The 57,053-nt window shown below is 73.4% G+C and carries 46 protein-coding genes and 1 pseudogene (1 of these 47 running past the window's edge); 27 read left to right on the top strand and 20 right to left on the bottom strand.

Annotation, left to right across the window (positions count from 1 at the left end; genetic code table 11):
- Positions 1–656, top strand: the final stretch of a protein-coding gene (locus tag ACZ5GT_RS19555) for a thiamine pyrophosphate-binding protein (RefSeq protein ID WP_469025499.1). It extends 1,081 nt beyond the left edge of the window; only the last 656 of its 1,737 coding nucleotides appear in the window; its start codon lies off the left edge, out of view; its stop codon occupies positions 654–656.
- Here ACZ5GT_RS19555 and ACZ5GT_RS19550 read toward each other — a convergent pair.
- Entirely contained in the window at positions 619–1,023 is a 405-nt protein-coding gene (locus tag ACZ5GT_RS19550; RefSeq protein WP_469025493.1) for a hypothetical protein, read from the bottom strand. The two genes, ACZ5GT_RS19555 and ACZ5GT_RS19550, sit on opposite strands and share 38 nt — an antisense overlap.
- 263 nt (positions 1,024–1,286) lie before the next feature.
- Here ACZ5GT_RS19550 and ACZ5GT_RS19545 point away from each other — a divergent pair, with 263 nt between their 5' ends.
- Positions 1,287–2,321, top strand: coding sequence for an AraC-like ligand-binding domain-containing protein (locus ACZ5GT_RS19545; protein WP_469025486.1), 1,035 nt, complete (start codon positions 1,287–1,289; stop codon positions 2,319–2,321).
- 80 nt (positions 2,322–2,401) lie between these two features.
- Here ACZ5GT_RS19545 and ACZ5GT_RS19540 read toward each other — a convergent pair whose 3' ends face one another.
- The 5 genes from ACZ5GT_RS19540 to ACZ5GT_RS19520 form a co-directional block, all read right to left on the bottom strand.
- Positions 2,402–2,920, bottom strand: coding sequence for a TspO/MBR family protein (locus tag ACZ5GT_RS19540; RefSeq protein WP_469025481.1), 519 nt, complete (start codon positions 2,918–2,920; stop codon positions 2,402–2,404).
- 78 nt (positions 2,921–2,998) lie between these two features.
- Complete coding sequence (locus tag ACZ5GT_RS19535) at positions 2,999–3,580, bottom strand: TetR/AcrR family transcriptional regulator (protein ID WP_469025474.1); 582 nt, start codon at positions 3,578–3,580, stop codon at positions 2,999–3,001.
- A 27-nt stretch (positions 3,581–3,607) separates the two neighbouring features.
- The gene (locus ACZ5GT_RS19530) at positions 3,608–4,324 is read right to left on the bottom strand and encodes an ABC transporter ATP-binding protein (RefSeq protein ID WP_469025467.1); all 717 of its coding nucleotides are present in this window, start codon (positions 4,322–4,324) and stop codon (positions 3,608–3,610) included.
- The gene (locus tag ACZ5GT_RS19525) at positions 4,321–5,436 is read right to left on the bottom strand and encodes an ABC transporter permease (RefSeq protein WP_469025461.1); all 1,116 of its coding nucleotides are present in this window, start codon (positions 5,434–5,436) and stop codon (positions 4,321–4,323) included. The genes ACZ5GT_RS19530 and ACZ5GT_RS19525 overlap by 4 nt, the downstream gene beginning before the upstream one ends.
- An 18-nt stretch (positions 5,437–5,454) precedes the next feature.
- Positions 5,455–5,763, bottom strand: a complete 309-nt coding sequence (locus ACZ5GT_RS19520; RefSeq protein WP_469025457.1) for an antibiotic biosynthesis monooxygenase family protein — start codon at positions 5,761–5,763, stop codon at positions 5,455–5,457.
- A gap of 312 nt (positions 5,764–6,075) precedes the next feature.
- Between ACZ5GT_RS19520 and ACZ5GT_RS19515 the strand changes: the two genes are divergently transcribed.
- Positions 6,076–6,846, top strand: coding sequence for an SDR family NAD(P)-dependent oxidoreductase (locus ACZ5GT_RS19515; protein WP_469025452.1), 771 nt, complete (start codon positions 6,076–6,078; stop codon positions 6,844–6,846).
- Between the two features lie 73 nt (positions 6,847–6,919).
- Here the strand turns inward: ACZ5GT_RS19515 and ACZ5GT_RS19510 are convergent, their stop codons facing one another.
- The gene (locus ACZ5GT_RS19510; RefSeq protein ID WP_469025447.1) at positions 6,920–7,429 is read right to left on the bottom strand and encodes a hypothetical protein; all 510 of its coding nucleotides are present in this window, start codon (positions 7,427–7,429) and stop codon (positions 6,920–6,922) included.
- Between the two features lie 258 nt (positions 7,430–7,687).
- On the opposite strand from ACZ5GT_RS19510, the gene ACZ5GT_RS19505 reads away from it, so the two are divergent.
- The 4 genes from ACZ5GT_RS19505 to ACZ5GT_RS19490 all read left to right on the top strand — a co-directional run bounded on the left by ACZ5GT_RS19505 (position 7,688) and on the right by ACZ5GT_RS19490 (position 11,856).
- Positions 7,688–8,002 carry a hypothetical protein gene (locus tag ACZ5GT_RS19505; protein WP_469025440.1) on the top strand — a complete coding sequence of 105 codons (315 nt, stop codon included), beginning with the start codon at positions 7,688–7,690 and terminating at the stop codon, positions 8,000–8,002.
- A 205-nt stretch (positions 8,003–8,207) separates the two neighbouring features.
- Positions 8,208–9,908, top strand: coding sequence for a PHP domain-containing protein (locus ACZ5GT_RS19500; protein WP_469025435.1), 1,701 nt, complete (start codon positions 8,208–8,210; stop codon positions 9,906–9,908).
- Positions 9,905–10,525, top strand: coding sequence for a hypothetical protein (locus ACZ5GT_RS19495; RefSeq protein WP_469025428.1), 621 nt, complete (start codon positions 9,905–9,907; stop codon positions 10,523–10,525). The genes ACZ5GT_RS19500 and ACZ5GT_RS19495 overlap by 4 nt, the downstream gene beginning before the upstream one ends.
- Positions 10,526–11,109: 584 nt before the next feature.
- Positions 11,110–11,856: an SAM-dependent methyltransferase gene (locus ACZ5GT_RS19490; protein ID WP_469025421.1), complete on the top strand. Its 747-nt coding sequence runs from the start codon at positions 11,110–11,112 to the stop codon at positions 11,854–11,856.
- Between the two features lie 68 nt (positions 11,857–11,924).
- Here the strand turns inward: ACZ5GT_RS19490 and pstB are convergent, their stop codons facing one another.
- The 7 genes from pstB to pstC all read right to left on the bottom strand — a co-directional run bounded on the left by pstB (position 11,925) and on the right by pstC (position 22,847).
- Positions 11,925–12,818, bottom strand: coding sequence for a phosphate ABC transporter ATP-binding protein PstB (pstB, locus tag ACZ5GT_RS19485; protein ID WP_469025418.1), 894 nt, complete (start codon positions 12,816–12,818; stop codon positions 11,925–11,927).
- Between the two features lie 41 nt (positions 12,819–12,859).
- Positions 12,860–13,768 carry a sortase gene (locus ACZ5GT_RS19480; protein ID WP_469025411.1) on the bottom strand — a complete coding sequence of 303 codons (909 nt, stop codon included), beginning with the start codon at positions 13,766–13,768 and terminating at the stop codon, positions 12,860–12,862.
- A 134-nt stretch (positions 13,769–13,902) separates the two neighbouring features.
- Positions 13,903–15,897, bottom strand: a complete 1,995-nt coding sequence (locus tag ACZ5GT_RS19475; RefSeq protein ID WP_469025405.1) for an Ig-like domain repeat protein — start codon at positions 15,895–15,897, stop codon at positions 13,903–13,905.
- Positions 15,898–16,026: 129 nt separating this feature from the next.
- Positions 16,027–18,765, bottom strand: a complete 2,739-nt coding sequence (locus ACZ5GT_RS19470) for a hypothetical protein (protein WP_469025401.1) — start codon at positions 18,763–18,765, stop codon at positions 16,027–16,029.
- Positions 18,762–20,489: a phosphate ABC transporter substrate-binding protein PstS gene (locus ACZ5GT_RS19465; RefSeq protein ID WP_469025394.1), complete on the bottom strand. Its 1,728-nt coding sequence runs from the start codon at positions 20,487–20,489 to the stop codon at positions 18,762–18,764. The genes ACZ5GT_RS19470 and ACZ5GT_RS19465 overlap by 4 nt, the downstream gene beginning before the upstream one ends.
- Positions 20,489–21,829: a phosphate ABC transporter permease PstA gene (gene pstA, locus ACZ5GT_RS19460; RefSeq protein ID WP_469025388.1), complete on the bottom strand. Its 1,341-nt coding sequence runs from the start codon at positions 21,827–21,829 to the stop codon at positions 20,489–20,491. The genes ACZ5GT_RS19465 and pstA overlap by 1 nt, the downstream gene beginning before the upstream one ends.
- A 1-nt stretch (position 21,830) precedes the next feature.
- Positions 21,831–22,847 carry a phosphate ABC transporter permease subunit PstC gene (gene pstC / locus ACZ5GT_RS19455; protein ID WP_469025385.1) on the bottom strand — a complete coding sequence of 339 codons (1,017 nt, stop codon included), beginning with the start codon at positions 22,845–22,847 and terminating at the stop codon, positions 21,831–21,833.
- 307 nt (positions 22,848–23,154) lie between these two features.
- On the opposite strand from pstC, the gene ACZ5GT_RS19450 reads away from it, so the two are divergent.
- Positions 23,155–23,973, top strand: coding sequence for an SAM-dependent methyltransferase (locus ACZ5GT_RS19450; protein ID WP_469025378.1), 819 nt, complete (start codon positions 23,155–23,157; stop codon positions 23,971–23,973).
- A gap of 167 nt (positions 23,974–24,140) precedes the next feature.
- On the opposite strand, the gene ACZ5GT_RS19445 is transcribed toward ACZ5GT_RS19450, so the two are convergent.
- Positions 24,141–25,751 (bottom strand): CocE/NonD family hydrolase, encoded by a 1,611-nt coding sequence (locus ACZ5GT_RS19445; protein ID WP_469025757.1) that lies wholly within the window; start codon positions 25,749–25,751, stop codon positions 24,141–24,143.
- 176 nt (positions 25,752–25,927) lie between these two features.
- On the opposite strand from ACZ5GT_RS19445, the gene ACZ5GT_RS19440 reads away from it, so the two are divergent.
- Positions 25,928–26,644 carry a TetR/AcrR family transcriptional regulator C-terminal domain-containing protein gene (locus ACZ5GT_RS19440; protein WP_469025371.1) on the top strand — a complete coding sequence of 239 codons (717 nt, stop codon included), beginning with the start codon at positions 25,928–25,930 and terminating at the stop codon, positions 26,642–26,644.
- 70 nt (positions 26,645–26,714) lie between these two features.
- Here ACZ5GT_RS19440 and ACZ5GT_RS19435 read toward each other — a convergent pair whose 3' ends face one another.
- Positions 26,715–27,104: an ArsR/SmtB family transcription factor gene (locus ACZ5GT_RS19435; RefSeq protein WP_469025366.1), complete on the bottom strand. Its 390-nt coding sequence runs from the start codon at positions 27,102–27,104 to the stop codon at positions 26,715–26,717.
- 133 nt (positions 27,105–27,237) lie between these two features.
- On the opposite strand from ACZ5GT_RS19435, the gene ACZ5GT_RS19430 reads away from it, so the two are divergent.
- The 3 genes from ACZ5GT_RS19430 (at position 27,238) to ACZ5GT_RS19420 (ending at position 31,154) form a co-directional block, all read left to right on the top strand.
- Positions 27,238–29,211, top strand: a complete 1,974-nt coding sequence (locus ACZ5GT_RS19430) for a heavy metal translocating P-type ATPase (RefSeq protein WP_469025363.1) — start codon at positions 27,238–27,240, stop codon at positions 29,209–29,211.
- Positions 29,208–29,606 (top strand): (2Fe-2S) ferredoxin domain-containing protein, encoded by a 399-nt coding sequence (locus ACZ5GT_RS19425; protein ID WP_469025360.1) that lies wholly within the window; start codon positions 29,208–29,210, stop codon positions 29,604–29,606. The genes ACZ5GT_RS19430 and ACZ5GT_RS19425 overlap by 4 nt, the downstream gene beginning before the upstream one ends.
- 273 nt (positions 29,607–29,879) lie before the next feature.
- Positions 29,880–31,154, top strand: coding sequence for an MFS transporter (locus ACZ5GT_RS19420; RefSeq protein ID WP_469025355.1), 1,275 nt, complete (start codon positions 29,880–29,882; stop codon positions 31,152–31,154).
- Between the two features lie 33 nt (positions 31,155–31,187).
- Here ACZ5GT_RS19420 and ACZ5GT_RS19415 read toward each other — a convergent pair whose 3' ends face one another.
- Positions 31,188–31,856: a hypothetical protein gene (locus tag ACZ5GT_RS19415; RefSeq protein WP_469025352.1), complete on the bottom strand. Its 669-nt coding sequence runs from the start codon at positions 31,854–31,856 to the stop codon at positions 31,188–31,190.
- 134 nt (positions 31,857–31,990) lie between these two features.
- On the opposite strand from ACZ5GT_RS19415, the gene ACZ5GT_RS19410 reads away from it, so the two are divergent.
- A complete protein-coding gene (locus ACZ5GT_RS19410) occupies positions 31,991–32,746 on the top strand; it encodes a hypothetical protein (protein WP_469025348.1) in 756 nt (251 codons plus the stop codon).
- A 38-nt stretch (positions 32,747–32,784) separates the two neighbouring features.
- Here ACZ5GT_RS19410 and ACZ5GT_RS19405 read toward each other — a convergent pair whose 3' ends face one another.
- A complete protein-coding gene (locus ACZ5GT_RS19405; protein WP_469025342.1) occupies positions 32,785–33,963 on the bottom strand; it encodes an acyl-CoA dehydrogenase family protein in 1,179 nt (392 codons plus the stop codon).
- A 139-nt stretch (positions 33,964–34,102) separates the two neighbouring features.
- Here ACZ5GT_RS19405 and ACZ5GT_RS19400 point away from each other — a divergent pair, with 139 nt between their 5' ends.
- The 13 genes and pseudogenes from ACZ5GT_RS19400 (at position 34,103) to ACZ5GT_RS19340 (ending at position 48,817) form a co-directional block, all read left to right on the top strand.
- Complete coding sequence (locus ACZ5GT_RS19400) at positions 34,103–35,293, top strand: CaiB/BaiF CoA transferase family protein (protein WP_469025334.1); 1,191 nt, start codon at positions 34,103–34,105, stop codon at positions 35,291–35,293.
- Positions 35,294–35,497: 204 nt separating this feature from the next.
- Positions 35,498–36,163 (top strand): GntR family transcriptional regulator, encoded by a 666-nt coding sequence (locus tag ACZ5GT_RS19395; RefSeq protein ID WP_469025331.1) that lies wholly within the window; start codon positions 35,498–35,500, stop codon positions 36,161–36,163.
- Positions 36,164–36,307: 144 nt separating this feature from the next.
- Complete coding sequence (gene pepN / locus ACZ5GT_RS19390) at positions 36,308–38,743, top strand: aminopeptidase N (protein WP_469025324.1); 2,436 nt, start codon at positions 36,308–36,310, stop codon at positions 38,741–38,743.
- Between the two features lie 170 nt (positions 38,744–38,913).
- Complete coding sequence (locus ACZ5GT_RS19385; RefSeq protein WP_469025318.1) at positions 38,914–39,717, top strand: calcium-binding protein; 804 nt, start codon at positions 38,914–38,916, stop codon at positions 39,715–39,717.
- 93 nt (positions 39,718–39,810) lie between these two features.
- Positions 39,811–40,032: pseudogene (locus ACZ5GT_RS19380) on the top strand (alpha-L-arabinofuranosidase); the annotation flags it as partial.
- Positions 40,033–40,702: 670 nt separating this feature from the next.
- Entirely contained in the window at positions 40,703–41,581 is an 879-nt protein-coding gene (locus ACZ5GT_RS19375) for an AfsR/SARP family transcriptional regulator (RefSeq protein ID WP_469025312.1), read from the top strand.
- Positions 41,582–42,316: 735 nt separating this feature from the next.
- Positions 42,317–44,488 (top strand): condensation domain-containing protein, encoded by a 2,172-nt coding sequence (locus ACZ5GT_RS19370; protein ID WP_469025306.1) that lies wholly within the window; start codon positions 42,317–42,319, stop codon positions 44,486–44,488.
- A 160-nt stretch (positions 44,489–44,648) separates the two neighbouring features.
- Entirely contained in the window at positions 44,649–45,533 is an 885-nt protein-coding gene (locus ACZ5GT_RS19365) for an AfsR/SARP family transcriptional regulator (protein ID WP_469025299.1), read from the top strand.
- Between the two features lie 167 nt (positions 45,534–45,700).
- Positions 45,701–46,591 carry a 4'-phosphopantetheinyl transferase family protein gene (locus ACZ5GT_RS19360; protein WP_469025295.1) on the top strand — a complete coding sequence of 297 codons (891 nt, stop codon included), beginning with the start codon at positions 45,701–45,703 and terminating at the stop codon, positions 46,589–46,591.
- Positions 46,592–46,796: 205 nt separating this feature from the next.
- Complete coding sequence (locus ACZ5GT_RS19355; RefSeq protein ID WP_469025752.1) at positions 46,797–47,618, top strand: AfsR/SARP family transcriptional regulator; 822 nt, start codon at positions 46,797–46,799, stop codon at positions 47,616–47,618.
- Positions 47,619–47,714: 96 nt separating this feature from the next.
- Positions 47,715–47,870 carry a hypothetical protein gene (locus ACZ5GT_RS19350; protein ID WP_469025288.1) on the top strand — a complete coding sequence of 52 codons (156 nt, stop codon included), beginning with the start codon at positions 47,715–47,717 and terminating at the stop codon, positions 47,868–47,870.
- 104 nt (positions 47,871–47,974) lie between these two features.
- Positions 47,975–48,196 (top strand): DUF5988 family protein, encoded by a 222-nt coding sequence (locus ACZ5GT_RS19345; protein ID WP_469025283.1) that lies wholly within the window; start codon positions 47,975–47,977, stop codon positions 48,194–48,196.
- A 120-nt stretch (positions 48,197–48,316) separates the two neighbouring features.
- Positions 48,317–48,817, top strand: a complete 501-nt coding sequence (locus tag ACZ5GT_RS19340) for a GbsR/MarR family transcriptional regulator (protein WP_469025277.1) — start codon at positions 48,317–48,319, stop codon at positions 48,815–48,817.
- Between the two features lie 158 nt (positions 48,818–48,975).
- Here the strand turns inward: ACZ5GT_RS19340 and ACZ5GT_RS19335 are convergent, their stop codons facing one another.
- Together ACZ5GT_RS19335 and ACZ5GT_RS19330 are read right to left on the bottom strand one after the other, a co-directional pair.
- The gene (locus tag ACZ5GT_RS19335) at positions 48,976–50,700 is read right to left on the bottom strand and encodes a 3-hydroxyacyl-CoA dehydrogenase family protein (protein ID WP_469025273.1); all 1,725 of its coding nucleotides are present in this window, start codon (positions 50,698–50,700) and stop codon (positions 48,976–48,978) included.
- A 54-nt stretch (positions 50,701–50,754) separates the two neighbouring features.
- Entirely contained in the window at positions 50,755–51,879 is a 1,125-nt protein-coding gene (locus tag ACZ5GT_RS19330) for a 3-oxoacyl-ACP synthase III family protein (protein WP_469025270.1), read from the bottom strand.
- A 471-nt stretch (positions 51,880–52,350) separates the two neighbouring features.
- Here ACZ5GT_RS19330 and ACZ5GT_RS19325 point away from each other — a divergent pair.
- Positions 52,351–57,053: beta-ketoacyl synthase N-terminal-like domain-containing protein (locus tag ACZ5GT_RS19325; protein WP_469025748.1), on the top strand; the 4,703-nt coding region annotated here is incomplete at its 3' end.

The raw sequence follows: 57,053 nt of genomic DNA, 5'->3' as shown, positions 1-57,053 counted from the left end.
CCGAACTGTCCGAGCGGCTGCCGGAACGCGCCGTCGTCGTCACCGATTCCGGATCCGCCGTGGACTGGTGGACCCGCCACCTGGAACTGCGAGGCGGAATGCGCGCCGCCCTGTCCGGGCACCTGGCCGTACCCGGAGCGGCCGTTCCCTACGCCGTCGCCGCCCGGCTCGCCCTCCCGGAACACCCGGTGATCGCCCTGATCGGGGACGGCGCCCTGCAGGCGGGCGGGATGAACGAACTCCTCACCGTGCGCAGGCATCTGGAGCGGCTCGCCGACCTGCCGCCCACCGTCTTCTGCGTCCTCAACAACGAGGATCTCAGCCGGCTGACCTGGGAACGCCGCAAGGACACCGGGGATCCGCGCATCCCGGCGACCGACGAGGTCCCCGCCGTCTCGTACGCGCGGTACGCCCGGCTGCTCGGCCTGCCGGGGATCCGCTGCGACCGGCAGGGCCAGGTGGGCCGGATCTGGGAGGACGCGCTCGCCGCCCGGGGACCGGTGCTGCTGGAGTTCATGGTGGACGGGGACACCGCGCCGGACTGGGCGGAGTTCCACAACGCGGACGCCCGGGCCCCCTCGCTCAGGCGTCTTGCCGCTGGCTCCGTCCGGCAGCGGATCACGGCGACGGTGGGCGCCCGGTTCGGTTCCGCCTGAGCCGCTCGTTGTGCCAGGCGACGGCACGCCGGATCTCCGGCTCGTGCAGCCCGGTCCGGCAGCCGAGCTGCTCGGTCGTCTGGACCGGCGGGCCGGACGTCAGGGCGCGGGTGATCTTCGCCGCCCAGAGTTCCTCCTGGACGAAGGGCCGGTCCCGGTACGCCCGGCTCAGGGCGGCGAAGTGCGCGTCGCTGCAGGCCGTCAGCCGGCGCAAGCCGTCGAACCAGTCGTCGGTCGGGTGTACGGAGGACGAGTCGGGGACGTACCCGGTCACCGCCTCGCTGCCGGGGAACGTGGCGGCGCACAGGTCGCACAGTTCCAGGCGGACCGGCCGAGCGGCCCGGGCGGCTTTCCTGCGCTTCCACATCGGTGCTCCCTCCGCTTACGCATTTCCCTGACGGGTACCCCCAGGAGCCGGCCGGGTCTCGGGAAGGGCACGTACGAGCAGCACCATGGCGGCACTGCCGCTGCGATCCGGTCACCCGCCTGCCTGCCCGGACAGCGGTGTCGCCGGGCGCCGCATGAGGTGTGAGACGTCCATGTTTGTCGTGAATCCTGCTGTTGCCGGGCTCCGGCTGCCGACAGACTCCATGGTCGAGGACTGCACGGAGGCGGACGGAGCTGCGCGGCGTGATCACGGTGTATGACAGCGACAAGGTTCCCCCGTCGCAGCGTGTCGAGGCGTGGGCGGCGGCCACGGCTCTGTCGCTGGTCCCGACGCGCATGGAGATCAGCGCACCGGCGGAGTTCGGCGCCCGGCTCGGCGTGCTGCGGCTCGGTGCCGTCCAGCTCTCCGAGATGTCCTACGCCCGGCTGGACTCCCGGCGCACTCCCCGGCTGATCCGGCAGTCGGACCCGGAGCTGTACCAGATCGCCGTGACGCTCTCCGGCGAGCAGGGCATCGAACAGGAACGGCGGCAGGCCGTGCTGCGCCCGGGCGATCTCGTCCTGTACGACAGCTCGCGGCCGTTCACCGCGACCGCCTCCACCGATGGCGGCCGCTCCGGGTCGCTGCTGCTCCAGTTCCCGAAGACGCTGCTGCCCTTTCCCGCGGAACGCCTGGCCGGGCTGCTCGCGGTGCCGTTGCCGGGGCGGCAGGGAGTGGGGCGGCTCCTCGCCACCATGCTCCGGGAACTCGCCGAGGAACACCGGCACCTGGGCCCGGTCGATCTGGCCCGGCTGGGAACCACGGCCGTCGACCTGACCGCGCACCTGGTCGGCCACCTCCTGGAGCGGGAGTCGGGGCTGCCTCCCGAGACCCGTTCCCGGGCACTGTTTCTGCAGCTCACCGCCTTCGTCCAGGCGCATCTCGGCGTGGACGGGCTGGGCCCCGAGATGATCGCGGCCGCCCATCACCTCTCGGCGCGCACCGTGCAGCGGCTCTTCCAGCAGCAGGGGACGACCGTCTCAGCCTTCGTCCGGGAGCAGCGGCTGAGCCGCTGCCGACGGGACCTCGCCGACCCCTCGCTGGCCCACCGCAGCATCCGCTCCGTGGCCGCGCGGTGGGGGTTTCCCCGCCCCGCGGAGTTCACCCGGGCCTTCCGGGCGGCCACCGGGCTGTCGCCCAGCGAATACCGGGAGGCAGCGCGGGCCGTCCGGGTCGCCACGGGCGGTGTCCCACCGGGGGCACGCGGCGATGCCGTGGCGGGGCAGAGAACCAGGTGACCGGCGGGGGCAGGGAGCCGGGTGACCGGCGGGGGCAGGGAGCCGGGTGACCGGCGGGGCAGAGCGCCGGGTGACCGTCCTCAGGCTTTGCCCCGGGCCCGGTTGCGGTAGGCGATGTCGGCATTCAGCGCCGTGGCGAAGACGCACCAGGCCGCGTAGGGGAGGAGCGCCCGTGCGGCCGGCCGGTCCACGGCGGCCGTACGTCGGATCAGATGAACGTTGGCGGCGTCCAGCAGGAGAGTTCCCGCCAGCCCGGCCCGGGTGCTGCGGCAGCCGAAGAACAGCCAGTTCCAGCCCGCGTTCAGCACCAGGTTGCCCGCCAGGCTGCCGACGAGAGGACGGCGCTGCTCCGGCCGCGCTCGCAGCAGGGCCCGGCCCGACGCGGCGGCGATCGAGGCGTAGAGGGGCGTCCAGACCAGGCCGAACGCCCGGCTCGGCGGCTGCCAGCGCGGTTTCTCCAGCCGGCGGTACCACGCGCTGTCGGCGTCCACCGCCAGCCCGCCCAGCACGGCGGTCGCGGCCACCGCGCCGGCCGTGGCCGCGTAGGTCTTCGCTCGGTTCTTCGGCGGGTGCGCCGTGAACGCTGCCGTCAGGTGCATGCGTACCTCCGTGGTCGGACGGGCGGCCCTGTACGGGTACCCGTTCCGCGGCGGGGAAGCAGGCGGCCGGTCGGGTGGTCAGCGCATGCCGGGCAGGCCGAGCCGGAGCAGGGTGAGGGTGTGCTCGCCGACGTCCTGCGGGTCGGCGCCGTTCTCGACGGCGGTCATGGCGGCCTGCAGGAGTCCGCCGACGAGCTGGGTGGTCAGCCGGGGGTTCGCGGGACCGATCTCGGCGATGGCGCTCATGAGGGGGGCGTAATGGACCTGGTGCAGTTCCTGGACGCGGTCGCGGCATTCGCGGGGGAGGTCGGCGCGCATGAGCGCGCCGGCGGGGCGGTGCATGCCCTGGGCGGCGAGGCGGAGCTCGGTGCGGATGAAGGCGTCGAGCCGGGCGGCGGGCTCGGCCTCGCCTTCCATCGACGCGGTGATGGTGGCGTTGGCGGCGGTGAAGGACTCCTCGACGAGGGCGGCCAGCAGGGCGGCGCTGGAGGGGAAGTACTGGTAGAAGCTGGAGCGTGCCAGCCCGGCGCGGGCGCCGACCGCGGCCGGGGTGACCGCGGCGGCGCCCTGTTCGACCAGGAGGTCGGTGGCGGCCCGGATCAGTGCGGCCCGTTGCTGGGCGCGGTGCTCGGCGACGGTTGCGGCACTGATCTTGGGCATGGTGCGGGTTGCCTTCCGGGGAGTGGGTCAGGTCAGCCGGCCGTCCCGGAGGGTCAGGACCTGGTCGGCGGTGTCCAGTATCTCGGTGTCGTGCGTGACCATGACCGTGGCGGTGTGGTGGATCCGGGTCTGTTCGGCGAGCAGGTCGACGACGTCGCGGGCGCGGGCGCGGTCCAGGGCGGAGGTGGGCTCGTCGACGAGCAGCACCTCGGGCGCCAGGACCAGGGCCCGGGCCAGGCCGACGCGCTGGCGTTCACCACCGGACAACTGGTGCGGACGCCGGTCCGCGCGCTGTGCCATGCCGACCGCTTCCAGCAGTTCGTCGGCGCGACGGCGGGCGGCGGCGTCCAGCCGCCCGGCGATGTGGGCGGGCAGCAGGAGCTGCTCACGCGCGGTGAGGGAGGCCATCAGGTTGGCGTGCTGGAAGACGTAGCCGATGTGGTGCCGCCGGTGGGCGGTGCGCTGGTGTTCCTTGAGCGTGGTCAGGTCGGTGCCGGCGACGTGGACGGTGCCCTCGGACGGTGTCTGCAGGCCGCCGGCCACCGCGAGCAGGCTGGACTTGCCCGATCCGGAGGGTCCGGTGACGGCGAGGAACTGGCCGGGGGAGACGGTCAGGCTGACCTGGTCGAGGGCGGTGACCTGCTGCTGGCCGCTGCCCAGGCGCAGGGTGACGTCGGTCAGGCGCAGGGATGCGGGGGCCGTGGGGGCGTCGGCGGCCGCGGAAGCGGGGGAGGCACTGGTCATCGGTCGGCTCCGAGGGCGGTGAGGGCCTGCACTTTGGTGATGCGGCGGACCGCGACCGCGGCCCCGGCCAGGCCGAGGACGATCAGCAGGATCGCCGCCACGGTGACCTGGTCCGGCTTGAGCGAGAAGGGCGCCGAGCCGTTCATGGCTCCCCCGAGGGCCAGTCCGACGGCGGTTCCGGCGGCGGTCGCGGCGGTGAGGACGGCGGCGGCCTGGACCAGGGCGTCGCGCAGGATGTAGCCGGTGCTCGCGCCGATCGCCTTGAGCAGGGCGATCTCCTGGCGGCGCTGGATGGTCCACACGGTGAAGAAGGAACCGACGACCAGCGCGGAGATCGCGTAGAGGAAGCCGCGGATCAGGGACATGGTGCTGGATTCGGCGGTGTAGCCGGGGGACGCGGCGTAGGCGCCGGTCTTGTCGGTGGTGTGGGTGCCCAGCTTCCGGTCGATCGCGGCGACGTCGGCGCCGGAGGACAGCTGGAGGGCCACGGCGGTCGCCTGGTCGGTGGCGGCGGCCGGCAGCGGGCCGGGGAGCCCGTAGTGGAGCTTCTGCCACAGCGGCAGCGGCGCGTAGACGACGCCGACGTGGCCGAAGGAGGCGTGACCGATCGTGCCGACGACCGTCAGCTCGGTGTCCGCGCCGCCGACGGTGAGCCGGTCGCCGATCCTGACGCCGTCCGCGGCGATCTCCTGGCTGATCAGGATGCCGTCCGGCCGGGAGGACAGGGGCGCGCCGGAGCTGGGCTTCGGGGCCAGGAAGCCGCTGGGCAGCACTCCGAAGACGGCCAGGTCGAGCTGCTTGTGCCCGCGGGCGAGCTGCGCGTGCGCGAGCTGCTGGCCGAGCGGCTCGGCCTTGCGCACCCCCGGCCGGCCGGCCCACGCCTGCCACGTCTCGCGGGTGACGGTGGAGCGGGAGAACAGCTCTCCGGAGGCCGACTTGGAGAAGGCGAGGTGCGTTGCCGGCAGGGCGCGCAGGGAGGAGATGCCGGCGTCGGCCAGGCCGCTGGCGAGTCCGGAGAGGATGACGCCGAGTACCGCGATCAGGGCGACGACGGCGCCGACGAGTGCGAAGCGACCGCGGGCGAACCGCAGGTCGCGCATGGCGAGGAACATGTGCGCGATCCGTCCCGCTCAGGCGCCGACGGCGGCGACGGTCTCGAACGTCTCCACCTCGCTGGACATCCCCTGCGTGGACGGCCCGTGCGCCGCGCGGAACGCCGCCGACCGGGTCCAGGCCGTGAACGCGTCCTCGGTGGTGAAGTCCATCACCGCGACGTAGGTCCCCCCGGCCTGCCCCGGACGCAGCAGGCGCGCGGAGAGCAGCCCGTCGACCCCGGACAGCGTCTCGCGCATGCTCGCGGCGAATCGCTCCTCGAACGCCGCCGCGGCCGGCGCGGGGACCGGGATGCGGTTCATCACCGTGTACATGTCCATCTCCATCTCTCACAAGGGAACAGGCGAGCCGGCAGACACTTTGCCGACACCTGTGTCAGCATCCTAACGCGTTTCCCGACGCGAGTGTCAGCAACCTTGGCGTGGGGTAGCCGGATGACGTATCCGGCATGAGCTGCCCGCTTCGGCAACGGAATCAGTGGCGAACGGGTCGCGGAAGTGCGCTTTCCCTCTGTCCGGCCTTGTGTGAACACCGAAGGCTCAGGCACAGTGACGTCGGCACGCTCCGACGAGGCTGCGGCGGTCGAGGCATGAGAAGCAGACCCGCACGCAGGAAAGACAGGGTGAACAGTGAGGGCCATGGCCCGCTTCCGAGATCGCGTGGCGATCGTCACGGGCGCCGGCGCCCCCGACGGCATCGGCATGGCCGTCGCCCGGGCGCTGGCGGCAGAAGGCTGCCGGGTGGTGCTGGGCGCGACGTCCGAGCGGATTCAGCAGCGTGCCGCGGAGATCGGTGAGGCAGCCGTCGGTGTCGTGGCCGACCTGACCGCGGAGGAGGGCGCGAACGCCCTGGTGCGGGCGGCGCTGAGCCGATGGGGCCGGCTGGACGTGCTGGTGAACAACGCCGGCATGACCTCGGTGACGTCCGGCTGGGACGCGGAGGAGGAGGTCGCCGCCCTGTCGCTGGCCGAATGGAACGCGGCGCTGGCCCGCAACCTCACGACGGCCTTCCTGATGTCCCGGGCCGTCGTCCCCACGATGCGAACGGCCGGCTACGGCCGCATCGTCTCCGTCGGCTCCACCACCGGCACGGTCAACGCCATGCCCGGGCAGGCCACGTACACCGCGGCGAAGGCGGGACTGGTGGGGCTCTCCCGGGCGCTCGCCCTGGAGGTCGTCGGGGACGGCGTCACCGTGAACGTGGTGGCGCCCGGCTATGTCGCGACCGGCTCGCAGCTGGCGTTCGAGGCGGAGGCCGCCGCGGCGGGCCCCATCGGGCGCAGCGGGACGCCCGAGGAGATCGCCGCCTGCGTGCTGTTCCTGGCGCACGAGTCGGCTTCGTTCGTCACCGGCTCGGTCCTCGTGGCCGACGGCGGCCACGGCCTCCCCGAGACCTGGCCCCGGTCCTGACCCGGGCGTCCGCGGCCCGGGGGACGCAGGGAGCGGATCCGGCTCGGGCGCACCGGATCCGCCTGACCGGGGATCAGCTCTGCTGCGCCGCCGCGACCGCCTCGCGCAGCCCTTCCAGGAAGTCCTTCCCGGCGTCGTCGTCGCCGAGCGCGACGTAGTAGGCGCCGTACTCCGGGTGCCTGGACCAGTGGGCGTTGACGCTGATGCCGCTGTCCTCCAGAGCGCTGCCAAGGCCCGGGAAGCGGTCGGCCACGGCGTTGCGGCCGGACAGGCTCATGCCGTCCAGCCGGGCGGACATGACGGTGGTGCCGGTGGACGCCCGGGTCACCGCGACCACCAGGTGGCGGGGGGTGAACAGGGCGACGGTGCGGTGCTCGGGGTCCGGATCCGACATGCCCTTCAGCCGTGAGAACAGCCCCGTCTTGTACAGGCGCGTGCTGACGGTGTCACAGCAGGCCACCGCGTTCGCCAGGACGTCGCCGAGGGAACGCTCCTCCGCGTGCGCGGCGATCGCGGCACGCGTGTCCGGCTCGATGTCCTGCGGCTCGCAGGATCTGCTGCCGCGCTTGTACAACCGCTCCATCTGGCCCCTCATCCCCTGGGACGGATACGTCGGATACGACGGATCGATCCAATGTGCGTGGGGGGCGTGCACAGGTTACACGCCCGACCGCGCCGACCTGCCCGCATCCCGCCCGGGCCCAGGACGACCGATCGGCTGCACACGTCCCCTTGTGCGTGGTTGTCTTCTCTCCGGCGATCACCGTCCGGGTGTTCGGACCGACGCCACTGCCGACCCCGCGCTCCGTCCTCCCCTCAACCACCCTCCGAGAGGTGCCTCATGTCAAGCCGCCTTGCCCTGCTCGCCATGCCCGGTGAGAAGTTGACGGCGCTGCCCGTCGACGAGCTGGCCCGCCTGCTGCTGAGCGACCTGCTTCTGGACAAGCCGCCGCTGAACCTGGACAACTGGGTGCGGTCGATGCGGAGACAGCACCGCAAGGACCCGGCCGCGATGGGCGCCGTCAGCGAGGCCGTGGCCTGGCTGCGCCACCACATGTACCTCGTGGCCGACATGCGCTACGGCGCGGACGACGGCTGGGTGATCGTCAGCCGGCAAGGCACGGCGTGGCTGCGGGGCACCGACCGGGACGCGTGAGCGTCCCACCACATGCTCCCGGCGGACCGCTGCGGCCGCACCGGCCCGCCGGGACCGCGGGCCACGCGCCGGTGGCCGAAAGGCTCTCGCTGCACATCGGGCGTTCCTCGCCCCAGCATCGTTCCGCCTCCAGGCGTTCACGCGGGCTTTTCACACTTGGCGCGTCCCCGGCGCGTACGCGCCTGCTCTCCCGCGGGAGTTGAACATGAGCCACGGCCACACACACGACCACGGCCACCACCATCACCATGGAGACGAGAACCTCTCGTCCCTGCCGCCCGCCCTCGACACGTCCGTCCCGGACGAGGAGTTGACGCCCGGCCAGCAGTCGCGGCGGTCCATGCTGCGCCGCGCCGGGCTGCTCGGCGCCGGGCTCGCGGCGGGCAGCGTGCTCAGCGGCGCGGGAGAGGCGGCCGCGTCGACCGCGGCGATGCCCGCCACACACACCTCACGCTCCGGCCGGTACCTGTGGCTGGCCGGTGACCACCACATCCACACCCAGCACAGCTCGGACGGCAAGTACCGGGTCATCGACCACGTCCGGCAGGCGAACGCGCACGGCCTGGACTGGATGGTCATCACCGACCACGGCAGCGTCACCCACGCCAAGATCGGCGTGGAGAAGGTCAATCCGGACATCGTCGCCGCCCGTGACCAGATCGAGGACACGCTGGTCTTCCAGGGCCTGGAGTGGAACATCCCGGCCGCCGAGCACGGCACCGTCTTCGTCCACCCCGGCAAGAACGAGGTCGCGGTGCTGAAGGAGTTCGAGAACTCCTTCGACGGCAGCGTCAAGGGCGCCACGGCCGGCACGGCCACGAACGAGGCGCTCGCCATCGCCGGTATCGACTTCCTCGCCGAGCAGGTGCAGCGGCGCAAGGTCAAGGACGCCCTGCTCCTGGCCAACCACCCGGCCCGCAAGGGCATCGACTCCCCGCACGAGATCCGCGGCTGGCGCGACGCGCAGCCGACGATCGCCGTCGGCATGGAGGGTGCCCCCGGCCACCAGGCCGCCGGCATCGCCGCCCCCAACGGCCCCGGCTCCGGGCGCGGTTACTACGACAACAGCCCCAGCGCCGACTCGTTCGCGGCGTACCCGCTGGAGAGCTACCGCACCTGGGGCGGCTTCGACTGGATGACCGCCACCGTCGGCGGCCTGTGGGACAGCCTGCTCGCCGAGGGCAAGCCCTGGTGGATCACCGCCAACTCCGACTCCCACAGCGTCTACGCCGACAACTCCGTCCGCGGTCCGAACAGCGACTTCGCGGGCAACGGCCGTTACAACGACCCCGTCTACGGCGGCGGGCTCAACCTCTCCGACGGCGACTACTGGCCCGGCCAGTACTCCCGCACCCATGTCGGCGCCGCGTCCTTCTCCTACCAGGCGGTCATGGACGGCATCCGGGCCGGCCGCGTCTGGGTCGACCACGGCGGCCTGATCAGCGGCCTGAACGCGCAACTGCGCTCCGGCGGCCGGGCGGTGACCCTGGGCGGAATGCTGCAGGTGCGCCGCGGCAGCGAGGTCGACCTGGTCGTCGAGATCAGCCTCGCGAACGGCCCCAACTGGGCGCAGTTCGTGCCCACGCTGGCCCGCGTCGACGTCATCCAGGGCGATGTCACCGGCTCGGTGGCGGACAAGGACACCTTCACCACGCCCAGCACCAAGGTCGTGAAGTCCTTCGAGGTGAACAAGGCCACCGGCGCGGTCCGCCTGACGTACTCGCTCGGCCCCGTGGACAAGCCGGTGTACGTGCGGCTGCGCGGCACCGACGGCAACCGCACCGCCGTCGGCCTGGGCGGCTCCTCCGTCGACCCGGCGGGTCCCGCCATGGACGTCCTCGGCGACGCGGACCCGTGGAAGGACCTGTGGTTCTACTCCAACCCGATGTGGGTCCTGCCCGCATGACCGCACCCCACACCGTGTCCGGCGTCCATTCCGTCATCGGGGTGGACGCCGGGACCGCGAGCCTGCGCGATGCCGACCACCTCGTCCACCATCTGGCGGACCGGCTCGGCCTCCCGGCCGGCACGATCGCCTGCACCCACCTGATCCGCACCGACGACCGGCGGGGCACCGCCGTCTCCCTCGCCCTGCCCGACGCGGGCGCGGCCGAGGTGGCATGGCGGCGACTGGCAGCCCTGGACATGCCGGAACTGGGCGCGGCCCTCGGGGACCGTACGCACGGACCGCGCACGGCGTCTCGCGCGGCCGCGCTCGCCGCCGCGGAACACACCGCCCGGCGCGGCGGCCGGGCCGTGCTCTACCCCGGAGCCGAGCACCTCACCGGCACCGTCACCGTGGCCGACCTGCTCGCCCTGACCGCCGTCGACCGGCTCACGGTGGTCGGCGCGCCGGCCGACGGGCCGGGGCCCGACCCGGCCACCCCGGTGCACACCCGCGACCACGTACGGCCCGAATGGCACGACGGGCGGCTGACCCTCGCCCTGGTCCCGGCCGCCGGCGGCACCCTCGCGCCCTTCGAGGTGCCCGACCCCACACCCTGCTGCGCCGACCACCCCTGACGGCCCTGTCCTCCCGGGGGTTCCGGGAGCGGCGCCGGCGTCCACGGCGGGTGTAACGTTGGGTCGGCGACAACCGGTTCGCTCACGGAGATCGACGGAGGTGAGTTGATGAGTGCCGTGGAGACCGCCGCTGTGCGCGGTGCCCGGATCATCCTCACTTCCCGGGCCTCGTCCTGACCTTCGCCTGCCTTCCTCCCCGGTGGGAGCGGTTCCGGCACGCCTGCCGTCCGGCGGGGCCCCCTTTCAAGGGTCTCCACGTTGTTTCGACAACCCACTTCACACCAACCCGCTCTCTCTTCTCCTGCGCGCGTCCTGACTCCGGCCGAGCACGGCCGGGACGCGGAACGTGAGCGTTCCCTCACCCCGTCGCGGGCCGGAGGACTGATTCCCGGCCGCGTGGTGCGGGCCGAGCGCGGTCTGTGCGGCATCGCCGCCGAGACCGGACCCGTCCGCGCGGTGGCCGTCTCCCGCGCCGACGTGCCGCCGTGCGCTGAACAGGGGCGGCCCGTGAAGGACACCGCGCGCCTGCGACGCGCCACCGATCGCTCCCCCCACCGCAAGGCATGACGGAAAGGAACCTGGTCATGGACCTTCCCCGCATCTTCACCGTCCGCGAGAGCGGCCACCGGATCCACAACCCGCTGACCGCCGCCAAGCTCGCCGCCTTGGGCGAAGCGCTCCGCCTCGCCCCCGGGACCCGGATGCTCGACCTGGCCAGCGGCTCGGGCGAGATGCTGTGCACCTGGGCGCGCGACCACGGGATCACCGGCACCGGGGTGGACATCAGCACGGTCTTCACCGAGCAGGCCCGGGCCCGCGCCGTCGAACTCGGCGTCGCCGACCGGGTCGAGTTCGTCCACGGTGACGCCGCCGGCCATGTCGCTGACCAGCCGGTCGACCTGGCCGCCTGTATCGGCGCCACATGGATCGGCAACGGAGTCGCCGGAACGGCCGAGCTGCTCGACCGCAGCCTCCGCCCCGGAGGCCTGATGCTGATCGGCGAGCCGTACTGGCGGCGGACCCCTCCGGACGAGGACACCGCCAAGGCCTGCCACGCCACCGGCGTCGCCGACTTCGTGCCCCTCCCGGACCTGATCGAGCAGTTCCAGGACCTCGGGTACGACGTCGTGGAGATGGTGCTGGCCGACCAGGACAGCTGGGACCGGTACGCCGCCGCCCAGTGGCTCAGCATGCGCCGCTGGCTCGACCTGAACCCGGACGACGAACTGGCCCCCGAGGTGCGGGAGGAACTCACCACCGAGCCCGCCCGCTACGCGCGCTCCACGCGTGAGTACCTCGGCTGGGGAGTCTTCGCGCTCATGAAGCGCTGACGCTCCCGTCCCGTGCGGGGCCCGGACGTCCCACCGTCCGGACCCCGCACGGGACATCTCCCACCGCGTCAGCCGAAGCGGCCCGCCACGTAGTCCGCGGTGCGGGTGTCCTGCGGGCCGGCGAAGATGCGGTCCGTGGGACCGTGCTCGACGATGCCGCCCGGGGTGCCCTGCTCGGCGAGGAAGAACGCGCACTGGCTGGAGACGCGGGCGGCCTGCTGCATGTTGTGCGTGACGATCACGATGGTCACCTCGCCGGCGAGTTCGTGGATCGTCTCCTCCACCCGGCGGGTGGAAGTGGGGTCCAGCGCCGAGCACGGTTCGTCCATGAGCAGCACCCTGGGTCGTACCGCCAGCGCGCGGGCGATGCACAGCCGCTGCTGCTGGCCGCCGGAGAGCGCGCCGCCCGGCTGGCGCAGGCGGTCGCGGACCTCCTTCCACAGACCGGCCCGGGTGAGCGACTCCTCCACCAGCTCGTCCTTCTCGCGGCGGTGCGCGCGGACGCCCGTCAGCTTCAGCCCGGCCACCACGTTGTCGTAGATCGACATCGCGGGGAACGGGTTCGGCTTCTGGAACACCATGCCGATCCGGCGGCGCGCGTCGGTCAGGCGGCGTCCGGGGCCGTAGATGTCCTCCCCCTCGAAGAGGACCTCGCCGCCGAACCGCGCCGCCGGGATCAGCTCGTGCATGCGGTTGAGCGTGCGCAGGAACGTCGACTTGCCGCAGCCGGACGGGCCGATCAGCGCGGTGACCTGCCCGGCGGGCATCGTCAGGGACACCCGGCTCAGCACCTGGTGGCTGCCGAACCAGGCCGACACGGCACGGGCTTCCAGGGCGGCGGGGGCGATGGCCGGCCCGCCGGCCGCGGAAGGCAGCACGGCGGTGTCGGCCAAGGCGTCTGCCTGGGCCTCGGCCGGGGTGTCGACGGGCGTGTCGATCGGAGTGCAGGTGGTGTCCGTCATCTCGGTACCTCGGTTCACGGCGGGGCTGGGCGGGCGGGCGGTCACAGCAGGTTCGGCAGGAGTTCGGTCGCGCGCGTGGCCACCTCGAGGCCCAGCACCGCGACGACCGGGGCGAAGACGATCCAGGTCTGCTGCCTGCCCCAGCGATGCCAGGCCCAGACGGCGGCCACGGCGGCGGCCAGCAGCGCCTGCAGCCACATCACCAGCGGCCACGGCACCCCCGCCGGGCGGGCCAGCGGCTGTTCGGACTCCGGCAGCGTGCCGGGGCGGATGACGGCGGCCGGGGTCTGGAAGGCCGCGGAGACCAGATCGGCGTCGACGCGCAGCACACCGCCCGGCATGAAGCGCGGACCGGTGGCCGTCACCAGCACCAGCCGGCCCTTGCCGGAGGCCGGTGCCGCGGGCGCCGGGTCGCCCGCCCGTCGTACGTCCAGCACCCGGTAGCGGGCCTTGCCCTGGCCGGTGACCACCGTGAGGGTGTCTCCGGCGGTGAGCCGCGCCAGGCGTCCGAACGGGCCGCCGTACGCCGCCGCGCGGCCCATCAGCACGCTGCTTCCGGCCTGTCCGGGCATCGGGGTGTCCCGGCGGTGTCCGGGGCCGCCGGTCAGGACGGTGGAGTCGGTGCCTTCGAAGACGACCTGCCGGACACCGATCGCGGGGATCTCGATCAGGGCGAGCGGGGTGCCGGGCGCCAGCAGTGCGCCCTGCGGGTCGGCCTGGGCCACCGGGGCGGTGCCCAGGGCGAGTTCGCCCCGCAGCCGGTCGAACGCGGCGTGCTGCGCGGAGCGTTCCTGGATCCCGCTGACCAGCAGCAGCTGAACGGTCATGCCGAGCAGCAGGGCGGCGACGCTGAGCAGGGCGCCCCGGGCGAGATGGCGGACGGCGGTGGCGGCCCGTACCCGTGGCCGTGCGGGGGACGATGTGAGCGTGGTCTGCACGGCGACCGTCACGGCGGCCCGCCTCCTTCGCTGAGCATGGCGATGCCGCCGGCTGCGGCGGTGTCGCGCGTTGTGGGGTTCGGATGGGGTTGGTGGGGGCGGGCGTGCCCGGGGGACCGCGGCACGGCGGTCCCCCGGGCGGGGTGTCAGGTGGACTTGACGGTGAAGTTCGCGCCGTTCTTGGCGGACACCGTCGAGGAGCCCGCGTAGGCGGCGTGCAGGGTGTGCGAGCCGCGGCTCAGCAGGGGCAGGGTGACGGCCACCTTGCCGCCGCTCAGGGTGCCGGTGGCGATCACCCGCGTGCCCTCGTAGATCCGCACCGTGCCGGTCGGCGTGGTGCCGGTCGCGGCGACCTTCACCGTGACCTTGGCGTGCGCGGTGTGGCTGACGGTGGTGGGCGCGGAGGTGGTGACGGTCGGCGTGGCCTTCGTGACCGTCAGGCTGACGCTCGTCCTCGAGCCGAGCAGCTTGCCGTTGCCGCCGTAGGAGACCGTCAGCGTGTGCGTGGCCACCTTGAGGTGGTTCGACAGGCTGACCGTCGCCTTGCCGGAGCTGTCCAGGGTGCCGGTGCCCAGCGTGGTGGAGCCCTCCTTCACGGTCACCGTGCCGGTCGGGACGACCCCGTGCGTGCCCGTGACGGTGACGGCGACCTTCGGGGCCTTGCCGTACGCGGTCTTGGGCGCGCTCGCCGTGGTGGTGCTGCCGTACTTGACGGTGCCGTTCCAGGAGGCGGCGGCGCCGGTGCCGTTGAGGTTGGCGGCCGAGACGGTGGCCGTGTAACCGCCGAGGGCCAGGTTGCCGAAGGTGTACGACTTCGTGGTGGCCGGGACGTCCTTGACGGCCGCCACGCTGCCGTCCGAACGGGTCAGCGTGAGCCGGTAGTCGGTCACCGGCAGCCCGGTGGCGGCGGGGGCCGTCCAGGTCAGCTTGACGCTCGCGTCGCCGAGGGTGGCCTTCAGGCCGGGCGCGGCCGGCGTCGAGGTGTCGATGCCCGACTCCTCCAGGCCGCCCAGCTTGGCGTGCTTGGCCACGCTGGTTGAGCCGTTGTACGACTCGTTCACGAAGCCGAAGGCGGCGATGACCTGCTCGGCGGCGTCGGAGGCCAGCTCGGCGGTGTGGCTGCCGCTGGTGACGAAGACGTCGTACAGGTCCTTGTCGAAGAAGATGCTGGTCGGGTCGATCGCCCGGCTCGGGACGACGTTGTAGACGTCGCGGCCGAAGGTGGAGTTCTCGTAGTAGGCGCTGACCGGCGAGAGCTTGCCGTTCACGGTCGTCACCGGGGTGGTGGCGCCGCTGTCGCCGGGCAGCTGCACCGCCGCCAGGTGGCCGCCCGCGGCGGCCGCGTCCTTGGTGTAGTCCGGGGCGACGCCGTTGACCTGCGCGATCCAGCTGCCGACGGAGAACGGCACCAGCGCGCCGTCCTCGGTCAGCGCGGCGTCGCCCTGGTTCTCCTGGACCGTCGGGACGTTCGGGGAGAGCGTCGCGTCGGTCAGGCCGATCGCCGACAGGAAGAACTTGCGGGTGCCCGAGCCGCTCTGCGGGATCTTCGGGTGCACGGTCTGGCCGCCGACCTGGGTCAGCGAACCGGAGTAGATGTCGTGCAGCTGGTCCACCGTCAGGGTGTCCAGAGCTGAGCCCTTCACCGCGACGCCCACCGCGTCCCGGGCGAACGGGATGTAGGTGAGGGCGGTGCCCGAGACGCTCGGGGTGCCGGAGGAGCGCGCGAAGTCGACCTGGCCCTTGATGGAGGCGCCGGCGGAGTCCGGGTACTTGTCGCCGGTCAGCGACTCGCTCAGGGCGAGGCGGCCCTTGCCGGAGCCGTTCGGGCGCAGGAAGGACGGGCCGCCCGAGCGGGTCTGGATCGACGAGGAGGTGGAGCCGGTGCCGGGCTCGATCGCGTCGTAGGAGGCGATGCCCGCGCCGTCCGCCGACTTCACGGCGGTGCCCGCGTAGCTCTTGCCGTTGACCGTGTCGCCGGCCAGCGCGTTCATCACGTCCTGCGTGGTGTCCGAGCCCACGCCGACGAGCTGACGGTACGTCCCCGCGGGGGTGGGGTCGGCGTACGCCGGGCTGGTGAGAACCAGGCCGCCGGACACCACGGCCGCGGCGACGAGCACCGCAGTGGAGCGCGTTGTGCGCATCGAGAGTCTCCTGAGGGTAGTGCGGAGTGAGCGAGGGGATCTGGCAGGGTGGTACGGGCCGTCCGCCCCGACTGCCTTTCGGGGCGGGCGGCCGTCTGTGGGGAGCGCGGGCCCTTCAGGGCCCGGTTCTCAGCCCCGGCCGGGCGGCAGCAGCCTCCGCAGCCGCTCCGGCAGGGTGAACTCCGGTACGAGCGTCACCGTGCGGCCGCCCGGCAGCGGCACCCGCAGCGGCAGTCGCGGCCGGCTGCCGCCCGCGAAGGGGGCGCCCACCCCGGCCGCCGCGCCGAGGGCGGCGCCGACCGGGACGGCGTAGCGCAGCGGGTTGGCCGGGTCCGCGGGCGTGTTGCCCGCGGCGGTGGTCTGCAGCGCCTTGCCGCCGTCGTACGACGCCCGCGTGCTCGGGGTGGCGCCGGCGCCGCCGCCCGGCGCGGACTCGGTGCCCGTGCCGCCGCCGGCCGCCGTGCCGCCGGTGCCGCTGCCGCCCGCGCCCGTGCCGAGGGTCTCGGAGCCGCTGCCGCTGCCGCCGCCCGCGGAGGGGGTGTCGTCCGTGGTCGTCGGCCCGGTGTAGTGCAGGAGCGCTTCGGCCGCGTGGGCCGTGCGGGTGCGGAAGGCCTGCGGCAGGGGCGCGTACCCGGCCGGCAGGCGGCCCGGGTCGGCGCCGCTGACCTGGCCGCCGCCCGCCGCGTACGTCAGCAGCGCCGCGTAGTCCTTGCGGGCGTCCGCCTTCAGCGAGCCGGGGCGGACGGCCGCGTACACCAGCTGGGCCAGCGGGTAGGCGCCCTTCGCCGTGGCGTTCGCCGGGGTGATCTCGGCGACGCCGGTGCCGGAGGCGCCCTTGGCCGCCTCGGTCAGCGAGCCGGCCGACGGGGCGACGAAGCGGCCCGCCGTGTTGCGCAGTTCGGCGGTCTGCAGGCCGTACCGGGCGGCGGAGGCCGCGTCGGTGACCGTGATCACGAACCGGGAACCGACCGTCTGCGGGCCGGTGCTCTTGTACGCGGGCGGGTTGGCCAGCGCGTCCCAGCTCGACTTCCACAGCGTGTCGGCGCGCCGGGTGTGCAGGGCGCCGGAGTGCATGTCCGCCACGTACGGGTGGAAGTCGGTCATGCACTGCTTCTGGTCGGCGGGCGCGTCGGTGCCCGGCGGGACCGTGCACCACGGGTCGCTCTTGGGGTAGTCGTCCGTGGCCGACGGGTCGAACGGGACGCCGGCCGGGTTCAGGTCCGCGTTGGTGCTGTAGTACGGGTTGACGCGCATCCCGTGGTCGTCGGAGACGCCGTCGAGGAACTGCCGGGCCTCCTTGTCGGCCATGATCCACCGCCACAGCGCGCGGGCGGTGTCGGTGTGGCCGAGCGAGGTGAGCAGGTCGGTGTCGGTGGCCGGGGTCTCGGCGACCGACAGGTACGCGAACTCCGGGTTCAGGTCGATGAATTCGGGGTCGCCGGCCAGCCCGGCGGGGTTGTTCTTCGCCCAGCCGTAGCCCTTGGCCGTGGTGTCGCCGACCACCGCTCCCCAGGGCGAGTTGCGGTACGACTCGGTGAGCAGCTTGGCGACCAGCCGCGGGGTGAGCTTGATCGACTCGACCTTGGTGCCCGCCAGCCTGCGGATGTCGTCCGGCGCCCCGGCCTTGGGTCTGCGTTCGATCGTGAATCCGATGACGGCGCCGGAGAGGGCGACCGGAGCGTACGTCGTCGTCCCGGACGGCGCGGTCGTGCCCGGGTCGGCGCCCAGCGCGCGGGTGGTGAGGGCGAGGCCGGAGCCGCCGTCGGCGGTCAGCCGGGCGCGGGTGTCCGGCTCACCGAGCTGCGTGTAGCCGTAGACCTTGCCGGCCGGGCACAGGGCGGCCTGCCAGCTGGTCATGGCGTCGGCGGCCAGTTCGCTGCCGAGGGTGGGCCGTTCCTTCGCGCCGAGCGCGCAGTTGGCGCCGACGGTGTTGAAGCCGAGCGGGATCGCGACGCGGTTCTTCCAGTTGGTGGAGGACACCGGGGAGCCCGCGTTGACCTGGCTGTGGTCGGCGTACGGCTTGCCGTCCAGGTCCAGACGGCCCTGCGGGACGATCACCAGCCAGCAGGAGCGCGGCTCGGTGACGCCGCCGCGGGTGACCGGCAGGCCGCAGCCCAGGTGCGGGGCCTCGTTGGCGGTCTGCACCTCGAAGTACTCCTGGCCGGTGCCGTCGGCGCCGGTGCGGGCGAAGTCGACCTCGTTGGTGGTGTTGCGGTTGAACAGCGCGTTGTTCTGCGTGCCGGTGGTGATGACCGTGCCGTCCACCGACTTGAACGGCACCTCGCCCGGCGCGCTGGGGTTGGCCGCGCCGTACCGGTCGTCCTGGCCGTAGTTGGTGGGGTCGGCGCTGTAGAAGACCTGGCGGGTGTCGTCCTGCCCGTTGCCGGGCCAGTTGCCGCGGTCGGTGGTCGGGGAGGCGCCGTACTGGCACTGGGTGCGCGGCGGGCCGGGGTTGGACGGGACGGTGCCGTCGTCGTCGCCCCAGCACTGCATGATCTGCACGAAGTCGGTGTCGAACAGGGTGCCCGCGAAGCTGGTCGGGGCGCCGCCCGTCCAGGACACCTTGACGGCCTGGCTGGTGAGGTGGGTGGTCTGGCTGACCGTGAACTTCATGTCCTTGAACTCGCCGCGGCCGGCGACGGTGACGGCGGAGCCCGTGGCGGCGCCGCCCGCGCCGAGCGGGGCCGCGGGCGCCGCCTGGGCGACCGCGAGCCCCGCCAGGGCGCCGGCCGCGGCACCGGCCACCAGGCGGACCAGGGCGTTGCGCAGGACGGGGGCGTTGCGTCGGGTCCGGGCGTCGGGCCGGACGGGGGCGTTGCGTCGGGCCAGAACGTTGCGCAGGCCCGAGGCGTGGCGCGGCAGTCTCATCGCCGGCCCCCGTCCTTGGCGTCGTCGTGGGAGCGGGCGCCGGCCAGCAGCCGCGACACGACGGACGGCAGCAGCACCAGCCCCAGCACCAGGAACGAGGCCAGCAGCATCAGCGTCTGGGTGCTCGTCCAGCCGCTCCGGCCGCTCACCGAGACCGGCTGGGCGAGAGCCACGGTGCCGCCCGCGCCCCCGGCGGAGCCGCTCGCGGTGCCGTCGGCGGCGACGGTCTGCCCGGTGTCGGGGTCGACGGCCGTCCCGGAGCCGCCGCCGGACGCGGCGCCCCCCGTACCGCCCCCGCCCGACGTGCCGCCGCCGCCCGTCGAGCCGCCGGACGCGGCGCCGCCCGTGCCGCCCGTGCCGCCGCCGGTCCCGGAACCGCCGGACGAGCCGCCCGAGGTGCCGCCGCCGGCCTTCGCTCCTCCGCTGCCGGTCGTGCAGGGCGCCGCGCCCTTCTTGTCGCACGCCGCGGGGTACGGCGCCTCCTCGGCGAGCTTGTTGCGGCCGGAGGCGGTGAAGGTGGGGTTGTTGCAGCCCTTGATGTTGACGTTCTGCGCCACCACGCCCGGGATCCGGCGGATCTGCTCGAAGCCCGCCTGCACCAGGTTGATCGGCAGCGGCGAGTAGCCGAGCTGGGGCGCCGCCTGCTGCCCCTGGCACATGAAGTAGTACGAGAACGCGCCCAGCGTCTTGCCCTTGGCCTTGGTGAAGGTGCCCTGCACCTTCAGCGGCAGGATCATGTACGAGTAGCTGGACAGCGGGTAGTTGCGCTTGTCGGTGTCGTTGTAGACGCCGTTCAGCTTCTGGGTGAGGTAGTCCGGTGAGTTCTTGTCGGTGTTGATCTTCGCCTTGAGCAGCGAGACGGCGACGTTCTGGGGGGTCGGCTCGGTGTAGTAGCCGGAGTGGTTCAGGACCTTGGCGACCGGGAAGTGCGCGTTGAGGGCGTAGGAGTAGTTGACGTAGCCGATCGCGCCCTCGCCGTAGTTCTGGGCGACGTAGCCCGCCACCCCGAGGTCGCCGGACTGGGCGATCATGCCGGGGACGGTCGGGTAGTACGAGGTCTGCCCGCAGGCCCCGGACCGGCCCACGCGCCCGCAGTACGCCTGCCACAGCTGCTTGTGCTGGTCGGCCATCCACGTCGTGAACTGGGCGGTGGAGCCGGAGCCGTCGGAGCGGACCACGGGCACGATGGCCCGGTGCGGCAGCTGCAGGCCGGGGTTGTCGGCCCGGATGGCCGCGTCGTCCCAGCTCTTGATCACGCCGGTGAAGATCTTGGTGACGACGTCGCCGGACAGCCGCAGGTTGGTGATCCGCTTGCCGCCGGCGGTCAGGTGGTACATGAAGACCGTGCCGCCGGCCACGATCGGCATGTAGGCGTACGACCCCGCGGCCGGCCGCTCGGCGGCCGAACCGTCCGTCGGGTTGGTCTGGAAGGGGATGTCGGAGACCGCGAAGTCCACGGTGCCGCTGAGGAACTGGCGGCGGCCGTCGGAGGAACCGGTGCCGGCGTAACTGATCCGCATGCCGTACTGGTTGACGGCCCGGCGCCACTCGTCGACGGCGTTCTCCGCCCAGGTGGAGCCCGCTCCGGCGATCGGCGTGTAACTCTCCGCCGCGGCCGGCGCCGCGGCGGGTCCGGCCAGCAGCCCGGCGATCACGCCGAGCATCGCGGCGAGGGCCGCCGCCGCCCGCAGGCGGCGGAGACGGGGGATGAGGTGGCTGAGCATCAGTCGGTCTCTCCGGTGTTCTCGCCGGGGGTGTCTTCGGGGCGGTCTTGGGTGACGGGGGATTTGGTGGCGTGGGTTCCGGTGCGCGTGTCCGGGCCGGCGTCCGCGGCGTCGTCGTCGAACAACGACAGCCGGGGGGCGTGCAGTTCGTCGAAGCGGGCGGCGGTGCGGCGCGAGGCGCGGGCGGTGCGGCGGGCCTGACGGCGGCTCTGGTGGCCCGGCCCGCGGCCGCCGATGACCCGGGCGACGGCGAACAGCACCAGCACCAGCACCATGAGCACCGCCGCCGCACCGAAGCCGCGGGCGATCATCGTCGGCTCCGGCGACTTGATGAAGGTGAACACCGCGAGCGGCAGCGAGAGCATCGGCCCCTGGGTGGGGTCGGCGTTGAGCGCGGCCGTGAAGCCCGCGGTGAGCAGGACGGGCGAGGTCTCGCCGATGCCGCGCGCGGTGCCGAGGATGACCGCGGTGGCGAGCCCGGAACGGGCCGTCGGCAGGATCACGTGCCACACGGTCCGCCAGCGCGGGGCGCCCAGCGCCTCGGCGGCCTCGGTCAGCGTGCCCGGTACCAGGCGCAGCACCACGTCCGCGGCCCGGATCACGATCGGCAGCATCATCACGCTGATCGCGAACGCCGCCGCCAGGCCGGACTTCTGCATGCCGAGGCCGAGGATCCAGGTGGCGTACACCATCAGGCCGGCCACGATCGACGGCAGCGCGGTCATCGCCTCGACGATGGTCCGTACGAACCGGGAGAACCGGCCGGGGATCTGGTTGAGGTAGACGGCGCAGGACAGGCCGAGCGGGACGGTGATCGCCAGGGCTATGGCGATCATGATGAGGGTGCCGAGCATCGCGTGGGCGATGCCGCCGCGGGTGAGCGGGTCGAGCGGGCCCGACGCCTGCATGTCCTGGGTGAAGAAGTTGGCGTGCGGCAGCGCGTCCCGGCCCCGCCAGGCGGTGAACCCGACGACGAGCACCAGCGCGGAGCACAGCACCAGGGCCGCCGTCCACAGCACGACGGTCATCACCCGGTCCCGGACCGCCTGTGCGTCCTCCTCCAGCCCGGTGAGCACCGCGTAGATCAGCAGGAAGCACAGATAGGCGGTGACGGCGAAGCCCAACGCACCAGAGAAGGGCGCTAGTTGCCCGAACAACAGTACGGCGGTGCACAGTCCCGAGGCGGCGGCGCCGCACAGCGACAGCACCCCGGACCGGGTGGGGCCGCCGATGCGGCGGGGCTCCTCGGGCGGGCCGGCGTCCGGGCCGGTTCCCGGGCCGGCGGCCGCCTCGGCCGGGGCCGCGACGGGGGCGGGGGCGGTCTCTTCCACGACAGTCATCTCATGCCTCGCTCTGCGCGCCGGACCGGGAGCGGGCCACGATGGAGGAGGCGGTGAAGTTGACCGCCAGGGTGAGCAGGAACAGCGCCAGGCCCGCCGCCATCAGCGCCGACATGCCGAAGGTGGACGCGTCGCCGTAGTGCAGGGCGATCAGCGAGGACACCGAGTTGGAGCCGGTCTGGAGGATGTGCGGCTGGATCACGAAGACCGGCGAGATGATCAGGTACACGGCGATCGTCTCGCCGAGGGCCCGGCCGAGGCCCAGCATCGTGCCGCCGATGACACCGCCCTTGCCGTACGGCAGGACGACCGCGCGGATCATGCCCCAGCGAGTGGCGCCCAGCGCGTACGCGCCTTCCCGCTCGCCGGCCGGGGCCTGCGCGAACACCTCCCGCATCACCGAGCACTGGATCGGCGCGACCATCAGCGCGACGACGATCCCGGCGACGAAGGTGGAAGCGGTGTAGACGCTGTCGGAGGCGAGCGGATCGCCGGACCGGGTGCCGTCCACCGTGAACAGGGGGAACCACCCGAACCAGTCGGACAGCCAGCGCGACAGCCCGATCACGTGCTGCTGCAGGAAGAACAGCCCCCACAGCCCGTACACCACGGACGGCACGGCCGCCATCAGGTCGACCATGGTCACCAGCGTGCGGCGCAGCCGGCGCGGGGCCACCTCGCAGATGAACAACGCCGTGCCGAGGGCCAGCGGCACGGAGAGGGCCACGGCCACCGCCGCGATGAGCAGGGTTCCGGTGAGCACCGCGGCGATGCCGAACCGGTGGACGTCCGGCTGCCATTCCGGGGTCGTGAGGAACGCCCACCCTCGCACCCGCAGCGCCTGACCGGCCCTCAGCAGCAGGAAGAGCCCGACGGCCGCCATGACGGCGAGAACAGCTACGCCGGTGGCCGTCAACTGAATCCGCAGGATCCGGTCACCGACACCCCGGCCGGTGTACAGCCGCCGTGGCTCGGACCTCCCGGATCTGTCGGACTCTTCTTCCTCAGCGGACTCCATGAAACGCACGCCCCTACAGATGAAACGACTCTCCCCGCACGGCACCGAGTGGCTGCCGCGCGAGGAGAGTCAATGGCCGAACCTTTTCGAACGGACCGTTCACATGTGGCTGAATCGCGAACATGTCATGTCTTCTCTGTGCGCCTTGTGTGGGCACGGCGCGTCCCCGGCCGCCGCGAGCCGACGGTGCCGTACGCGAGCGCGGTGGCGCGGCCGTGGGCCGGTGCCGGGTGAGGCTCGCTCGGGTCCGCGCCGAGGCTGCCGAAGCGGCAGCGGCCGGGCCGTGTCGTGGGGGAGGATGACCGCCATGACGGATGAAGGCTCCAGCATCGACCCCACCACCCCCAGCATCGCCCGTGTCTACGACTACCTGCTGGGCGGCAAGGACAACTACGCCGTGGACCGGGAGATCGGCGACGTCTTCACACGTGACCTACCGGGGTCGGTCGCCATCGCCTTCGCCAACCGGGCCGCCCTGATCCGCGCGATCGCGCAGATAGCCACGACCACCGGCGTGCGGCAGTTCGTCGACCTGGGCAGCGGCCTTCCCACCGCTGACAACGTTCACCAGGTCGCCCAGCGGCACGCCCCCGAGTCCCGGATCGTCTACGTCGACACCGACCCGCAAGTCCTGGTCCACGGGCGCGCGCTGCTGGAGCAGAACGACCGGACCCGGGTCGTCATGGCGGACGTCCGCAACCCCGCGGACGTCCGCGACCACCCCGACACCCTGGAACTGATCGACTTCGACAGCCCTGTCGCCGTCGTCTTCAGCGCCGTGCTCCACCACGTCAACGACGACGAGGACCCGGCGGGCATCGTCCGCTACTGGCGCGACCACGTGCCCTCCGGCAGCTACTTCTTCGTCAGCCACTTCCGCTCCGGCAACAACCCCGAGACGGAGGAGGCCGAGCGGGTGCTGCAGCGGACCTTCGGCCGCGGCCGTTGGCGCACGGACGCCGAGATCGCCGCCCTGCTGGAGGGCCTGGACATCCTCGAACCCGGGATCGTGCCCGCGCCGCTGTGGCGTCCCGACCCCGTCGACAGCCCGTGGGGCGACGGCGGCGAACGCGAACTCACCGTCTGGGAACAGCTCATCGTCGCCGCACTGGCCCGCAAGCCCTGACGAGGCCCCCGCCGCTCGGGCCTCGCCCCGCTACCGCGCTCCTGTCGCCGGCCGGCCGTCCGGGCTCCGGAGTCCGCCACTGGCCTGCGGCCTGCGGCCTGGAGCCTGCGGGAGCGAGCCGGGCCGGCTGCCCGGCGCGCCCGGCCGGTCCCCGGAGGGCTGAAGAATCACCCGGGCGTGATGGCGTGCGGGAGCGTCAACGCCGAGTCGGTGTGGAGCGTGACGCGCACCGGCGTGAAGGCGGTGGCGTCCACCGGCGATTCCCCGGTGCCGGGGTTGCGGGCGAAGCGGGGGTGGGCGCCGGCGCTGATCTGCCAGCGGATGCGGTGGCCGACGGCGAAGCGGTGCGCGCCGGCGCTCATCGGCACGGTGATCTGCGCGGGCGCGTGTCCGGCCGTCCGGATGCGGCCGAGCCCGTCGCAGACGTTGATGGAGCGGCCTTGTGCGTCCACGTCGCACAGGCGGGTGAAGACGTGGGTGTGCCCGGTGTCCGTGGAGATGCTCAGCCGTGCGGAGACCGGGCCGAGGATGTCCAGCGGCTCGGTCAGGGGTGGACCGGTGAACGTCAGGACGTCGTCCCGGGCTTCCAGGGCGCGGTTGTCGCGTGGGCCGGAGGTGCGGGAGAGCAGCGGGCCGCCGAACGACGGCGTGGGGTAGGCCGGGTCGTAGCGGAACGACGTCAGGGGCGCGGAGTCCGTGCCGGGCTGCCGGGTGAGGTGCCCGCCGGGAGCGGGATACCAGGAGGAGGTGGCGGCGGGCTCCGACGGCCAGTCGTCGAGGTCCCGCCAGACGTTCTCGCCGCCGACGTGCACGCGCACCGCGGTGGGACGCAGGCCGGAGGGGTCGGCGCACAGGTGGGCGCGCAGCCAGGCGAGGCTTTCCGTGAACACCTCCGGCCAACCGCGCTGCAGGGCGGAGGTGTGGGTCCAGGGGCCGACCAGCAGGGCGGTCTCACTCCCGGTCCGGCGCATCCGGTCGTACTGCTCGAAGGTCTGGTCGACCAGCACGTCGTGCCATCCGGTGATCAGGGCCGTGGGCACGTCGAGCCGCTCCGCCGACTCCGCCGTCGACGCGCCACGCCAGTAGGCGTCGTTGGCGTCCGGATGTGTCAGCACGTCGTCCAGCCAGCGCACTTCGCTCCCGAGCGCGGACGCGTACGCCCCGCGCAGGGGCCGCGCGGTGGTGATGTCGTGCAGGCGGCGCCGCAGGCGCAGTGTCGCCTTCACGAACGGGGCCAGGCCCCGGTGCTGGTAGGTCATGCCCACGCCCACGGCGAGGGCGTTCTCCAGGCGCAGCGCGCCGTCCGCGTGGAACAGGGCCCAGGGATCGTGCAGCCCCACTTGCACCACCATCGCCTTGAGTTCCGGCGGCGGGTCCAGAGCGAGGGCCCATTGCACGTAACCCAGGTAACTGGGGCCGACGGTGCCCAGCGTTCCGTCGAACCAGGGCTGCTCACGCAGCCAGGACACCGTGGCCCGGCCGTCGGCGGCCTCGTTGCGCCACAGGTCGAACGCGCCGCCCGAGCCGCCGGTGCCGCGGCAGCTCTGCAGAACCACGTGGAAGCCCTGTTCGGCGAAGAGGAGGCCGTACATGGGAGACCACGGCAGGCCTCGGCCATAGGGCGAGCGGACCAGGAGGGTCGGGAAGTCGCCCTCCGCACGCGGGAAGTAGTGGTCGGTGATCAATGGGCTGCCGTCGCCCGCCGGCACCGCCAGCCCCGGCTCCCATCCGACCTCGTGCCGTCTGGCCGGCAGACCCCGCCAGGTCGCCCTCGTCATCCGCGAGGACAGCGGCGGCTTTCCGGCGGGCGGTACCCAGACTCGTCCGGCCGCGGCTTCGGGCTTGCTCGATGACATCGTCCCCTCCTCTATTCCGTACGGTGTACGAGAATAGAGGATGCTTGGATGACCTTCACAGCGACCGCCTCCACGACCACAGGAAGGAGCGCGAGGCCGTGTCTCATGACGACGGGCCCGGCGCCGCGGGCGTCGACCCCGAACAGCTCTGGCTGCGCCCCGCAACGGCCCGCAGGGGGCGCAGGCCCACCTTCAGCCGGGAGGCGATCGTCGTGGCGGCCGTCGCTCTGGCGGACGTGGAGGGGCTCGAAGCGGTCACCATGCGACGGGTGGCCGCCGAGGTCGGAGCCGGCGTCATGTCGCTCTACAGCTATGCCCCTGACAAGGAGACGCTGCTGGAACTCATGGTCGACCACGTCAGCGGCGAGCTGACGGTCACGGACCCGCCCAGCGGCGACTGGCGTGCCGATCTGAAGGCCGTTGCCCACCTGCAGCGCGCCCACATGCTGCGTCACCCCTGGCTGCCCGCCGCCCTGTCCACCCGTCGGGTTCCGGGCCCCAACACGCTCGCGTTCCTGGAACACGCGCTCGCCGTCCTGCGGCCCACCGGGCTGGACGGTGCGGCGAAGCTGGAGGTCTTCGCCCAGCTCACCGCGTTCGTGGCCGGGTACGTCACCCACGAGATCGCACAGGCCGCGGTCTCACGCTTCCCGGACAGGGCGGCAGCGGAAGCCCGCTACCTTGCCGCTGTCGCGGCCGACGGCCGTCATCCGGAACTCGCCGAAGCCCTCTCCGCTCCTCGACGCTCCGTCACCCCCGAAGCGACCTTCACCCGCTTCCTGGGCCGCCTGATCGACGGTCTCGACACCGGCTGACACCACGCCCCTGGGACGCCATGGCTGTACCGCGTGCAGGCGGCGCGAGCCGGCAGGTGAAAGGGGGCGCTCAGCGGACGCCGGCTGCCTCGGCCGGAACGTCGGCCGGGGTGTCGCGCAGGCCGAGGCGCAGGTGCTCCACGTGGTAGAGGGCCTGCTCCAGCAGTTCGGCGACGTGGTTGTCGTAGAGGGCGTAGATGACCGAGCGTCCCCGGCGCTCGCCGGTGACCAGGCCGAGGTTGCGGAGCAGGCGCAGTTGGTGGGAGCAGGCGGACTGCTCCATGCCGACGGCGTCGGCGAGTTCCGTGGCGGCGCACGGGCCTTCCTGGAGGCGGGACAGGATGCGCAGCCGCGAGGGGGTGGCGAGGGCCTGGAGGGTGGCGGCCACGTCGGCGGCGCCCACGGTCTCCAGGCGCTCGCGCGCGGTGGCGGTGGTCTTGGCGTCAGCTCCGTGGCCCATGGCAGTCATCCTACGGAGCGCGGCCCGTCCATACATGAAAGGGTCTTCATGTGATCCTGTACGGTGAGGGGAGCGGCACCTCCTCCGGGCCGGCCGCAGCCTCGTCATGCCTTCTCGAAGGACTTCCGTTCCGATGATCTCCACCCTCGCCCCCGCCGACCGGACCGCGCCCCCACGAGACACGCGTACGCTCCGGCGCGGCACCCGCATCCTCGCCCTGCCCGAGGCGCGCTGGGCCGCCGCGGCCGCGGTCTGCTTCGTGCTCGCGCTGCCGGCCCAGCTGACCGGCGCACCGGCGTGGGTCTGGGGGCCGTTGTACGCGCTGACGTATGCGGCCGGTGGCTGGGAGCCGGGTCTGGCGGGCCTGCGGGCGCTGAGGGAGAAGACCCTCGACGTTGATCTGCTGATGGTCGTCGCCGCGCTCGGGGCGGCGGCGATCGGGCAGGTCATGGACGGCGCGCTGCTGATCGTCATCTTCGCCACGTCCGGCGCGCTGGAGGCGCTGGCCACGGCCAGGACCGCCGACTCCGTGCGCGGGCTGCTGGATCTCGCGCCCGCCACGGCGACCCGCTTCGGCGCGGACGGCGGCGAGGAGACCGTCCCCGTCCAGGAACTGTCCGTCGGCGACACCATCCTCGTGCGGCCCGGCGAACGCATCGGCGCCGACGGCCGCGTGATCGACGGAGCAGGCGACGTCGATCAGGCGACCATCACCGGCGAACCGCTGCCCGTCGCCAAGGAGAAGGGCGACGAGGTCTTCGCGGGCACCCTCAACGGCACCGGCGCCCTCAGCGTCCGCGTCGAGCGCGACGCCTCCGACACGGTGATCGCGCGGATCGTGCGGATGGTGCGGGAGGCGTCCGAGACCAAGGCGCCCACCCAGCTGTTCATCGAGAAGGTCGAACAGCGCTACTCGCTGGGCATGGTGGCCGTGACCCTCGCGGTGTTCCTGGTCCCGCTCGCCCTCGGCGCGGACCTCACCGACTCGCTGCTGCGCGCCATGACGTTCATGATCGTGGCGTCGCCCTGCGCGGTCGTGCTGGCGACCATGCCGCCCCTGCTGTCCGCCATCGCCAACGCCGGACGACACGGCGTTCTGGTCAAGTCGGCCGTCGTCATGGAGCGGCTCGGACAGATCGACGCGGTGGCGTTCGACAAGACCGGCACCCTCACCGAGGGCACCCCGACGGTCACCGACGTCCTGCCGCTGACCGGATCCGGTCTGGACGAGGACGGTTTGCTGGCCCTCGCGGCCGCCGCGGAACACCCGAGCGAGCATCCGCTGGCGCGCGCCGTCGTGGACGCCGCGCGCCGGCGCGGGCTCGCCCCGCCGGTCGCGGAGCACTTCGACTCCACACCCGGCGTCGGCGTGACCGCCACCGTCGGCGGACGCGTGGTCGCGGTCGGCGCGCCGGCCCGGCTGCTGAACGGAGCGACCGACGCGGACCGCGCGCGGGCGTCGGTCCTGGCCGGTGGAGTGGAGGACGACGGGCGCACGGCCGTGCTGGTCGCCGTGGCCGGTACGCCGGTCGGCGTGCTCGGCGTCGCGGACCGGCTGCGCCCCGACGCCGGCGCCACCGTCGCCTCCCTCACGTCCCTCGCCGGGACCGCGCCGGTGCTGTTGACCGGTGACAACCCGCGCGCCGCCGCCCGCCTCGCCGCCGAGGCCGGCATCGAGGACGTGCGCGCCGGACTGCTGCCGCAGCACAAGGTGCGCGCCGTCCGGGAGTTGACGGACACCGGCCGCAAGGTGATGGTGATCGGCGACGGCGTCAACGACGCCCCGGCGCTGGCGGCCGCCCACACCGGTGTGGCCATGGGCAGGGCAGGCTCCGACCTCGCCCTGGAGACCGCCGACGCGGTGATCGTCCGCGACGAACTGGCCACCGTGCCCGCCGTGATCTCCCTGTCCCGCAGGGCCCGCGGGCTCGTCGCGCAGAACCTGGTCGTCGCCGGTGTCTTCATCACGGGCCTGGCGGTCTGGGACCTCGTCGGCAACCTGCCGCTGCCGCTCGGCGTCGCGGGCCACGAGGGCTCCACCGTCATCGTCGGCCTCAACGGGCTGCGACTGCTGCGCGAGTCGGCCTGGAAGCGGGCCGCCGGATGAGCCGCCGCAAGGTCCCCGCCCAGGCGGCGGCACCCCGGTGCACGGTCACCGTGTGCCGGGGCTGCTGCTGCGGCACGGCCAAGATCCCCGGCGTCGACCACGCCGCCCAACTCGCCTCACTGAAGGCCGAGTTGGGGCGGGTCGCCCAGGTCAGGGCGGTGAACTGCCTTGATGCCTGCGAACAGGCCAACGTCATCGTCGTACAGCCGTCCCCGGCCGGGCGGGCCGCGGGCGGCCGGCCGGTCTGGCTCGGACTGGTCAACGACCCCGACGCGACGGCCGACATCGTGACCTGGGTCAGGGCCGGAGGTCCGGGGCTCGCCGATCCGCCGATGATCCTCGACCTGTACGAGTTCGGTCCGTCCCGGCGTGTACGGCGCTCGGTGGAGGACTGAAGCGCCGGGGACGGCGGCGCCCCGGCCTCCGAGACCGGCGGGACGACCCCGAGGGCGTGGTCGCGCCGGATGCGGCATGACGTAGATCACTGCGCGCGAGGCCCGATCTTGGAATGTGCGGCCTGCCCTCACTGCTGCACTCCTGGGGGCTTTCCCTGCCCCGGGGTGGGCCGGGCAATGGTGCGCGGCGCGGCAGGCCACAGGATCCGGAAGGTTCGGTCCGTTCTGCCGTCCTGCTCCTGTACCGCGCTCTTCGAAAGGTTCTCCCGCACCATGCCTCTGGCTCTGTTGGCGCTGGCTGTCGTCGCCTTCGGTATCGGCACGACCGAGTTCGTCACGATGGGGCTGCTGCCCCAGATCGCCGACGGAGTCGGCGTGTCCGTGCCGCACGCCGGCAACCTCGTGTCGGCCTACGCGCTCGGTGTCGTGGTCGGCGCTCCCGTGCTGACGGGCATCGGCGCGCGGCTGCCCCACAAACGGCTGTTGCTGCTGCTGTCCGGGCTCTTCGTGGTCGGCAACGTCGCGTCCGCGCTGGCTCCCGGCTTCGCCCTGCTGTTCGCCGCGCGGTTCCTGGCGGGGCTGCCGCACGGCGCTCTGTTCGGCGTGGGCGCCGTCGTCGCCTCTCGGCTCGTCGCCCCCGAACGGGCCGCGCGCGCCGTCTCGAAGATGTTCCTGGGACTCACCGTCGCCAACATCGTCGGGGTCCCCGCCGGCACCGCCCTCGGCCAGCAGCTGGGCTGGCGGTCCGCCTACGCCGCGGTCGCCGTCATCGGCCTCCTCGCGCTCGCCTCGCTGGCCCGCTTCGTCCCGCACCAGCCACGCGGCCGGCAGTCCGGCATCCGGCACGAGCTGCGGGCCATGGGCAACCGGCAGGTCGTGATCGGCCTGGCCACGGCCGTGGTGGGCTTCGGTGGATTCTTCGCCGTCTACAGCTACCTGGTGCCGATGCTGACCCGTCTCACGGGCATCTCCGACTCCTCGACCACGCTGGTCCTCGCGCTCTACGGCGTCGGCATGACGCTCGGCACCCTGACCGCCGGCCCGCTCACGGACCGCGCGCTGCGGCCGACGCTGTACGGGGGCCTGATCGCGCTCGCCGCGGCGCTCGTGACGTTCTACTTCACCGTGCACAGCACCGTGCCTGCCCTGGTGACGATCACCTTCATCGGCGCGATGGGCGCCTTCATCACCACCCCGGTCCAGATGCTGATCATGGCCAAGGCGAAGAACGCCCCCACGACGGCGGCGGCCTCCAACCACTCCGCCTTCAACCTGGCCAACGCGGGGGGCGCCTGGCTGGGCGGCCTGGCCATCTCGGCGGGCTGGGGCTGGGCCTCGCCCGCCCTGGTCGGCGCCGCTCTGGCCGTGGCGGGCCTCGGTCTCGCCGCCGTGGGAGGCGTCCTCGACCGCGGCAGCCGCGACTCAGACGTGATCATCGTGTCCGGCGCCGAGGCCCCGGCCGGCACCGGACACGCCGCGACCGGGCAGCCGGTGAGCGACGCCACGGGTGCCTCCCGGGCGTCGGCGGCTGCCGGGGAGCTGGGATAGCACGGCACTGCCGAGCGCACGCCCCGGCGCCGGTCAGGTCCCCTCGGCCTCCGCATGCCGCGCATCGGTCGTGGACCGGGTGGCCTCTTCCTCCGCGGCGGGCTTGATCGCCTGCAGCGCCGCGCGCATGACGATGCCGGCACCGGGCGACACGAGCGTCCAGTAACGGGCGAAGCGCCTGGTGGTGGCCGGGTCGGTGCAGGCCGTGCGCGCCTCGTAGGTCAGCAGGCAGCGGCGGGTGCCGTAGGGGTGCACCACCAGGGCGGCGGCGATCTTCGCCCAGCCCGGCTCCTCGAACCCCACGAAGTCGCCGGGCTCGACCCGCCGCCACTGGATGGACGGCTGCCACACCTTGCCGATGACGCCGAAGACCAGCTCCCGCCCGGGATCCTCACCCAGCCCCACCCACGGCTGCTCCCGGTCGTGCCGGTCGTCCTCGCCCGGCTCCGTGTCGAAGAGATCGGCCAGCCGCAACGAGGGCGGAGGCGGGGCGGGGTCGCCGCGCAGCCGGTCCGGCACGCCGCGGGCCCGGGCGGCCAGTTCGAACAGCGGGGAGTGGATCGTCAGCAGGTCCAGCTCGCGCGCCGCCCGATACGTCCCCGACGGCCCCGCGGCGACGGCCGTGCACTCCAGGCGGCTGAAGCGGAAGTCGGGCAGGACGCTGTCCAGCAGCAGCGGTCGTGCACCGGTGTTCGTGTCCATCGCAACCTCCTCCGGCCGACATCTCCAGTGTGGTCGGCGACCGGCTCTCCGGCGCGGCAGGCGGCCGGAGGCGGGCAACCCCGAGGGCCTCCATCCGCGTGGAGGTGGGAGAGGGGGCTGAAGGGGAGGCACGCGTGCAGTTCATCGAGGTGACGGAGCTGGCCGGGGTGCGGTCGGCGGTGATCCGGTTCGAGCGGCCGGGGACGGGGCTGGCCTTCCTGCTCTTTCCCATGATCCATCTGGCCGAGGAGGCGTTCTACCGGGAGGTGACCGCACGGCTGCGCGGCCGCTGCGACCTGGTGATCGCCGAGGGCGTCGGTGAGGGTTCGGCGGGCGCCGACGCCCTGGTGGCGTCGTACCGGCGGCTGGACGGTCACGAGCGGCTGGGGCTGGTGGCGCAGGACATCGACTTCGACGCACTCGGGGTGCCGGTGGTGTGCCCGGACATGAGCGGCGACCGGTTCCAGGAGGGCTACCGGCGGCTGCCGTGGAAGGAACGCGCGATGGTGGCCACGGTCGTCCCCGCCGTGACGGCGGGGATGCGGCTGCTGGGAACACGTCGCTGGCTCGCCCGGCACCTGGCGATGGAGGACCTGCTGAGCGAGGGCGAGGAGGCGGCGGCGGACCTCTGGCCGGGCCTGGACGACCTGGTGCTGCGTCGCCGTGACCGGCTGCTGGTCCGCTCCCTCACCGACTTCGACCGCGGCTACGCGGGACGGAGCGGCCCGTTCACCGTCGCCGTGGTCTACGGCGCCGCCCACATGCGCGCCGCGTCCGAGGCCCTGACCGCGCTTGGCTACCACGCCTCGGACGCCGAGTGGATCACCGTCTTCGCTCTGGATCCACCCGCCGGGCCCCACCCGGGTCAGCCGGGGCGGGGCCCCGCCTGACCCGGCGGAGAGAGCGGGCGCCTCCGGGAGAGGCGGGCTCAGCGGAAGGCGGCGATGCCGGTGAGGGCGTTGCCGATGACGAGGGTGTGGACCTCGCTCGTGCCTTCGTAGGTGAGGACGGACTCCAGATTGTTGGCGTGACGGATCACCGGGTACTCCAGCGTGATGCCGTTGGCGCCGAGCACAGTGCGGCACTCGCGGGCGATCCGCAGGGCCTCGCGGACGTTGTTGAGCTTGCCGAGGCTGATGCGCTCGGGGGTGATCTGCCCGGAGTCCTTCAGGCGGCCGAGCTGGAGGGCGAGCAGCATGCCCTTGCCGAGTTCGAGGCACATGTCGGCCAGCTTCTGCTGGGTGAGCTGGAAGCCGGACAGGGGGCGGTTGAACACCGTGCGGTCGGCGGCGTAGGCGAGCGCGGTCTCCAGGCAGTCGCGCGCGGCTCCCAGGGCGCCGAAGACGATGCCGAAACGGGCCTCGTTGAGGCAGCCGAGCGGGCCGGACAGGCCCCGCGCGCCGGGGAGCATCGCGTCGGCGGGCAGCCGCACGTTCTCCAGCACGAGCTCGCTGGTCACGGACGCCCGCAGGGAGACCTTGTGCTTGATGTCGTTGCGGGTGAAGCCGGGGGTGCCGGCGGGGACGAGGAAACCGCGCACGCCGTCGTCGGTACGGGCCCACACCACGGCGATGTCGGAGACCGAGCCGTTGGTGATCCACATCTTGGTGCCGTTGAGGACCCAGTCGGAGCCGTCGCGCTCGGCGCGGGTGCGCATGGCGCCCGGGTCGGAGCCGGCGTCCGGTTCGGTCAGCCCGAAGCAGCCGATGAGCCGGCCGGCGGCCATGCCGGGCAGCCACTGCTGCTTCTGCTCCTCCGAGCCGTACGCCCAGATGGCGTACATCGCCAGCGAGCCCTGCACGGACACCAGGCTGCGCAGACCGGAGTCCACAGCCTCCAGCTCCAGGCAGGCCAGGCCGTAGGAGACGGCGCTCGTCCCGGCGCAGCCGTAGCCCTCCAGGTGCATGCCGAGAACGCCCAGCTCACCCAGGGAGGCCGCGAGTTCGCGTGCGGGGATGGCGCCCTGCTCGAACCACTCGGCGACGTGCGGCCGCAGATCGCGCTCGCCCATGGCGCGCACCGTGTCGCGGATGTCCCGCTCCTCGTCGCTGAGCAAGGTGTCGATGGCGAACAGGTCGAAGGGGTGGACGGGGGAGGAAGTCGTCATCGAGGCCTCTCCTGACGGCTGACAACAGCGGGGGACTGTGGATACGATCCCATCCGATCGATTCGGATATCGGATCCTGGATCCAATTTGCAGCGTAGCCTCAGACCCGGTCGCTGCCAAGACACGAGAGGAGAGCCACATGCCGTCCGACCGCCCGCAGCCCGAGCAGGCCCTGTCCGGCATTGTCGTGGCCGACTTCGGCCGCGTGCTCGCCGCCCCGTACGTGACGATGCTGCTGGCCGACCTGGGCGCCGAGGTCATCAAGATCGAACGCCCCGGCGCCGGCGACGACACCCGTGCCTGGGGCCCGCCCTACGCCGACGGGGAGGCGACCTACTTCCTCGGCGTGAACCGCAACAAGCGCTCGGTCGCGCTGGACCTCACCGACGCACAAGGCAGGCGGGCCGCCCAGCAGATCGCCGCCCGCGCGGACGTGCTGGTGGAGAACTTCCGCCCCGGCACGATGGACCGCCTCGGCCTCGGCTACGACACCCTGCGCCCGCTCAACCCGAAGCTCGTGTACTGCTCGGTGACCGGCTTCGGCGCCGGCCGAGGCGCCGCGCTGCCCGGCTACGACCTGCTGGTGCAGGCGATGGGCGGCCTGATGAGCGTGACCGGCGAACCGGACGGCCGCCCCACCAAGGCCGGTGTCGCCCTCGTCGACGTCATCACCGGACTGCACGCCGGCATGGGCATCCTCGCCGCCCTGCGCCACCGCGAGCGCACCGGCCAGGGCCAGCGGGTGGAGGTCTCCCTGCTCACCTCACTGCTGTCGGCACTCACCAACCAGGCCTCCGCCTACGTCGCCGGCGGCGTCGTACCGCATGCCATGGGCAACCGCCACCCGTCGATCGCGCCCTACGAAGTCGTCGACGCCCAGGACCGCCCCCTGGTGCTGGCCGTGGGCAACGACCGCCAGTTCTCCGCCCTGTGCGCGGAGCTCGGCCTGCCCGAACTGGCCCAAGACCCGCGCTTCGCCACCAACCCGGCACGGGTGGCCCACCGCACCGAACTGCTCGCCGCGCTCGACGGCCCGCTGCGCAGCCGCCCCGCCGACGCGTGGTTCGAGGCCCTCACCGCCGCGGGCGTCCCCTGCGGCCCGATCAACGACCTCGCGGCGGCCTTCGCCCTCGCCGACGGCCTGGGCCTGCAGGCCCGCGTCCGCATCGACGACCCGCACCGCGACCGGCCGGTGGAGCAGGTCGCCAACCCCATCCGGCTGGACGCCACACCCGCCGCCTACCGCAGCGCACCGCCACGCCTCGGCGAGCACACCCACGAGATCCTGAGCGAACTGGGCCTCGCCGACCCGCAGGACGCCCCCGCCTAGCCCTCCCACCCCGGCGACACCGGTCCCCGCCGGGCCCGGTGCGGTCGGCCGGCCGGGCGGGGCGGGAACTCCCGCGCCGGGCCTCGGACCACGGCAGGGCGGACGTGATCTGACCCGGCACTAGGATGAACGCGCCCACCAGCCGACCGCCCACCGGCCGACCGCCCACCGACCCGCCCTTCCGCGCAGTGGAGACCCCCGCTCATGACCAGCCCCACGAACCGGCGGCGCCCGCCGACCGCCCAGCAGTTCGTGCTGGCAGAGGTGCGCCGAGCCATCACCAGCGGACAGCTGCAACCCGGCACCCCCATCCGGCAGGAAGCACTCGCCGAACAACTCGGCGTCAGCCGGCTGCCGTTGCGTGAAGCGCTGAAGGGCCTGGAAGCCGAGGGCCTGGTCGTGCACGAGGCACACCGGGGCTACTTCGTCGCCGAGCTGTCCCTCGCGGACCTGCGCGAGGTCTACCGCATCCGGCAACTCCTGGAGGCCGAAGCCGTCCGCCAGGCGGCCGCGCACCTGGACGGGCCGGCCCTCGAAGCCCTCGAAGCCGCCCAGCACGAGGTCGAACAGGCGGCCGCGGCGGGCGACGTGTCCGCCATGACCGCCGCCAACCGCCGCTTCCACTTCGCCCTCTACGAGACCGCCTGCATGCCACGACTGGCCAGGCTCATCACCACCCTCTGGGACGCCACCGACGCCTACCGCTCCCTCTACTACGGCGAGCCCGCCCACCGCGACCACGTCGTACAGGAGCACCGCACGATCCTGGACGCCCTGCGCGGCGAGGACCCCGAGCAGGCGGTACGACTCCTCGACGACCACCGCTCGCACGCCGTCGCCGCCCTGGAGACCATGCTCCACCAGGACTGACGGCCCCACGCCGGCTCCGGCGGCCGCAGGCAACCGGCTCCGGCGGCCGCAGGCAACCGGCTCCGGCGGCGGGGAAAAAGCCCGTGATCGCCGGTGCACTCCCGCGTACGCTGACGCGCGACCGTGACGAGGGAGGACGGACACATGGGGACCCGAAGCCTGACCCGTACCGAAGCCGAGCGCCGGGCGGCGTTGCTGGCGGTCGAGCGGTACGACGTGGACATCGACCTCACCGCCCTGCCCGACGGCCCCGAGGTCCGGTGCGTGTCCACCGTGACGTTCACCTGCCGGGAGCCGGGCGCGGAGACGTTCGTGGACTGCGCCGCCGAGGTGCTGAGCGCCACGCTGAACGGCACCGCGCTCACCCCCGCCGGGGACGGCCGCATCCGGCTGCCCGGTCTCGCCGCGCACAACGTGCTGCGCGTGGAGAGCGTGCAGGCCGACACGGCCACGGGTGAGGGCGTGCACCGGGCGGTGGACCCCGCGGACGGCGAGGTCTACGTGTGGATGAGCTTCGAACCGGACGAGGCCCGCTTCGTCTGGGCCTGTTTCGACCAGCCCGACCTGAAGGCCTCGCACGCCTTCACCGTCACGGCCCCGCCCGCCTGGACCGTCACCAGCAACTCCGCGGCGGCGCGTGTCGAGGAGCTGGCGGCGGCCCGCCGCTGGAGCTTCGCCGACACCCCGCCCCTGTCCGTGTACAACACGGTCGTCAACGCGGGCCCCTTCCACGAGATCCGCCGCCGGGCCGACGGCCACGACCTGGGCCTGTACGCCCGCCGCTCTCTCGCCGAGGTCCTCGACCGCGACGCCGAGGAGATCTTCACCCTCACCCGCCAGGGACTCGCCTTCTACGGCGAGGCGTTCGCGATGCCCTTCCCGCAGCGCAAGTACGACCAGGTGTTCATGCCCGAGTTCGGCGGGGCGATGGAGAACTACGGCTGCGTGACCTGGTCCGACGCGTTCCTGCGGCGGGCGGAGCCGACGCCCGCCGAACGGGAGCTGTTCGCCAAGGTGCTGCTGCACGAGATGGCGCACATGTGGTTCGGCAACATCGTCACCATGCGCTGGTGGGACGACCTCTGGCTGAACGAGGCGTTCGCCGAGTTCGCCTGCCACTGGGCCGCCGAGCGCGCCACCCGGTACACCGACGCGTGGGCCGGCCACCTGGTGGGCGACAAGCTCAAGGCGTACCTCGCCGACCAGGGCCCCGTCTCGCACCCCATCCACCAGCCCATCCACGACGTCGCCCAGGCCGCGTCGATCTTCGACAACATCACCTACCCCAAGGGCGCCTCCGTCCTCCATCAGCTCATGACGTACGTCAGCGAGGAGCGCTTCACCGCCGGCATGGCCGCCTACTTCGCCCGCCACGCCTGGGGCAACACCACGCTCCAGGATCTCGTCGAAGCGCTCGCGAAAGCCGGCGGACGCGACCTGGACGCCTGGCGCACGGCCTGGCTCGCGACGGCGGGCACCGACCGCTTCCGCCTGGAACGGGACGGTGAGAGCGTCACGCTGGTGGCCGCCGGCACCCCGCGCCCTCAGGTCATCGCGGTGGGCGCGTACAGCCGCGACGGCGCGGATCTCGAGCGCACGGCGCTGGTACGGGTCGAGGTGACGCAGCCCCGCACCCCGATCGCCGGACTGCCGCCCGCGACGGAATTCCTGCTGGCCAACGACGACGACCTCACCTTCGCCACCACCCGGCCCGACCCCGCGAGCAGGGACGCGCTCTTCCGCACGGCGGCACGGCTGCCCTCGGCCATCTCCCGGGGCGTCGCCGCCGCGACCGTCTGGGACATGCTGACGACCGGCGAGGCCACCGCGGCGGAAGCCGGACGGTGCCTCACGGCGGTGCTGACCGCCGAGACGTCCGACGCCGTGATCGAGCCGTACCTGACACTCGCCGCGGACATCGCCGAACTGTGGGCGCCGCCCGCCGAACGCGCCTCCCTGACCGCCCGGTTGGCCGCGGCCTGCCGGCACCTGGCTGAGAACCCGGGCCGCCGCCAGGTCGCGCTGCGCGGTCTGGCCCGCGCCGCCTCCGACGCGGACGACCTGGCCTGGCTGCGCATGCAGGCGGGCGACGACGTGGACCTGCTCTGGCGCGCGCTGGTCCGTGAGGCGGAACTGGGCGGCGAGGTGGCGTCCGGGTCCGCCGTCCTGCTGGAGCGCGACCCCGACCCCGACGCCTGGGTGCGCGCCCTCACGGTACGGGCGGCCGTGCCCGACCCCGCCGCGAAGGCCGAGGTCTGGCAGCGGCTCGCCGTGGACCGAGCCGTTCCGGTCAGCTCCGTCGGCCAGGTGGCGACCGCCTTCTGGCGCCCGGGCCAGGACGAGCTGCTGGCCCCCTACACCCAGCGCTACCTCGACCTGCTTCCCCAACTGCACCAGGGCGGAATGATCCCGGCGATGGTCTTCACCAGCCGCCTCTTCCCGCCGTACGCCATCGACGCCGCCTACATCGACAAGGCTCAGCGGGCGGTCCGCGACGCGGCGCCGGTCGTTCGCAACACGCTCCTGGAACGCTCGGACGCCGTGGCCCGGATGCTGCGCGCCCGCGCCGCGGCGTCGTAGCGCATCGGATCGCGGGCCTCCGGCACCCACTTCGACGCGTGGCGGCAGCGGTACAACGATCCGGCCGGTTCGGCGGTCGTACGGGATGACACATCGGTCTGCGGCACTCGCCGCCAGTTGCTGTTGCTCAACAGGTGCGGCAGCAGGGCCTGTTGTCCTGGGGAGGATTCATGATCCGCTTCGTCGCACCGTTCAGCGACAGACAAGGCACGGCGAGCCGCGGGGCCGTGGTGGGGGTCGTCGCCGTGCTGCTGGCAGGGGCCGGCGCGACGGCCGACGCCGCCGCCGACACCGCGCTCAGCGCGCCCGTGATCAGCGGGGCCACCGTCAACTCCGGGCACGACGTCATCGTGGGGATCACGCACGACGTGGTCTTCCCGGTGACGGTCACCGGATCGGACGACTCCGGCCTGGCGTTCGTCGACGTCGACCTGAAAGGACCGCACGGCGGCTTCTACACCACCGACGCGTTCTGCGAGACCGCGACCGCCTGCACGACCGTGTTCACCGTCAACGCCCACCCGGCCCCGGGCAGCGACGACCCGGTGGACCTGGCCAACGCCGACGCCGGAACCTGGTCGGTCGACGCCCTCGCCGACGCCGACGACGGTGACAGCGTCTTCGCCCCCGGCATCGGGTCGTTCGGCCTCAAGCGTGCCGCGCGGCTCACCGTCGACGCCGCACCGGAACCGGTGGCCAAGGGCGCCCGTATCACCGTCACCGGCAAGCTCGTGCGGGCCAACTGGGACACCTACCGCTATGCCGGATACGCGGGCCGGGCCGTCCAGCTGCAGTTCCGCCCGAAGGGCAGCAGCACCTACACCACCGTGTCCACCGTCCACACCAGCGGCACCGGCACCCTGCGCACCACCGTCAAGGCGGTGAAGGACGGCTACTGGCGCTGGAACTTCACCGGCAGCGCCACCACCGGCCCGGCCAAGGCCACCGGCGACTACGTCGACGTACGCCCCTGACCCGGCCGGCCACGGCCGGGCGCGCCCGGCGCCGCCCACTCCTCGATCAGCCGGACGGTACGCCCGGGCTGTTCTTCGTGCAGGTAGTGGCCGACGCCGGGCCTCGCGCTGGTCCGTGAGGTCGGCGTCACCACCGTGCGCTACCCGAGCGGAAACTTCGTCTCTGGCCACCGCTGGGAGGACAGCGTGGGCCCGCGCGAGGAGCGGCCGGCCCGGCTGGACCTGGCCTGGAGGTCCACCGAGTCCAACGAGTTCGGTCCGGCCGAGTTCACGGACCTGTGCGCCAAGACCGGCATGGAGCCGATGATGGCCGTCCTCGCTGCACGCCTACCACGAGGAGACCGACGGCGACCGTGACTCCTTCCTGGCCTCCGCCGTGGACAGACCTTGGCAGAGCGTGCAAAAACTTTCCATCTCCTTGAGAAAGGGGTGATTCCCCTCGCGTACCGTCAAGGGCCGCGGCCGCGGTGCGCGAGGGAAATCGCCCGACGCGGCCCGGAAAGTCATTGCCGTGCGGGAGGGCGGCAAATGGGTTTTGGCCGGAACCGTCCACGCGGAATCGTTTCGCCTGTGGAGAAGGCGGCCCGGACGCTGCTGCCTGTCCCGACGGCGCCTCCGGAACGGGGCGCTCGGCTGGTCGCGGCATCGATATTCCGGCGGTTTTGCCGCGCGGTTTTCCCGGTTGCCCCAGGCATGCGACTGGCTTGAAACCATCGGCTCACCGTCGCCGGGCGGGACCGCGAGCAGGGAGGATCCGGAGCGAAGGGGCATCCCATGGCGCGACCCGGCAGCATGGCGGCAGACACCGGCTCGGAGATGAACGCCAGGAGAAAACGACCTACAGGGCGTGTGTTTGGCTCGAAATCGCGTCCCATCGGGCCAATGCGGCCGGCAGGTACGGTGTTGATATGCCACGCGCGCTGTCTTTTACTCAAGACGGCAGGACATCGCTTCCGAGCGGACAGTTGTGAAACGGGGGAGACGCGTGGACATCGGCATACTGGGCCCACTCGCCGTACGGATGAACAGCGTATCCGTCACACCCACCGCGCCCAAACCGCGCCGGGTGCTGGCGCTGCTGGTCCTCAACGCCGACAGAACCGTGCCGGTCGACACCCTGGTCGAGGAACTCTGGGGACACGAACCGCCGCGCAGCGCGCGCCCCACGCTGCAGACGTACATCCTGCAGATCCGCGAGATGATCACGGCCGCGCTGGCGCACGACCCGGACGGAACGCCGCCGCGAACAGCCAAGGACGTCCTGCTGACCGTGCCCGGCGGCTACCTCCTCAACAGCGGTGGAGGCGTCCACGACGTCAGGGAGTTCGAGCGGCTGAGCGGCATGGGCTACCGGGCGATGGACGCCGAGGACTACGCCGCCGCCGCCGAGCTGCTGCGCGAGGCGCTGCGACTGTGGAACGGCCCGCCGCTGGCCGACGTCACCACCGGCCCGCACCTGAGCACCCAGGCCAAGCGGCTGGAGGAGAGCCGGCTGTGCGCCCTCGACCAGCGCATCGAGGCCGACCTGCGGCTGGGTCGGCACCGCGAACTGCTCGCCGAACTGACCGTGCTGGTCAGCCGGTATCCCGGCCACGAGAGCCTGTGCGGCCAGTACATGCTGGCCCTGTGCCGGGCGGGACGCAGAGGGGAGGCCCTGGACGCCTACCGGCGGCTGCGCACCACCCTCGTACGCACCCTCGGCCTCGAACCCTCCCCGCCGCTCGCGAAGTTGCAGCGTTCCATCCTGTGCGCCGGACCCGAACAGGCGGTGCCTGCCGCCGCCCCGCGTGTCGCGGCACCCCGCTCCGACCGGCTGACCCAGGCCCACCTCGAGCAGCGGTCCAGCGGGGCGGCGCACCCTTGAGCCCCGTCGGAGCACGGGCGAGCACGGCCGGAGCGCGGGTGGTGGTCGCCCGACCGGGACCGGGCGGCACCCCACGGCCGCCGGAGAACCGGGCTTCGCCTGCCGACGGCACCCCGCCCGCTCGCGCTGCCTCGGCCCGATCGGGGCGGACGTCTGACCGGCGGACCGGGTGGCTGCCTCCGGCCTGCCCGCCGGACGGGCTGGAACGCCTGCCGGGGCCGTGGTCCCGGCAGGTCCGCCCGGGCGGGGACTCCGGGCCCGGCCGATGCGGCGGTGGACGCTGAGGGAGACGTACACCAAGGCGTTCGGCCACGGTCCGCGCCGCAGGCTCTCCGCGCCCCTCTCCGCCCGGACGGTGCGGGGGGTCCAGCTCACCGGGGTGCCGGACGCCGCCGGGCGGGGGTGCGGTGTCCCTCCCGCGGCGGGCCGGTGCCCGGTGGGTGAGGCTCACCGCGGCGGGTCCGGCGGAGTTCACCACCGCACCGGCCCCGCCGTCGTCGTCCGGCGGAGTTCCGATGCCCTCCCGCCGGGGGGACCGGGGAAGGGGAAGGCGCCGCGCCCACGATCGGGACCGGGCGCGTCCACCGGTGCGTGAGGAGAGGCGGAGGTGGCAGGGCGGGCCCGCCGGGCCGGGACAGGAGACCGACCGGAAGCACAGCGAGACGGACAGGGGAGAGGGGGAAGGGGAGCCGCGTCCCCGCCGCCGCGGTGGACCAGGGCGCCCCTGGACATCGGATGAACACCCATCACGCGGTGCCGGGCACCGTCGTGTGCGTGGTCCACGAACCGGGCGGGTCGCCCCCGGGCTCTTCGCAGGTGTTCGGCCTGCACGGACTGCCCGTCCGCGGCCAGGCCGAACGGCTCGCCGCCCGGATCGTCGAACGCCACGGCGGCTTCTCGGTGATGCTGGACAGCCACGGCTCCGGGCGGCACACGCTGACCCTCGTGCCGCACGACCCCGACGGCGGCACCGGCCGGCTGCCCCCGGAACTCCTCGCCGACCTGATGGTGCTGCCGGCGGACGCCGAGACCGTGCCGTTGGGCGGTGCCCAGCGCGGCCTGGTGCGCGAGGCCGTGCAGAGCGACGGGGACCGCAGCCGCCATGTCGAGCAGCTGACCTGGAGGTGGACCGGCCCGCTCGACACGGCACGGTTCGTCGCCGCCTGGCAGTCCGTGGTGGAACGCGAGTCGGTGCTGCGCGCCTCCGTCGATTGGGTGGCCGCTCCACGCCTGGTGTTGCACGAGCGGGCCGCCGTGGACGTCGTACGTCACTCGCGGACCACCCTGCCCTGGCACGACCTGCTCGCCCGCGACCGGTCGCAGGGGTTCGAACTGCACCGGGCCGGACTGCTGCGGCTGACGCTGCTCGACGACTCACCGGCCGTCGGCGCCGGAGCCGGGCCGTCCACCCGGGTCCTGCTGACGTACCACCGTGCCCTGTTCGACGAGCGGGCGGTGAGCGTGCTGCTGCGCGAGTTCTACCGCGCCTATCTGGCGGGCGGGCCGCTGCCCGGCGGTGAGCGGCGGCCCGACGTACGCGACCACGCCCGGTGGCTGGCCGGGCAGAGCACCGATGCCGCCCGCGCGTTCTGGACGCGTGCCGCGCCGCCGCGGGACGCGGCGCTCAGCCCAGGGCGGCCCGGCGCGCCGACCGGGCAGAGCGGGCCCGCGCAGCTGCAGCGCCGGCTCGGGCCGGCCCGGACCCGGCGGCTGAGGGAGTGGGCGGCGGGCTGGGGCGCTGGGGAGAGCAGCGCGCTGCACCTGGTGTGGGCGCTGCTGCTGTACCGGGCCACCGGTGCGCGGGATGCGGCCCGGGTGGCCTTCGGGGTGTACCTGTCCGCGCGGGACATCGCCCTGCCGGGAGCGGCGCACGCGCCAGGACTGCCGGGCGGCTCCCTGCCGTTGACCGTCACCGTCGACCCCGCGGCGCCGGTGGGTCCGCTGGTCCGGCGGGTCCGGGACGCGGTGCTCGACATGTCGGCCTACCCGTGGGTCTCCGACGAACTGATCAGGGAGTGGACCGGGCGCGGCGAGGACGCGGACACCATGCACACCACCCTCTTCTTCGACAGCCTGCCCCATCTGTCCCAGGCCGTGCGCGGTGAGTTGGCCGCCCAGGGCATCCAGGTCGGCGTACCGCACCTGGTGGGCGGCGACACCAGCCTCGCCGTCACCCTCGTCGCCCGGCGCGACCCCGACGGCGGCCTCTGCCTCACCGCGCTGTACGACCGGCAGGTGCTGCGCGACACGGACGCGGCGCAGACGCTCGCGCAGTGCGTGCGGCTGCTGGGCGTTCTCGCGGACTTCACCGACCCGCACACCACCGTCCGGCAGGTACTGGGCGCACTGGACGGCACCCACGTGCCGCGGGCGGCGCCGCGGCCCCCGCGCACCGGCGTCACCGGCCTGACCGTGCTGCGCCGCGGGCAGCCCGGCGCGGACGTCATCTGCCTGGTGGCGGGGGCGGGCGTGGCGCCCGGCGCGTACGACCGGTTCGTACGCCGGCATGACGGCCCGGAGCGGATCGTGCAACTGCGCTGCCGGGGCGTGCCGCCCGTGCTGCCCGCCGCGCTGGCCGACGCGCTGGCCGGTGGGGGCCGGCTGCTGCTGTGCGGCTGCGGGCCGGGCGCGCTCACCGCGTACGGGCTCGCCCATACGGTGCCCGCCGTGATGGAGCCGGTCGTCGTGATGACGGGCGTGGGCGGCGCCGAGGAGAGCGCGCAGGCGCTGTCGGCGGGGCTGCGGTCGGTGACGGGGCGGCCGGGGACGACGAGGCCGGGGACGACGAGGACGGGTCCCAGCAGGACGGGTCCGAGTAGCACGGGTCCGACCACTACGGGTACGAGCACTACTGGTACGAGCACTACGGGTACGAGCAGGACGGGGACGACGAGGACGGGCCTGTAGGCCGTTCGGTGCCGGTGCCGGTGCCGGCGTCGGGGGCGGGGGCGGGGGCGGGGGCGGGGGCGGCCGGGCGCTCGGCGCACTGGCGCGGCCCGACCGGTTCTCGAGCGGTGTCCCCGACCGTGGCGACAGGTGCGAGCGGCAGCACGGAAGGCGAGGCAGCGTGGACATTGACCTTCTAGGAGCACTGGACGTGCGCGAGAACGGGGTCTCCGTCGCCCCCACCGCGCCCAAACCCCGCCAGGTGCTGGCCCTGCTGGCCCTGCACGCGGACCAGGTCGTGCCGCTGTCCGTGTTCCTGGAGGAGCTGTGGGCGGGCGCGCCGCCGCGCAGCGCCCGCACCACCCTGCAGACGTACGTGCTCCAGTTGCGCGAGCTCATCGGCGCCGCGCTGCCGGCGGACGTTCCGGACACCCCGCCGCGCACCGCGAAGGACGTCCTGGTCACCGCGCCCGGCGGCTACTCGCTCGTCAGCGGCGACGGCGTCAGCGACGTGCGGGAGTTCGAACGGCTCGCCGGTGTCGGCTACCGGGCGATGGACACCGGGGACTTCGCCGGAGCCTCCCGTGTCCTGCGCGAGGCGCTCGACCTGTGGACCGGCACGGCGTTCGCCGGGGTCCAGCCCGGCCCGCGGCTGGCGACCGAGGCCAAGCGGCTGGAGGAGAGCCGGCTGTGCGCTCTCGACCAGCGCATCGAGGCCGATCTGCGGCTGGGCCGCCACCGCGAACTGCTGGCCGAACTGACCGTGGTGTCCAGCCGGTACCGCACCCACGAGGACCTGCACGCCCAGTTCATGATCGCGCTTCATCGCTCGGGCCGCCGCGGGGAGGCCATGGACGTCTACCGCCGGCTGCGCACCACGCTCGTGCAGGAGCTGGGCCTGGAACCCTCTCCACGGCTCACCCGGCTCCACCAGCACCTGCTGGCGTCCCCCGGCGACGGCCCGGCCCCCTGTCCCGGCCCGGAGGGAGACCTGCCCCTGGCCGAGGAACACATGGCGGCGGCGGGCTGGCTCGGGGCCGGTACTCGGGCTCACTCTCCGTACTGAGGGCGGCGGGCGCGTCTCCCTCCCGGCAGCCGGGACTGCTCCACATGACGATGACCAGCGCGACCTGCGCGCAGGAGCCGGAAGCCCGGCCGGCCGTCGCGGCCGGGGCGCGGCCGGCGGCCCACGGCTGACACCGGACCGTGCGACTTCATGGACGCGGACAGGACGTGAACAGGACGCCGGAGCACACCGGTGACGGCCGCACGACCACCGGTGCCGGTGCCGGTGCCGGTGCCGGTGCCGGATCGGGCCGGGCGGTGCGGCTGTGGCTCTGCGCCGACGAGGACCTGCCCGCCCGGATCGCCGGGGCGCTCGCCGAGCGCTGGCTGGACCGGCGGGAGAAGCGGATCGCGAGCGAGTTCGTCTCCGAGCGCGACCGGCGGCAGTACCTGGTGGCCCACACCCTGCTGCGGCGGGTACTGGCGAGGGAGGCCGGGCTCACCGAGCCCGAGCTGGTCATCCGGCGCTCCCCGCGCGGCCGGCCCTTCCTGCGATGGCCCACGGGCGGACCGCCGCGCGGCGGAGAGCGACTGGACTTCAACCTCTCCCACAGCGGCGGATACAGCCTGCTCGGAGTGGCGCGGCGGCGGCGCATCGGCGTCGACCTCGAACTGCTCGAGCGGCTCGGCGGCGCCGGACGGCCGCCGGACGCCGTCACCGGCACCTTCGCGCCCGAGGAACGGGAGTGGGTCGCGCGGGCGGGGACGGCCGCGCTGCGGGGACGGCGCGTGCTGCGCCTGTGGACGCTGAAGGAGGCCTACGCCAAGGCACGCGGCCTCGGTCTCGGCCTGCCGTTCGACTCCTTCGCCTTCACCCTCGCCGCCGACCGCGGCGTCCTCGCCTTCCGGCTGCCCGAGGACGATCCGACGGGACGCTGGAGCTTCCTGGAACTGGAGCCCGTGCCCGGCGTCCTGGTCGCGGTCGCTGTCCAGGCCGACGACGGCCCGCCGCCCCCGCTCCAACTGCACCGCGGCTTTCCCTGGGCCGACAGGGCGGAGCCGGACACCGTCACGCTGCCCGAACCGCTGGGGCGGGCCGGGGACGTGACGGACGGCTGAATGCCTGACAGAGGACCGAACGGCAGGCGGACCGCCCATCTTGCGGAATTGAAAATTCCGGTAAAGGCGGACCTCTCGCATGGAACTCCGCTACAGAGCCGCTTGAGAAAAGCGCTCAGGGCGGAAGGGCCCGGCTAGCTTGCCTTTCGGCACGGGTGCGGGACCGGGCACGGTGTCGTCGAGCGGTAGCAACGGGGAGGATTGTGTGAGGGTTCAGCTTCTTGGTCCATTGAATGCCCAGGTCAAGGGCGGATCGATTGTACCGACCGCAGGCAAGCCACGGCAGATCCTGGCGCTGCTCGCGCTGTATCCCGGTCGAGTCGTGCCCGTGTCGACGCTGATGGAGGAACTGTGGGCGTCGAAGCCTCCGCAAAGCGCGCTCACCACGTTGCAGACGTACATTCTCCAGTTGCGCCGGCGGATCGGCGCCGCGATGGGGGCCGGCTCCTCGCGCACCGTGAAGGACGTGCTCGCCACCCGGCACGGCGGATATCTGCTGCAGATCCCGGGCGAATACGTCGACGTGCACGAGTACGAGAAGCTGGTGCGCGAGGGGCAGGATGCCTTCGGGACCGGGGACAACCAGGTGTCGGCCGACCGCTTCCGGGCCGCGCTGGATCTGTGGCGGGGCCAGACGCTGGTGGACATCAGACTCGGGCCCGTGCTGGAGATCGAGGCCATGCGCCTGGAGGAGAGCCGCCTGGTGACCGTGGAGCGGCGCATCGACGCCGACCTCCGGCTCGGCCGCCACACCGAAGTCATCGCCGAGCTGAAAGAACTGACGGCACGTCATCCACGGCACGAGGGTCTGCACTCCCAGGTGATGGTGGCCCTGTACCGCTCCGGCAGGCAGAGCGCGGCCCTGGACGTCTACCGCGGGCTGCGCGCCCGGCTCATCGAGGAACTGGGCGTCGAGCCGTCCCCGCAGCTGCAGCGGCTGCACCAGGCGATGCTGTCGGTCGATCCGATGCTGAACGTGCTGGCGGGGCCGCGGCGGACGTCCACGTTCGATCTGTTCGCGGCCTGAGCGGCGGGAGAAGACCGTCCCTCCAGCGCGGCTTGAGCGGGGTTGCCCATCCTGACCGTGGACGTCCGGAGGGGGAGACGCCCCCCGAGGCTGTCCATGACCGAGGCGGTGGCCGGGGCCGGTTTCTCCACCGGGCCGCTCCACCGCCGTACCTTCACCGGCGGCCACCTACGCCTGACGGCACCAGCACGGCCGTCGCGGGCCGTCGCCGAGGAGCCGGACCGGTCCACCCGCACGCCGGTGCCCACGTGACGCCGTACGCCGTACGCCGTCGCCGGGCCGCGTGCCGGACAGCGTCCGCAGACAACTGCACAGCGTCTGGAGCACACCAGGACGACGACCGCGAGGAGACCCCCATGCTGACGACGACCCCGTCCCCGAACGCCCTGCTGCTCGGCGCGCCGTACCGGCCGGACGAGCGCGAGATCGCCGTGCACGTCGACGACCACACCGAGACCTTCAAGATGCGGGTGGAGAACCGTTACGACCACTTCGAGCCGACCGAGGAGTTCGTCCGCCGCGGCGACAGCGAGCTGCGGGTGTTCCGCTACATCCGCTACACCCGGGTCGCGGAATAGCCCGTCCCGCGCGTCCCCTTGAGGCGCCGGGCGGGACGCCTTCCCGTCGGCCGTGGTGACGTGCCGCGGCCGCGACGTCGAGCAGCAGGGCCGACGGAGAGTGCGAAGGGGGAGGGCAGCGTGGAGACATCGGCGCGGCAGGAGGCCGACGGCGCGGCGGTGGCCGCTTTCGTCGAGCGGTTCGCCGCCGATCTGACCGAGGCGGGCATCCCGCGGATGTCGTCCCGGATCTTCGCCTGCCTGCTCGCCGAGGCGGACGGTGTGCTCACCGCCGCCCAGCTGGCCGAGCGGCTGAGCGCCAGTCCGGCCGCGGTGTCGGGTGCGGTGCGCTACCTGGCCCAGCAGCACATGCTCAGCCGCGAGCGCGAACCCGGTTCGCGGCGCGAACGCTACCGGCTCCACGCCGACATCTGGCACGAGGTGGTCGCCGGCCGCGACAAGGTGTTCGCACGCTGGAGCGCGACCATGCGGGCGGGTGTGAAGGCCGTGGGGGAGGACACCGCCGCGGGACGGCGCCTGGCGGAGGCGGCCGAGTTCTTCGAGTTCACCAAGGCCGAACTCGCCGCCATGGTCGACCGCTGGCACCGGAGCAGGGCCCTGGCACAGGAGAACCAAGTCTGACGGCACCGTCCCCCGGCCCCCGGCCGGGCGACGGTGCGCACACACACGACGGCCCGGCGGGCAGCGCCCTTGACGCTGCCCGCCGGGCCGCTCGCCCGTGCTCTCGCCCTTCTCGCCCCTGCTTGCCCCTGCTCTCGCCTGTGCTCTCGCCCCTGCTCTCAGTGCGCCCGGAAGCCGCGCCCCGACTTGCGGCCCAGGTAGCCGGCCGCCACCAGGTGCCGCAGATGCCGGGCCGGTTCCAGCGTGGGCTCCTGGAAGGCCCGGTGGAGCGTCTCCTGGATCTGCAGCGAGACGTCCAGTCCGATCACGTCCAGCAGGGCGAGCGGGCCCAGCGGATAGGCGCAGCCCGCCGTCATGACCGTGTCGATGTCCTCGGCGCTCGCGCGGTGCTGCTCCAGCAGCCGCACCGCGCCGTTGAGGTACGGGAACGGCAGCGCGTTGACGATGAACCCGGCGCGGTCGCCGCACGACACCGGATGCTTGCCGAGATCCGCGCAGACCGCCCGGACCGTGCCCAGCGCCTCCTCGGAGGTCAGCACCGTGCCCACCACCTCCACCAGGCGCATCACCGGCGCCGGGTTGAAGAAGTGCATGCCGAGGACCGACTCGGGACGGGAGGTGACGACGGCGCACTCCACCACCGGCAGGCTCGACGTCGACGTGGTCAGCACCGCGCCCGGCCGGCACACCCGGTCCAGCCGGCCGAACACGGCGCGTTTGACGGCCAGTTCCTCCGCGACGGCCTCAACCACCAGGTCGCAGTCGGCGACCGCGGCCACGTCCTGGGTGCCCGTCAGCCGTTCCATGGCGGCGTCGCGGTCCTCGGCGTCGATCTTGCCGCGGTGGACGCCGCGGTCCAGGGAGCGGGCCACACCGTCCAGGGCCTCCTTCGCGCGGACCTCCGTACGGGCCACCAGCACCGTCCGGCGGCCGGAACGGGCGAACACCTCGGCGATGCCCTTGGCCATCGTGCCGGAGCCGATCACGCCGACCGTGCGCACCGGCCGCGCGACGGCCGGCGCGGCGGGCGCGGGCCGGGCGGGGGTCTCCTGCGGATGGCGGTAGAAGCCGCGGCCCGACTTCACCCCCAGCAGCCCCGCCGTCACCATGTGGTCGAGCAGCGGCGGCGCCAGATAACGGGACTCCCCGGTGAGCTCGTACAGGCCGTGCAGCGCGTCGCGGACCGTGTCCAGGCCGATCAGGTCCGCGTGGGCCAGCGGGCCCAGCGGCAGGCCGCAGCCCAGCCGCATCGCCGCGTCGATGTCGTCGCGCGAGGCGTAGCGGCGCTCGAACATCGCGATCGCGCCGTTGAGGTACGCCAGCAGCAGGCCCCCGCCGACGAACCCGGGCTGGTCGCTCACCGAGACCGGGGTGCGTCCCGTGCTGCGCACCAACTCCTCGACGGCCGTGCGCACGGCCGGATCCGTGACCGGCGTGTGCACCACCTCCACGCAGCCTCCCTCGGGGGCGTGGCCCACCGGATGCAGGCCGACGGTGCGCGGCAACCGTCCGCAGGCGGCGGCGATCCGGGTGACCGGCAGCGATGTCGTGGTCGCGAACACGGTGTCCGCGCCGCAGAGTTCGGCGGCCCGGCGCAGCAGGTCCGCCTTGAGCGCGAAGTCCTCCGGCACCGCCTCGATCACCAGGCCGCTGCCCGCGACCGCCTCCAGACGGGTGGTGTACGTGACCGGCGCGGCGGACGTCCGGTCGCCGGTGATCCGCGCGGTGCGCTCGGCACCGCGCGCGAGTGACGCCTCGTCCGTCTCGACGGCCACCACCGGCACACCGGCCCGGGCCAGCGCTCCGGCGAGGGCGGAGCCCACGGTGCCCAGGCCGAGCACCGCGACCCGCGCGAAACCGGGAGAATCTGCTGTCGTGGTCATGCCGCTGATTCCTTTCGTCGGGGCCGAGGCCCTGGACGAGTGAGAAGGCTTGGTCTAGGCGGCCGCCGTCCCGCCCCAGCGCACCAGGACGGTGCCCAGCGACATGCCGCCGCCGAATCCGGCCAGCAGCAGCAGATCGCCCTCGTGCAACAGGCCGCCTCTGCGGGCGTCGTCGAGGGCGAGGGGAATGGACGCCGCACTGGTGTTGCCGTGCCGGGCGACGGTCAGATGGGTGCGGGCGCGGTCCAGACCGAGCCGCGGCACCGCTTCGGCGAGCATGACGCCGTTGGCCTGGTGCGGAATGAAATGGTCCACGTCGCCCAGGTCCAGGCCGTGCTCCTCCACCACCCGCCGTACCGCACGCGGCAGTTCGGCCATGACGAACTCGCGCACGCCGCGCCCGTCCATCCGGAAGTGGTGGAGCCCTTCGGCCAGCGTCTTCTCCGACGCGGGCAGCCGGCTGCCGCCCGCCGCCACATGGATCAGATCGTGCCGGTCGCCGCGGCTGGCCAGGTGGGCGCCGAGCACCCCGGACCCGTCGGCGGCCGGGCCGAGCACCACCGCGCCGGCGCCGTCCCCGAAGAGGATCGCGGTGCGCCGGTCGGTCCGGTCGATGATCCGCGAGTAGACGTCCGCGCCGATCACCAGGGCGTACCCGGCGGACCGTCCGCCGGGCGCGGCCGGCAGCAATCGGGCCGCCGCCACCAGCGCGAACACGAAACCGCTGCATACGGCGTTGAGGTCGAAGGCCGCGGCGCCCGGCGCGCCCAGCCGGTCCTGCACCAGGCAGGCGGTGGCCGGCTGCGGGCAGTCCGGGGTGGACGTCGCCACGACGATCCAGGACAGCTCCGCCGCGGTGATCCTGGCCGCGTCCAGGGCCGCGCGGGCCGCCTCGACCGCCAGGTCGGAGGTGGCCTCGGAGTCGGAGGCGTAACGCCGCTCGAGGATGCCGGTCTTCCGCTGGATCCACTCGGCGGAGACTCCGGCCCGGGCCGCGCAGACGCTGTTGGAGACGGTGTCGGCAGGCAGATACGACCCGGTGCCCAGGATCCCGATGGCGGTTCCGGAACCGCCGGGATCACCAGGATCAGCAGGACCACCGGGACTGCCGGGGGTACCCGGGGTGCCTGGGGTGCCGGGATCACCGGGATTTCCGGGGTTGCCTGATTTCCCTGTCATGACGGCTCCTGACCGTTCCGCGGTAAGCGCTGGCACAGGAATGCCGTTCACCAGCCGCCGGCGCTCCAAGGGACTTTCCGTAAGGTTCTCGGGCGGCGGCCGGGCCGGTAACCCTTGTCTGTCCCCCTAAGCGCCCCTACGAGCCGCGTCCGGCCGTGACCAGCGCCCCGGTCCGGCCGCACCTTTGAACCGCGCGTCAGCGTCCGGCCGTCGCCTGCACGGAATAGCCCGGACCCGATCCCGGTCCACCCGCGCCGACGGAGCCCTGGAGACGAGCCAGGGCCGACGGAGCCCTGGAGACGCGCCAGGAAATCAGCGAAGGGGGAGCTCGTGGCTGAGCCAGCGAATCCGGCGGGGCAGAAGGCGGCACCGGAGGCCGCCGAGGCGTCCACGTCCGCCGGGACGTCCGCCGAGGCGTCCACGCAGCTCGGGACGGCCGGCCGGGCCACCGCACCCGTCGCCGTCCTCGGCCTGTCCTGCCGCTTCCCGCAGGCCGACGGCCCCGACGCCTACTGGCGGCTGCTGCGCACCGGCACCGACGCGATCACCCGCGCGCCCGAACACCGCCGCGACACCGTCGCCCCCGACGCGCCCGAAACCGCCTGGGGCGGCTTCCTCGACCGCGTCGACACCTTCGACGCCCGCTTCTTCGGCATCTCGCCGCGCGAAGCCGCCGCCATGGACCCCCAGCAGCGGCTCGTCCTGGAACTGGCCTGGGAGGCCCTGGAAGAGGCCGGCATCCTGCCCGGCACGCTGAAGAACACCCCCACCGGTGTGTTCATCGGCGCCATCTGGGACGACTACGCCCCCCTCGTGCACGCCGACCGGACCGCCACCGCGCACGCCTTCACCGGACTCAACCGCGGTGTCATCGCCAACCGCGTCTCCTACACCCTCGGCTTGACCGGCCCCAGCCTCACCGTCGACACCGCCCAGTCCTCCTCCCTCGTCGCCGTCCACCTCGCCTGCCAGGCCCTGCACAGCGGCGAGGCCGACCTGGTCCTCGCCGGCGGCGTCAACCTGCGCGTCGGCGCCACCAGCGCACAGCGCACCGCCGGATTCGGCGCGCTGTCCCCCAACGGCCGCTGCCACACCTTCGACGCCCGCGCCAACGGCTTCGTCCGCGGCGAGGGCGGCGGCATCGTCGTACTCAAACCCCTCGACCGCGCCCTCGCCGACGGCGACCGCGTCCACGCCGTGCTGCTCGGCAGCGCCGTCAACCACGACGGCGCCACCGACGGGCTCACCGTGCCCAGCGCCGCCGCCCAAGCCGCCGTCGTCCGCCGCGCCCTGCGGCAGGCCGGCACCGACCCGCACCACGTCCAGTACGTCGAACTGCACGGCACCGGCACCCCCGTCGGCGACCCCGTCGAGGCCACCGCGCTCGGCGAGGCCGTCGGCCGCGGCCGCGACGCCGACGACCGGCTGCCCGTCGGCTCCGCCAAGACCAACGTCGGGCACCTGGAAGCCGCCGCGGGCATCGCCGGCCTGATCAAGACCGTGCTCGCCGTCCGCCACCGCGAACTGCCGCCCAGCCTCCACCACGAGACCCCCCACCCGGCCATCGACCTCAAGCGCCTGCGGCTGCGCGTGCAGACCTCCGCAGGTCCCTGGCCGCACCCGGAGCGACCCCTGATCGCCGGAGTCAGCTCCTTCGGCCTCGGCGGCGCGAACTGCCACGTGGTGGTCGGACAGCCCCCCACCCGCCCGGCCTACGACAGCGCCGCCGAGCCCGCGGCGCCGGGCCGCACCCTGCTCTTCCCGCTGTCCGCCCGCGGTCCCCGGGCCCTTCGCGCCCAGGCCGGCCGGCTGCGCCGCCACCTCGACGCGCACCCCGCCGGCGACCCCGCACGCCTGGCACAGGCCCTGGCCACCACCCGCACCGCGCACGAGGACCGCGCGGTCGTCCTCGCCGAGGACCTCGGCCGGCTCGCCGAGCACCTCGACGCGCTCGCCGCCGGCACCGGCACCGCCCGCCTGGTCCAGGACCGCGCCCGCGCCGGCGCCACCGCGTTCCTGTTCTCCGGGCAGGGCAGCCAGCGACCCGGCATGGGACGCGAACTGCACGCCGCGCAGCCGGTGTTCGCCGCCGCGTTCGACGACGTGTGCGCCGCCCTCGACCCGCACCTGGACCGGCCCCTGCGCGACATCGTCTTCGCCGCCCCCGGCAGCGCGGACGCCGCCCTGCTCGACCGCACCGCCTGGACCCAGCCCGCCCTGTTCGCCTACGAGACCGCCCTGTACCGGCTGCTCGACCACCTGGGCGTGCGTCCCGACTTCGTCGTCGGCCACTCCATCGGCGAACTCGCCGCCGTCCACGCGGCCGGCGTCCTCGGCCTCGACGACGCCGCCGCCCTGGTCGCCGCCCGGGGCCGCCTCATGGACGCCCTGCCGGAAGGCGGCGCCATGGCGGCCGTCCAGGCCACCGAGGAGGAAACACACCCGCTGCTCACCGACCGGGTACGCCTCGCCGCGATCAACGGGCCGCGCTCCGTCGTGGTCTCCGGCGACGCCGACGAGGTCGCCCGCATCGTCGAGCACTGGCGCGCCCAGGGCCGCAGGACCAAGCGGCTGAAGGTCAGCCACGCCTTCCACTCCCCACACATGGACGGCATGCTCGACGCGTTCCGCACCGTCGCGGCCGGCCTCACCTACCGTCCCGCCCGGCTGCCCGTCGTCTCCGACCTCACCGGCCGCGTCGCCGCCTCCGACGAGCTGGCCGACCCCGACTACTGGGTGCGCCACGTCCGCGACGCCGTACGGTTCGCCGACGGCATACGCACCCTGCTGGACGCCGGCGTCACCACCTGCGCCGAACTCGGCCCGGACGGCGCCCTCGCCTCCGCGGGCCGCGAAACCGCCGGCGAGCAGGCCGCGTTCGTACCGCTCACCGGCGGCGGCCGCCACCCGGAAGCGGAGGCGTTCACCACCGCCCTGGCCCGCCTGTACACGCTCGGCGCCGCCGACGGCCTCGACTGGGACGCCGTCCTCGGCACCCCCGGCACCCCCCGCTCGGCACTCCCGGCCCTGCCCGGCTACGCCTTCCAGCGCAAGCGCCACTGGGTCACCCCGGACGACACGAGCGCGGTCGCGCACGGCACGGCGACCGCACGGGACGCCGTCGGCGCGGCCTCCGCGTCGGACGCAGGGGCCGGTGCGGTGGCCGACGCCGGGTCGGATACCGGGACCGGTGCGGTGGCCGACGTCGACTTGGATACCGGGACCGATACTGGGGCCGATACCGGGACCGACGACGCCGAAGCCCCCGCGGCCGGCCGTCTGCGCGAGCTCCTCGAACCCCTGCCCGCGGAGGCGCGCGAGCAGGCCGTCCTGGACCTGCTGCGCGGCGACATCGCCGTCGTCCTGGGCCACGACGACCCCGCCGACATCGACCTGCGCGACACCTTCCACGGCCTCGGCTTCGACTCGTGGAGCGCCGTCGAACTGCGCGACCGGCTCAGCCGGGGCACCGGCCTCGACCTGCCCAGCAGCCTCCTGTTCGACCATCCCACGCCGATCGACCTGGCCCGCCACCTGCGCGACCGCGCCCTCGGCACCGGCAGCGGCACCGCCCTCCCCGTCGCCGCCCAGCGCGTCGGTGGCGGCCGCGACAGCGGCTACGAGCCCGTCGCGATCGTCGCCATGGGCTGCCGCTTCCCCGGCGGCACCGACTCGCCCGAGGCGCTGTGGCAGGTCCTTGCCGAGGGACGCGACGTCATCGGTCCCTTCCCCACCGACCGCGGCTGGGACCTCGACGGCCTCTACGACCCCGAGGGCCGGCCCGGCAGGCACTACGTGCGCGAAGGCGGATTCCTCGACGGGGCCACCCACTTCGACCCGCAGTTCTTCGGCATCTCCCCGCGCGAGGCCGCAGCCATGGACCCGCAGCAGCGGCTCCTGCTGGAGACCTCCTGGGAGACCCTGGAGCACGCCGGTATCGACCCGCACTCGCTGCGGGGCTCCGCCACCGGCGTCTTCGTCGGCGCCACCTTCCAGGACTACGGCCCCCGCCTGCACGAAGGCACCGAGTCCACCGAGGGCTACCTGATGACCGGCAGTACGCCCAGCGTCGCCTCCGGCCGCATCGCCTACACCCTCGGCCTCGAAGGCCCCGCCGTCACCGTCGACACCGCATGCTCGGCCTCCCTGGTCGCCCTCCACCTGGCCGCCCAGTCCCTGCGGTCCGGGGAGTGCTCCCTGGCCCTGGCCGGCGGCGTCACCGTCATGCCCACCCCGGGCATCTTCGTCGAACTCACCCGCCAGCGCGCCTTGTCCGCGGACGGCCGCTGCAAGTCCTTCTCCGCCTCCGCCGACGGCACCGGCTGGTCCGAGGGCGTCGGCCTGGTCCTGCTGGAGAAGCTGTCCGACGCCCGCCGCAACGGGCACCGGGTGCTCGCCGTCGTCCGGGGTACGGCGGTCAATCAGGACGGCGCCTCCAACGGCCTGACCGCCCCCAACGGCACCTCCCAGCAGCGCGTCATCCGCCAGGCCCTCGCCAACGCCGGCGTCACCGCCGACTCCGTCGACGCCGTCGAGGCGCACGGCACCGGTACCCGTCTCGGCGACCCCATCGAGGCGCACGCCCTGCTCGCCGCCTACGGACAGCACCGGCCCGAGGACCGGCCCCTGTGGCTCGGCTCCGTCAAGTCGAACATCGGCCACACCCAGTCCGCGGCGGGTGTGGCGGGCGTGATCAAGATGGTGATGGCGATGCGGCACGGAGTGCTGCCGCGCAGCCTCCACTGCGAGGAACTCTCCCCTCACATCGACTGGGACAGCGGCGCCGTCGCCGTCCTCACCCAACACCGCGACTGGCCCGTCACGGACCGCCCGCGCCGCGCGGGCATCTCGTCCTTCGGCATCAGCGGCACCAACGCCCACCTGATCCTCGAAGAAGCCCCCGAGGCCCATGAGGTCCCCGAGGCGCCCGAGGCGCCGGTTGCCGACGGCAGTGCCGTCGGCCCCGTCGCCTGGCTCCTGAGCGCCCGGAACGACGACGCGCTCACCGCACAGGCCGCCCGCTTGCGCGCGTACGCCGACTCACACCCCTACACCCCGCTCGACGCGGTGGCCTCCGCTCTGGCGGCGCATCGTGCGGTGTTCGATCACCGTGCGGTGGTGGTGGGTGGGTCGCGGGAGGAGTTGGTGGCGGGGCTCGAGCGGCCGGTGGTGCG

It is taken from the genome of Streptomyces sp. NPDC031340 (genome assembly GCF_055569945.1).
Note: the sequence above shows the minus strand (reverse complement) of the source record. Positions and strands in the feature narration are given on the sequence as shown.

What these genes read in the sequence shown, in the direction of transcription:
- ACZ5GT_RS19550 (WP_469025493.1), bottom strand. Translation starts at nt 1,023, where the DNA reads ATGTGGAAGCGCAGGAAAGCCGCCCGGGCCGCTCGGCCGGTCCGCCTG.
- ACZ5GT_RS19540 (WP_469025481.1), bottom strand. Translation starts at nt 2,920, where the DNA reads ATGCACCTGACGGCAGCGTTCACGGCGCACCCGCCGAAGAACCGAGCG.
- ACZ5GT_RS19535 (WP_469025474.1), bottom strand. Translation starts at nt 3,580, where the DNA reads ATGCCCAAGATCAGTGCCGCAACCGTCGCCGAGCACCGCGCCCAGCAA.
- ACZ5GT_RS19530 (WP_469025467.1), bottom strand. Translation starts at nt 4,324, where the DNA reads ATGACCAGTGCCTCCCCCGCTTCCGCGGCCGCCGACGCCCCCACGGCC.
- ACZ5GT_RS19525 (WP_469025461.1), bottom strand. Translation starts at nt 5,436, where the DNA reads ATGTTCCTCGCCATGCGCGACCTGCGGTTCGCCCGCGGTCGCTTCGCA.
- ACZ5GT_RS19520 (WP_469025457.1), bottom strand. Translation starts at nt 5,763, where the DNA reads ATGGAGATGGACATGTACACGGTGATGAACCGCATCCCGGTCCCCGCG.
- ACZ5GT_RS19515 (WP_469025452.1), top strand. Translation starts at nt 6,076, where the DNA reads ATGGCCCGCTTCCGAGATCGCGTGGCGATCGTCACGGGCGCCGGCGCC.
- ACZ5GT_RS19510 (WP_469025447.1), bottom strand. Translation starts at nt 7,429, where the DNA reads ATGGAGCGGTTGTACAAGCGCGGCAGCAGATCCTGCGAGCCGCAGGAC.
- ACZ5GT_RS19505 (WP_469025440.1), top strand. Translation starts at nt 7,688, where the DNA reads ATGTCAAGCCGCCTTGCCCTGCTCGCCATGCCCGGTGAGAAGTTGACG.
- ACZ5GT_RS19500 (WP_469025435.1), top strand. Translation starts at nt 8,208, where the DNA reads ATGAGCCACGGCCACACACACGACCACGGCCACCACCATCACCATGGA.
- ACZ5GT_RS19495 (WP_469025428.1), top strand. Translation starts at nt 9,905, where the DNA reads ATGACCGCACCCCACACCGTGTCCGGCGTCCATTCCGTCATCGGGGTG.
- ACZ5GT_RS19490 (WP_469025421.1), top strand. Translation starts at nt 11,110, where the DNA reads ATGGACCTTCCCCGCATCTTCACCGTCCGCGAGAGCGGCCACCGGATC.
- pstB (WP_469025418.1), bottom strand. Translation starts at nt 12,818, where the DNA reads ATGACGGACACCACCTGCACTCCGATCGACACGCCCGTCGACACCCCG.
- ACZ5GT_RS19475 (WP_469025405.1), bottom strand. Translation starts at nt 15,897, where the DNA reads ATGCGCACAACGCGCTCCACTGCGGTGCTCGTCGCCGCGGCCGTGGTG.
- ACZ5GT_RS19470 (WP_469025401.1), bottom strand. Translation starts at nt 18,765, where the DNA reads ATGAGACTGCCGCGCCACGCCTCGGGCCTGCGCAACGTTCTGGCCCGA.
- ACZ5GT_RS19465 (WP_469025394.1), bottom strand. Translation starts at nt 20,489, where the DNA reads ATGCTCAGCCACCTCATCCCCCGTCTCCGCCGCCTGCGGGCGGCGGCG.
- pstA (WP_469025388.1), bottom strand. Translation starts at nt 21,829, where the DNA reads ATGACTGTCGTGGAAGAGACCGCCCCCGCCCCCGTCGCGGCCCCGGCC.
- pstC (WP_469025385.1), bottom strand. Translation starts at nt 22,847, where the DNA reads ATGGAGTCCGCTGAGGAAGAAGAGTCCGACAGATCCGGGAGGTCCGAG.
- ACZ5GT_RS19450 (WP_469025378.1), top strand. Translation starts at nt 23,155, where the DNA reads ATGACGGATGAAGGCTCCAGCATCGACCCCACCACCCCCAGCATCGCC.
- ACZ5GT_RS19445 (WP_469025757.1), bottom strand. Translation starts at nt 25,751, where the DNA reads ATGACGAGGGCGACCTGGCGGGGTCTGCCGGCCAGACGGCACGAGGTC.
- ACZ5GT_RS19435 (WP_469025366.1), bottom strand. Translation starts at nt 27,104, where the DNA reads ATGGGCCACGGAGCTGACGCCAAGACCACCGCCACCGCGCGCGAGCGC.
- ACZ5GT_RS19430 (WP_469025363.1), top strand. Translation starts at nt 27,238, where the DNA reads ATGATCTCCACCCTCGCCCCCGCCGACCGGACCGCGCCCCCACGAGAC.
- ACZ5GT_RS19425 (WP_469025360.1), top strand. Translation starts at nt 29,208, where the DNA reads ATGAGCCGCCGCAAGGTCCCCGCCCAGGCGGCGGCACCCCGGTGCACG.
- ACZ5GT_RS19420 (WP_469025355.1), top strand. Translation starts at nt 29,880, where the DNA reads ATGCCTCTGGCTCTGTTGGCGCTGGCTGTCGTCGCCTTCGGTATCGGC.
- ACZ5GT_RS19415 (WP_469025352.1), bottom strand. Translation starts at nt 31,856, where the DNA reads ATGGACACGAACACCGGTGCACGACCGCTGCTGCTGGACAGCGTCCTG.
- ACZ5GT_RS19405 (WP_469025342.1), bottom strand. Translation starts at nt 33,963, where the DNA reads ATGACGACTTCCTCCCCCGTCCACCCCTTCGACCTGTTCGCCATCGAC.
- ACZ5GT_RS19400 (WP_469025334.1), top strand. Translation starts at nt 34,103, where the DNA reads ATGCCGTCCGACCGCCCGCAGCCCGAGCAGGCCCTGTCCGGCATTGTC.
- ACZ5GT_RS19395 (WP_469025331.1), top strand. Translation starts at nt 35,498, where the DNA reads ATGACCAGCCCCACGAACCGGCGGCGCCCGCCGACCGCCCAGCAGTTC.
- pepN (WP_469025324.1), top strand. Translation starts at nt 36,308, where the DNA reads ATGGGGACCCGAAGCCTGACCCGTACCGAAGCCGAGCGCCGGGCGGCG.
- ACZ5GT_RS19385 (WP_469025318.1), top strand. Translation starts at nt 38,914, where the DNA reads ATGATCCGCTTCGTCGCACCGTTCAGCGACAGACAAGGCACGGCGAGC.
- ACZ5GT_RS19370 (WP_469025306.1), top strand. Translation starts at nt 42,317, where the DNA reads ATGAACACCCATCACGCGGTGCCGGGCACCGTCGTGTGCGTGGTCCAC.
- ACZ5GT_RS19350 (WP_469025288.1), top strand. Translation starts at nt 47,715, where the DNA reads ATGACCGAGGCGGTGGCCGGGGCCGGTTTCTCCACCGGGCCGCTCCAC.
- ACZ5GT_RS19345 (WP_469025283.1), top strand. Translation starts at nt 47,975, where the DNA reads ATGCTGACGACGACCCCGTCCCCGAACGCCCTGCTGCTCGGCGCGCCG.
- ACZ5GT_RS19335 (WP_469025273.1), bottom strand. Translation starts at nt 50,700, where the DNA reads ATGACCACGACAGCAGATTCTCCCGGTTTCGCGCGGGTCGCGGTGCTC.
- ACZ5GT_RS19330 (WP_469025270.1), bottom strand. Translation starts at nt 51,879, where the DNA reads ATGACAGGGAAATCAGGCAACCCCGGAAATCCCGGTGATCCCGGCACC.